This is a genomic window from Marinobacter sp. MBR-105 (genome assembly GCF_053628895.1).
Map to the genome: position 1 here is coordinate 54,453 of NZ_JBRJHG010000012.1, position 57,671 is coordinate 112,123.

Sequence of the window (57,671 nt, forward strand, 5' to 3'; positions counted from 1 at the left end):
CAATACTGAAAGGTTCTGATGAGAAAGTCGAAGCCTTTGACCGACACCAATCTGCCCACGGCCAGCCAAACCGGCCGTTCTGTTTCCTTGGGAAGCAGGGCTGGCGCCTGAGGAATAACCGATACGCCATTGTAGATGACCGTAACGCCCGGTTGGGCGATGTCCGTTGCAAGGGCCTGACTGACGGCGATCAGTTGGTGAAACGCAGCGGCTTTAGGGTAGCGCGACTTGAAGCCGTGAATGGTCGCTACTCGCATCAGGCTTCTCGTAAAAGGTGTCAGCCGCTGAAGAACGAAGGCCGCTTTCGTGCCCTGTGCATGAATAACATCGAAACCGTTGGCTCTGATTAGACGAAGGACGGTGAGCAGTAAAAAGGGAGAGTTGCGTGAGCCACCTGTATCCAATGCTCGCGTTTTTACCGCTGGTTCAAGGTCCGAGAGATGCTGTGATGCAGCCGCCAACGTCACCGTGTGCCCCAGTCGTGCCAGTTCGCTGGAGAGTTCACGGGCGTGTTTTTCCATGCCGCCGGTATCTGGATTGTCCGAGAGCATCAGCATCAGAATATTCACGGGGTGAGATCCTGCCGCGCTGCCATCAGTTTTTGATAGATGGCGAGCGTGGCCTCCGTCTGCGCCCGCAACAAAAACCGCTCTGGCAACTCAATCTCCGGCCGGGGCTTATCCAGCAGTCCCAGCACGGCACTGGCAAACGCCCCGGTATCATCTGGTGTCACCAGTCCATCCCGGAAGCAGGCCTGCAGGGTTTCTGCGGCGCCGCCACGGTTGTAGGCCACCACCGGTGTGCCGGACGCCAGGGCTTCGGTTACTGTCCGCCCGAACGGCTCAGGCTTGGTGGACATATGGCACACCACATCGGCCAGCAGGTACAGGTTGGTCATGTCGTTGCGCTGGCCCAGGAAGGTGACCTTGTCGGTCAGGCCCAGGCGGCTGCGTTCTTTTTCCAGCTCTTGCAGAAATCTTTCCTTACCGGGCTCTGCGCCGCCAACGATGATGCCGTGACAGTCCGGCCGTTGGCGTACGATTCTGGCCATGGCTTCCATGAAATGCAGCTGGCCTTTCCAGCGGGAAATCCGGCCGGGCATCATGATGATCTTCTTGCCAGCCAGTTGTGGAAAGCGCGATAGCAGGATATCCAGCCACTGGTCGTTGATGGCGCGGTTACGGAAGGCGTCGATGTTTACGCCGCGCTGGATTACTGTCAGTTTGTTTTCCGGAACAGGAAAGTTTTCCAGTACGTAGTCCCGGACACAATTGGAAACCGCTATCACCTGGTCTGCCCTGGCCATGATGGCGCTGTACGGATTGACGGAATACATGCCGTGGAAGGTCGAGACTATGGCCGGGTGTTCGTTCCGTGGCAGTGTTTTCAGGGCCAGGTGAATAATCCATGCGGGCATCCTGGAGCGCACGTGCACAATATCCGGCTTGAGCTCTTGCAGCAGTTTGCGCATCGGCAAAACCTGCCCGAACGAGGCGGGTGTTTTACGGTGAATGGGCATGTGGATATGAGTCGAGCCCTGGCCGCGAACCTGTTCGGCCATTGGTCCACCGTTGGAGACCACGAATGACTGATGGCCGCGTTTGACCAGCTCGGCGGCGAATTCCACTGTGCCTCTTTCCACGCCACCGCTATAGAGCGCAGGAAGAGCCTGGAGAATCTTCATTGTCTGGCCTCCTTTCCTGATTTTTGAAAAGCAGCCAAATAGTTAGCCGCCACCCATCGGGCGGCCCGGTCGGCTTCCCAGAGTCGTTCATGCCTTTCTGCTTGTTCGGCCATCACGCTGGCATGGTCTGCCCAGTGGGCAATCAACCCCCGCTCTGTCAGGCGTTTTACGCCGTTCGCCACGCGGCTGTTGGCACGCGCATTCAGGTTCAGCAGGCCGGTGGGCACGCCGGAAGTGGCGGCTTCGCACACCATGGAAATGCTGTCCGGCGTTACCCACACTGCGCGGGAAGCAGCGAGCTGGTGGCTGAGCCAGTCGTCGTGGGTACGGGTGTGATGCACTACGGAGATTTTCGGGCTCTGCAATTCGGCCAGTCGCTCGCTGGTCGTTTCCGGCGTGCGACGGGAATCGGTGATGGTCCAGCGCCACTGAGGGTAGCGGGCTATCAGGTCGCTTATCTGATTCAGAATGGCATCTTCGTCCCAATCGAAATGTTCCGAACGCCCACCCACCAGGATCAGGGCTTCCGGTTTGCTGGTCAGCCGGGCGAGGGGTGTGATGGTGTTGATCACGCCTTCGGTGTGCAGGATATTGTTAGCAGGCTTTACCTCATCATGGGCCGGGATAATCGCGCCATCTACCCAGCCCAGTGGGAAGGCCGGTTTCATCAATATCAGGGTTTTGGCCTTGCCCAGGCGCCGAAGTGCCAGCAATAAACGGTGAGTACCGGTGCCTGCGGCCACGATCAGGGCCGGTTTGGGCAGTGCTGTATCCATGGCTGGGGCCACACCCAGCAGGGCTCGCCACAGAGGTACCGGGTATTCTTCGGCACTGATCCAGTAGAGCGCCGCGCCGGTCAGCACCCGCAGGCGATTGCCCAGCCCCTTGAGTTGGTTTTTGTGGCCGGGCTTGTTGTCTGTCAGCAGCCAGACAACCGGTGCTTGCGAGTGATTGCTCACGAGTTAGTCCTTGCGCTTTCGCCCGTAGAAACCAGGGTCATCCCTGTCTGGGCGGGTCTTGAAGCGGCGGTGCATCCAGAGGTACTGATCTGGGGCCTTTCGGATTTCCCTTTCAATGATGGCATTGATGCGGGTGGCATCTTCCTGATCGTCGCCGCTCGGAAAGTTATCCAAAGCCGGATGAAAGTATATGTCGTAACCAGGTTTGCCATCCCGGCGGAAATGGCTGAACGGAACAACTTTGCAGCCGCTGCGTTCGGCGATTCGCGACGTGGCGGTAATGGTGCCGGCGGGGATGCCGAAAAACGGCGCGAACACGATATCCTTACGGCCGTAATCCTGATCGGTAGCATACCAGACCGCCCGGTTTTTCTTCAGACTGCGAAACAGGCCCCGGAGGTCCCGGGCGCCCAGCACGGTGCCGTAGCGGCGTTCCCTGGCTCTTGTCATTACCGCGTTCATCAGCGGGTTGTTATGATCCCGCTGCATGACATCTGCTTCGATGAACTGTGTAACCAGGCTGCCGCCCAGGTCCAGGGTGCTGTAATGCCCTCCCAGTAATAAGACGCCTTTGCCGCCAGCCAGGGCCTGTTCGAAATGCTCAAGGCCATGGACTTGTGTGATGCCCGTGAGCCTGGCTGGGTCACGAAACCAGGCAATACCTATCTCCAGCAAGCCAATCCCGTTGGCGATAAAGGCATTGCGAACCAGCGCGGCCTGTTGCTGCTGGTTCAGCTCCGGGAAACACAGGCGAATATTCACTTCGGCAATATGGCGCCGGCTTTTCGCCAGCCGCCAGGCCAGCAGGCCAGCAATCTTGCCCAGCCACCATTGCAGGCGCAGCGGCAACTGGGCCACTAGCCACATCGCGGCTATGCCAAGCCAGGTTGGCCACCATCGTGGATGGCGGTAGGCGGAATAGTCTGTGTTTCGTGGTAGTTTGCGGTACTTCTTCTTCAAAATCGTGAATCCTGCATCGACAAACGGTTTTCCGGGGGGCAAGATGCCCGTCCAAAGAAAAATTGGCCCTATGATAACGCACTGTTTTGCCGGGAGTCCTGCGTGTTCCAGTTTATCTATTCCCAGCTGATCCGCCTTGTGCTGCCGTTCATATTGATCCGGCTGTGGTGGCAAGGGCGTATAGCGCCCGCCCTTCGGCGCGACTGGCAACACCGCCTGGGTTGGGTGCCCGAAATTTCTGGGCCGGTTATCTGGGTACACGCCGTGTCTGTGGGTGAAACCATTGCGGCAGGCCCGTTGGTCAGGCGCCTGCTCGCCAGGAATCTGGGTGCCACTATTCTGATGACGGCGATGACCGATACCGGGTTGGCCCAGGCCCGCAAGATGTTCGGTGACAGGGTAACGTATGCCTACGCCCCATACGATACGCCTGGCGCCATCCGTCGTTTTCTGGACCGCATCAATCCCAGGATTCTCGTTATTCTCGAAACTGAAATCTGGCCCAATATGATCCGCCAATGCCGCCGGAGGAGAGTTCCGGTTTTCCTGATAAATGCGCGCTTGTCCGAGCGTTCTGCCCGTGGTTACGAACGGGTCAAAGGGCTGGCCGCGCCGATCATGAAAAGCATTACCTGGGTGGCGGCGCAGGCCGACCGGGATGCTGACCGGTTTCGGCGCATTGGCGTTGCCGCCTCCCACGTTGAGGTTACTGGTAGTGTGAAGTTTGATGTCGATATACCGGATGATGTGCGTGCGGCTTCCCGTGCCTTGCGTGAGGAGCTTGGGGGTCGCCCGGTCTGGATTGCCGGCAGCACGCACTCCGGAGAAGACCAGCAGTTGCTTGACGCTCATCAGGGAATACTTCAGCAACATCCTGAGGCTTTGCTGATTATTGTGCCCAGGCATCCGGATCGCTTTGACTTGGTTGCCGAGCTGGCGGAGAAAGAGGGATTTTCTGTTGCCCGTCGTTCGACCGGTGATGACCCTGCTCAGGCCCAAGTCTATCTGGGCGACACCATGGGCGAGCTGATGATGCTCTACGGTGCCAGTGATATTGCCTTTGTCGGAGGCTCGTTGATCGAACGGGGCGGGCATAATCCGCTGGAGCCGGCAGCCTGGGGAATACCGGTTTTTTCAGGTCCCCACGTATTCAACTTTGAAACCATTTTTGAACACTTGCTGACGGATGGCGGTGTTCAGGTAATAGACGGGGCGGATGCTTTGGCCACGGCGATCAGCAAGTTGATGGCTGATAAAGAGGAGTGTCGGGCCTACGGAGAGCGTGCATTGAGTGTCGTTCAGAAAAACCGTGGCGCCCTTGATAAGGTTGTCGAAGGCATTATTGAACGCCTGTAACCCCGGGCATCGCGGGTGATGCCCGGGGCTCTCCTTTTCAGGATTACTGAGTAGGGTCGTCCAGTGTCCGGTCTTCTTCTGCCATGGCTTCTATGCCGCGGGCACCTTCACTCAGCCAGTTGTTCAGATCCACCAGATCCTGGGGGCTCAGGGTTCCGGCTGCCTGTTTCAGTTGCAGGGTATTGATCACGTAGTCATACCGTGCATTTGCGTAATCCCGAAGGGCAACGTAGTACGCCCGCTCGGCATCCAGCACTTCCACAATGTTGCGGGTACCAACGTCATAACCGGCCCGGGTGGCATCCAGTGCGCTGCGACGGGAGATGATGGTCTGTTCCAGGGCCGATGCCGTTTCCACGTTGTTGTTCACGGTGAGGAACAGGCTGCGGGTGTTCACCTGCACATCGCGACGGACGGTGTTCAGATCCTGCTCGGCTGCGGTAACCAGAGAGCGTTGTTGGCGCACGCCGGCTTGAGTGCCGCCGCCCATGTAGAGGGGCACGTTCAGCTCGAGGCCAATAACCCCCTGGGTTCCCTCCTGCTGCGGGTTCCGGGCTCCGTCCAACTCAGACTCGCCGTAGGAGGCTACCAGATCCACTGTTGGCAGATGGCCGGATTTGGCAACTTTAAGATTAGCCTCGCTGGCGTTCAGTTGGGACAGGGCCGCTTGAATAGACCAGTTCTGGTCCAGAGCGGTTGTCTCCCAGGCATTCGGGTTCATGGGTTCAGGTCGACCGAGCGGGAAATTCTCGCGCAGGTTTTCCAGGTCATCGGCGTATTCGCCGGTCAGTCGCGCCAGCTGCTCCCGGGCGACATTCAGCTGGTTGTCGGCTGCGATGCGCTGGCTTTTGCTGTCGTCATAGCTGGCGCGGGCTTCGTACACCTCGGTGATGGCGATCAGGCCGACGTCGAAGCGTTCCTGCGCCTGTTCATACTGGCGCTGGATTGCTGCTTCAGTCGCGCGAGCTGTTGCAACGGTATCCTGAGCGCGCAGGACATTAAAATAGGCGGTTGCAACATCCAGAATAAGTTGTTGCTGGGCCAGGTTGTACTGGGCCTGGGCGGCTTCGGTCTGGAACTGGCTGGCGTCGTAGCGGAACCAGTTGTCGGCGCGGAAAACCGGTTGCGACAATTGCACGCCATAGTTGAATGACTTGTAGCTGTCTCCCGGGCCGTTTTCAGCGTCGAAATCCGTGTGGTTGGCTTCGGCAAACGCACCAACCTGCGGCAATAAGGTACTCTTGCTCACATCGCTGGCGGCTTGCTGGGCCTGAAACTGTGCCAGCGCAGAGGCGATGCCGGAGTCATATGACAGTGCCTGCTCATAAGCCTCCACAAGATCCAGAGAGAAAGCGGGCTGGGCTGCCAGCAGGGTGATCAAACCTGGAAGTAAACGTTTCTTCATTATTGCTCCTGAAAACTATCTCCGGGCATCCATGATCTGGACACAGGTATCGGCAGGTCAACGTGTAGAGCGCGGGTTTATCCCGATAGTGACCCAAAGGTATTGGTGGCCCATTATGGACAATAATCGTTCCCGTCTCTACACTTGAAAAGCTCACTCATTTTGTGAGCAAAACAGAATATTTATCGCGTCTTGACGGGGTGCTGATTCGCCTGAAGCAGGTGATCGGCTGAGATTGCAACGCAGAACCCGCGACCTGATCCGGATAATACCGGCGTAGGGATTAAGACCGTACGAACCATGCCAGAAGTAGGTTTCGGATTACCTTCGGCATAACTCCGTCATACGCGACCCGACCACCTGAGCAAACACGGGAGCAGACGATGACGGACATCCCATCCTACCTGAGCGATTCCGCACAAGTAGACTCCGCAGCAATCAAACCATTACCAAGCTCACGAAAAATATACGTGCAGGGTAGCCGAGCCGATCTGCGCGTGCCTATGCGGGAAATTACTGTGGGTGACACGCCCACTGAAATGGGCGGGGAAAAGAATCCGCCAGTGGTGGTGTACGACACCTCCGGGCCCTATTCAGACCCGGAAGCCAGCATTGATCTGCGCAAGGGGCTGCCGCCGGTGCGCGCTGCATGGATTGCCGAACGCGGCGATGTCGAACAACTGGAAGGGTATACCTCTGAGTTTACCCGCCGGCGTATGAAAGATCCGACTCTGGATCCGCTCCGGTTTATGGACGAGCGCAAACCCCTGCGTGCCAAACCCGGCAACAATGTGTCCCAGATGCATTACGCCCGGCAGGGCATTGTTACGCCGGAAATGGAGTACATTGCCATCCGGGAGAACATGAAGCTGCAGGAAGCCCGAGAGAATGGATTGCTGGCCGAGCAGCACCCCGGCCAGTCATTCGGTGCCAACCTGCCGGAAGAAATCACCCCGGAGTTCGTTCGAGACGAGGTGGCCCGCGGCCGTGCCATCATTCCAGCCAACATCAACCACCCGGAAATCGAACCGATGATCATCGGCCGCAACTTCCTGGTGAAGATCAACGGCAACATTGGCAACTCGGCAGTGACCTCCTCCATTGAAGAGGAAGTGGAAAAACTCACCTGGGGCATTCGCTGGGGAGCGGATACCATCATGGATCTGTCCACCGGCAAGAACATTCACGAAACCCGGGAGTGGATCATCCGCAACTCCCCGGTCCCCATCGGCACCGTGCCCATCTACCAGGCCCTGGAAAAAGTCGGCGGCGTGGCCGAAGAGCTGACCTGGGAAATCTTCCGCGACACCTTGATTGAACAGGCGGAGCAGGGCGTGGATTACTTCACCATCCACGCCGGCGTGCGCCTGCACCACGTACCACTGACCGCCAAACGCACCACCGGCATCGTGTCCCGAGGTGGTTCCATCATGGCCAAGTGGTGCCTGGCTCACCACAAGGAAAGTTTCCTGTACGAGCACTTTGAAGACATCTGCGAAATCATGAAGGCCTATGATGTCTCCTTCAGTCTTGGTGACGGCTTGCGCCCGGGCTCTATTGCCGATGCCAATGATGCCGCCCAGTTTGGTGAACTGGAAACTCTCGGAGAACTCACCAAAATTGCCTGGAAGCACGACGTCCAGTGCATGATCGAAGGCCCCGGCCATGTGCCGATGCAGTTGATCAAGGAGAACATGGACAAACAGCTGGAATGCTGTGACGAAGCGCCGTTCTATACGCTCGGACCGCTGATCACCGATATTGCCCCGGGCTATGACCACATCACGTCTGGCATTGGGGCGGCCATGATCGGTTGGTACGGTTGTGCCATGCTTTGTTATGTCACGCCCAAGGAACACCTTGGACTGCCCAACAAGGACGACGTGAAAACCGGCATTATCACCTACAAGATCGCCGCGCATGCTGCAGACCTTGCAAAAGGTCACCCGGGTGCCCAGATCCGCGACAATGCGTTGTCCAAAGCACGATTCGAGTTCCGCTGGGAAGACCAGTTCAACCTGGGGCTGGACCCGGATACTGCCCGCGGCTACCACGACGAAACCCTTCCCAAGGAATCGGCCAAGGTGGCGCATTTCTGTTCCATGTGTGGCCCCAAGTTCTGCTCCATGAAAATCTCCCAGGAGGTCCGGGATTACGCGGCAGAGCACGGTATCGATGAGGTGTCGGCGATTGATGCCGGTATGCAGGCGAAATCACGGGAGTTCGTGGAATCGGGTAGCAAGATCTACGACAAGATCTGACCCGCATTCACTTGGTTCCGTGATGGCGTGAATCCGTGCCTGGCGGGGTGTTAACTTGCACCTCGCCGTGGCTCCGGCTATCGTTCAAGGCCGAATGCGCAACCGGGTGAAGTAATGCCAAAACCATTCCAGTTCAACGCCAGCGACGTCAAAGTCGAAAAACGTGAAACCGTGTTCCAGGGCTTCTTCCGAATGGACAAACTCTGGCTGACGCATCCGCGCTTCGATGGTCGCGACATGCCCGTCTTTACCCGGGAACTGTTTATCCGAGGTGATGCCACCTGCGTGCTTCCATACGACCCGGCGCGCGACGAGGTTGTGCTTCTGGAGCAGTTTCGTTTGGGGGCGCTCCACCGTAACCAGTCCCCCTGGTTACTGGAACTTGTTGCTGGCATGAACGAGGATGGTGAGAGTCCGGAAGAGGTGGCCCAGCGAGAAGGTCAGGAAGAGGCTGGGCTGAGTTTCAGTCGCCTGGACAAAATCTGCGATTACCTGGTTTCCCCCGGCGGTACCACGGAAATGATCCACCTGTATTGCGGTCAGATCAGCACCGCCGAGGCTGGTGGTGTTTTCGGTATGGAACATGAGCACGAGGACATTCTCAGCCACGTGGTGTCAGCGGAAGAATGCTTTGCCATGATTGCTGATGGCCGCATCAATAACGCCGCCGCGATTATTGCCATCCAGTGGCTGCAATTGAACCGGGAGCGTTTGCGGCGGGAGTGGCAAGCATGACGGAGTGGGTAAAACGGCCCAGGCAGTATGTGCCGGACCTGCGCCAGTTGGGGGCGCTCGGCGACGGCAACTATCAGCGCCTGCGCAAGCTGCGCCAGCTTGAGGTGGATGGCAAGCCCGTATGTGAGTTCGAACTGCACCGGGAGAACCAGTACCTGGGCCGGGTACGGATTGAAGTGCTGCAGACGGCCAGATTCACAGAAACCCTGTTGCTGGAACAAGTTCACAATAGTGGTCGGTGGCTGAATAACCCGCGGATGACTGTGCGCGTATACCACGACGCCCTGATGGCCGAAGTAATCAGCTGCTACCGGCAGCGACAGATTGCGCCCGTGAATGACTATCCGAACCGGTTCATGCATCACCCGGATGAAAAGGTTCAGGTGAATGGCTTTCTTGCCGATTGGCTGGACTACTGCCTGCGATTCGGGCACCTGCCGATGGAGCATGCAGCCTGGTCTGCGGGCGAAGGCATCGATTGAAAACCCTCATCTCTGAACGGTTTCTCAGTTCGCCGAAAGTCTATAAAGCCGGTTGTCGGACCTGTGGCAGAGTTGTCAAATACTGCAAAATATAGCGTGCCGCTGGTCAGAATGTGATCCACCTTCCATTCGTGAACAATCAATCTGAACTAAGCCATCGTACACTTGTCTGGATTATCAACTGCTTGCAGAAAACAGAACAGGCCTGGCATGACCAAACCCACAACGGCGCGCCCACTCAATGTGTTGCAGCTTACCGATCCGCACCTGATGGCGTCTGCGGATGGCGCCTTGCTGGGAGTCAACACCCGTGACAGCCTGGCGGCGGTGATTGACGAAGTGCTTCGCAATCACGGCCAGCCCGACCTGATTCTTGCCACCGGAGATCTCACCCAGGATGCATCGCCGGAGGCGTATCGCTATTTCGCTGAACAACTGAAGGCGTTTGATTGCCCCTCGCTCTGGATTGCTGGCAATCATGACGATTCCGCGCTCTTGTCTTCCATTGCGGCGGAGTCCGGCTCTGATCAGAAACAATGGATCCAGGGCGGCTGGCAGTTTGTCATGCTCGATTCCTCGGTACACAGCAAGGTGTTTGGAGAGCTTTCGGCCGATGAGCTGAGTTTTCTCGACAGGGCTTTGTCCGAGCAACCAGAGATGCCTGCTGTGGTTAGCCTGCACCACCACCCGGTGGATATCGGCTCAGACTGGATGGAAAAAATCGGGCTCAAAAACCGGGACGCCTTCTGGCAAGTGATTGACCGGCATCCGCAGGTTCGGGTAGTGCTGTGGGGCCATATCCATCAAGAGCTTGAACAGCAGCGCAACGGTGCTTGCCTGCTGGCTACACCCTCCACTTGCATCCAGTTCGCCACAGGATCCAGTGACTTTGCCGTGGAACCTCTGGCACCGGGTTATCGCTGGCTGGAACTTGATCCCTCCGGCAGCTTCAAGACGGAAGTCCGCCGAGCGGAAAGTTTCGAGTTTGACCTGGACGAGAAGAGCACTGGGTATTGATTCGGGCCTGGCTGAAGGCAGATCACGGTTTACGTTGACGGCTTTGATAATATGACAAGCCTGTGAAGGGGATTTCACAGGGAAGATCAGCACTCGTCAACGGATGACACGGAATGAGAATTATACAACCTCAGGATCTGCGGGCTGCGGATCTGCCAGGGCTGGAATCGCCCTTTTTTGCCTTGGAAAAAGCCCGACGCTTTATTCAGAACAACCCCAACACAAATCTGGAGCGCCTCCTTGGACAGCCGGCAACTTACGGTCTGGGAGCGCGGGCGTTCAATCAACAGCGCAATACCCATATTGAGAATGTCCTCCGGGAAATACGGGATGGGCGGCTTCTTCTGGTTTTTGACAGTATTGATGGCGAGCCATCCTCACCCGTCGTGCGTTGGCGTGAGGAGGTGGGAGGCGAGGGCCGTTGGCAGGTGACCGAGGCCGGAGTTGATCATGAGATCATCGCCGGAGTAAACGCTCTGAATCAGCACGGTATTACCCCGGGAGATTTGCGGGTTCAGGGCAGTCTGGGCGTGGGAAGTCTGCCTTCAGGCGATTTCGCGATGGAGTATCGCCTTAAACAGCGCGAGCAGGCTTCGCGGCAAGACGTTCAATCCGGCGGCTCACCCAGCTCATTCTCGAAAAACGTTTTGCCTGTCTCTGCACTGACCAAGACGACCGAATCTTCCACCACTGAAGCACCTCCGGAAATCCATCTCGAAATTGGCATCTTCACTGATGGCACCCTCAACAATGCTGACAATTCCAGGGAACTGGAAGAGCGAGTGGCGACCGAATGCGTTGAGGCTTTTGAGCGCGGCGAGATGTCACTGGAGGAATGTGAGTATAGATTGTCTCTGGCATTGGGTGGGAGTTATGGCAATGCGCCGAGTAATGTGGCGAAGCTACGGGATTTATACGGAACTTCCGTGAAAGCTGGCCACAACGGAAGCCATCACAGGTTTTGGGTCTACACGCCAGGGATAGGGACCAAAACGGGCCAGGCTGATTCATTGGTGGGATCCGTCTCGGGTATGGGCGAGACGGGAATCGTTAGTCAGACTGAGCGGGCATGCAAAGAAATCGCGTTGCAGATCGGATCCAGAGAGCTGGGCAGCACTATCACATCAGTCACTTTTGATTTGTTTGGATTTAGTCGTGGTGCTGCAGCCGCGAGGCATATTGCGTATGAGATAACTCGTGGAGCTGGAGGTGCGCTCGGCCGAGCGTTTGTAAAAGAGCGTCTAGCTTGGCCAGAAAGTATTTCTATACGCTTTGTTGGTTTGTTCGATACTGTCGCAGCAGTTATTAATCCTGCGGCATTGGATTTTCAGCCTGATAACGAACGAAATGATCCAGTGAATGTTTACCTGGACCCATCGAATGTTCAACAAGCGGTGCATTTGGTGGCTGCAGATGAATACCGAGAAAACTTTGCTTTGAATAGTCTGAGAGATGAAGACGGAGCATTGCCTGCAAACTTCAGGGAAATCAGTTTGCCTGGCGCGCACTCGGACATCGGTGGTGGATATCCAGGTAGTCAGCGTGAAGATGTGTTAGTCAGCCCCTTCCATTTGATTCCATCTGAGCGGAACCGATGGCCGGAACAAACTATAGAGTGGGACAGCCTTGAGGCATTGATGGTGAATAAACGGTCTGAAGGATGGGTGGGCCGTTACAGTCTGCCCGTGCCAAAATCGGACGAACATGCTCCTTTACCTCGAAGTCTGAAAGATGATGGCCCGGCAGAGCTCAGCGTCTATAAGGAAATATCTTCTCATCCAGCGCCTGACGGTCGAGTTGAGCTTGCCCTGCGGATGGTTCGACAGATACTTGGAGGGTACTCCAGAGTTCCTTTGCAAATAATGCATGGGCTCGCGTTGAAGGCTGGGGTGCCATTTTTCGATTTCGATAGCAGCGAAGAAACACGAGTGCCAAGGGAGCTGGTGTCTATTGCGGAAGATATGTTGGCGCAAATTACTGCCGGTGCTGAGAAGGTCTCCCTAGCACCTGATCAACGGGATTTGATCCGGCAACGGTATACTCACTATTCCGCCCACTATAACCCGCTCAAAACCGGGCTGTTTGGAGCGACAGCAACACTGCGCTTCGGACGAAATTTTAGTCCCAATGCTCCAGAGGCATCTGGCCAACGCACAATTTATCCGAATCGTTGGGAGGTTTGAATCGTGGAACCATGGATGAGAATGATCGTCATTGTATTCAGCCTCGCTCTCGCCGGATGTGCCTCTTCCATAGAGGAAAGCCAGCATTGGAGTATCCGTGCTGTAGCACCGGACCGTTATGATATGTGGTTGATAAATGTACATCTTGAGAAGCCGGGCGTACGGAGTTGGCGAGCGCCCCTCGGAGGGCAGGTAGGTTGTTGTTGGAGTGGTGCTGGCGGTCCAGTGGGCTCAGGTGGGGAGATGAACCCCTTCCCCAGTCTGATCGCCCTTCATTGGTTTTCATTTGCAGAGCAAAAATTCTATTTCTCATTGATTCGTGTACCGGAGGGCATGCAGGACCAGATGCGTAAGCCAGCCGCACATTCATATCCGGACGGAACAACCGGCATGAGGCCTCGGAGCTCGCTGGTATTGGGCCTGGCCCCCGGCGGCCAGGTCGTAATGTGGATGATGAGCCAGCGAAGTAACGCGGTGGAGGTGATGCGAGTATCCGCTACTGAGGTTGAGGGTGACCCCGACGATTTTGCCAGTGCCACAGCGTCTTATCTGGAGGAGCATGGCGATTACCTGGAAGAGCACGGCTTGCAGCTCAACAAGTGGTAGCCGCACCGCTAAATCTGCGGGTGCATTTTCTTGGGCGCACCCACAGATTGCCGCTTGTGAAACCTAGCTTCTCAGTTCCCGCGCTGCCGCTACCATGGTTTCCAGTGCCGGCTTCACTTCTTCCCATTTCCGCGTTTTCAGGCCGCAGTCCGGGTTAATCCACAGCCGTTCTGCGGGGATACGTTCAGCCGCCAGAGTCATCAGGTTGATGATGTGTTCCTTGTCAGGAATGTTGGGCGAATGGATGTCGTATACGCCCGGACCAATGTCGTTGGGGTATTCAAAGCTCCGGAACGCATCCAGCAGTTCCATGTCTGACCGAGAGGTCTCGATGGTGATGACATCGGCATCCATACGGGCAATGGCTTCGATGATGTCGTTGAATTCCGAGTAGCACATATGGGTATGGATCTGGGTGCTGTCATCTACGCCGTTGGCGGCGATGCGGAAGCTGTTGATTGCCCACTCCAGATACGTTGCCCAGTCCGACTTTCTCAGCGGCAGACCTTCGCGCAGAGCGGCTTCGTCGATCTGGATGATGTTCACGCCGGCTTGTTCCAGATCCTGAACCTCCTCGCGAATTGCCAGGGCCAGTTGCAGGCAGGAATCCTTGCGAGGCTGATCATCCCGCACGAAAGACCAGTTCAGAATCGTCACCGGGCCGGTCAGCATCCCTTTCACTGGTTTGTCCGTCAGCGACTGGGCATAGCGGATCCATTCCACGGTCATGGCCTGGGGTCGGCGGATATCGCCAAACAGAATCGGAGGTTTCACGCAGCGCGAACCGTAAGACTGAACCCAGCCGAAGCGCGTGAAGGCATAGCCGTCCAGTTGCTCGCCAAAGTATTCCACCATGTCATTACGTTCGGGTTCGCCGTGTACCAGGACATCCAGTCCGAGCTTTTCCTGCTCTTCCACGCAACGAACGATTTCTGCTCGCATTTGTTCGATGTAAGCCTTTTCGCTCAGCTCGCCCTTACGGAATTGCAGTCGCGCCTGTCGAATCTCGCGGGTTTGCGGGAAAGATCCGATGGTCGTGGTCGGGAAGGCGGGCAGGTTTAGTCTCTCCCGCTGGCGGACGATCCGCTGAGGGTAGGGACTCTGGCGATTGCCAAGCTCAGACGTGGCGGCGGCAACGGCCTTTCGAACCTCCGGATTGGTCACGCGATGGGAGCTGCGGCGGCTATCGATGGCCAATTGATTGTCTGCCAGCTCGGCGCGCACGCTGCTGCGGCCCTCGTTCAGTGCTCTGGCGAGAATCTTCAGTTCGTCGAGTTTCTGAACCGCAAACGCCAGCCAGTTGCGAATGTCGCGATCTAGTTCCTGTTCCCGGGAGAGATCGACAGGGACATGCAGAAGCGAGCAGGTTGGTGCCAGCCACAAACGTTGCCCCAGTTTTTCGTTCAGGGGTTCCAACCAGCCCAGAGTGCTGTTCAGATCCGATTTCCAGATGTTGCGACCGTTGACCACCCCGAGAGAAAGCACCTTGTGGCTCGGCAGCCAGTCTGCCACGCGACTGACCTCGGCCGGCGCGCTGATGGCATCAACGTGCAGGCCTGCAACGGGCAATTCGCACGCCAGTTGAAGATTGTCCCTGAGCTCGCCGAAATAGGTGGCCAATAGCAGTTTCGGGCGGTTCGTTTTGAGCTGGTGGTAAGCCAGATTAAAGGCATAACGCCAGTTGGCGTCCAGGTCCGTGACCAGGGCAGGTTCGTCAATCTGAACCCATTCCGCGCCGGCATCCGCCAGGGCTTCCAGGAGTTGGGAGTACACCGGTAGCAGGCGCTCCAGCAAATCCAGAGGATTGCTTCCATCCGAGGTTTTTCCCAGCCAGAGATAGGTCACCGGGCCAATAATCACGGGTTTTGCGTTGAGTCCCTGCTTCCGTGCTTCGGACAGTTGTGTTAACAGTCGTTCCGGATTGAGTTCAAAGTGAGTGTCAGCTGTCAGCTCCGGCACAATATAGTGGTAGTTGGTGTCAAACCACTTGGTCATCTCGCCAGCGGCAGTGGCACAGCAGGGGCTATCATTGGCACCCCGGCCACGTGCGGCACGGAAGTAAGCATCCAGCTCCGAGCCTTCTTTGCTGGCGGCCCGGATGGGGAGGTTTCCCAGAGTGACGGACATATCCAGCACCTGGTCGTAAAGGGAAAAGTCGCCCACCGGCACATAGTCGAGCCCGGCCTGTTGCTGCCAGTGGCGCCGGCGCAGATCGGCCGCCGTAATGGCCAGTTCCTGTTCAGTTTGCCGGCCGCCCCAATAGTCTTCCAGCGCGAATTTCAGTTCGCGCTGGCCACCGATACGGGGAAAGCCAAGGTTATGTGTGGTTGCCATGATCGAGTCCTTGAATCTTGTGCGTTGAATGAGGTCTCAAGGTTAAGCGGGCTTTTGCATGAATAAAAATGGTATTATTTCACCAAGTCATGAGAAAAATTCACGGAGAGGCCATGGTCGAGCGGCACCATCTGGAGATTATGCGAGCCGTGGAGCGCCAGGGTTCACTGACGGCGGCGGCGGAACAGCTACACCTCACTCAGTCGGCGCTGTCCCATGCTATTCGCAAGCTGGAGCAGCAACTGGGCACGCCGGTCTGGCTCCGCGAGGGGCGCCAGTTGCGTTTTACCCAAGCTGGCGTTCAGTTGCTGGCATTGGCCAACCGGTTGCTGCCGCAGTTTGAACACGCTGAGATGCAGATTCACCAGATTGCCCAAGGTCAGCGCGGCAGCTTGCGAGTTGGCATGGAGTGTCACCCCTGCTATCAATGGCTTCTGAAAGTAGTAGGCCCTTACTTGCAGCAGTGGCCGGATGTCGATGTGGATGTGAAACAGGAGTTCCAGTTCGGCGGCATGGGCGCGTTGTTTGGTCATGATATCGACTTGCTGGTTACCCCGGACCCGTTGCATAAGCCCGGTGTACGTTTTGAGCCCGTGTTCGATTATGAACAGGTGTTGGTGGTGTCGGAAGATCATTCGCTTGCCGATGAAAAATGGGTAGAGCCGCATCAACTCGAAAAAGAAACGCTGATTACTTATCCGGTGGCAGTAGAGCGTCTGGACATCTTCACGCGGTTTTTTCTGCCGGCGCATACCGCACCGGCACGCCATAAGACCATTGAGACCACCGATATCATGTTGCAGATGGTTGCTGCAGGGCGAGGGGTGAGTGCGTTACCACGCTGGCTGGTGGATGACTATGCCCGGAACATGCCCATCAGAGCCCTGAAACTCGGTCAACAAGGTATGCCCAAACAGATTTTTCTGGGTTTCCGGGAGCGTGACGAGGCGGTGGATTATCTGAACGCGTTCGTGAAGCTGGCCCGCAGCATTCGCTGGAACTAGTCTCTTCGGTTAAACTGCGCGGAAAATTATCACAGGACACACAAATCATGAGTGAAATCCCTTCTGATCTGAAGTACATCGAAACTCACCAGTGGGTGCGCGTTGACGCTGACGGCACCGCCACCGTGGGCATCACCGATTTTGCCCAGGAGCAGCTGGGAGATGTGGTCTACATCGGTGTGCCGGAAATGGGCGCAACGGTAAACGGCGGCGAAGAAGCCGGCGTGGCAGAATCCGTGAAATCCGCCTCAGACGTTTTCAGCCCGGTAACCGGCGAGGTCATCGAGATCAATGAAAAGCTGGAAGACGAGCCGGAAATCGTGAACGAAGACCCCTACGGCGATGGCTGGATGTTCAAGGTAAAACTGGCCGACGAAGGCGAGCTGGAAGGCCTCATGGATGCGGCTGCCTACGCTGAACACGTGGCCGCTGAGGAATAATTATTGATGGAATTCCCCGTTCTCTATCTGCGCAAAGGCGCAGAACGTCGTCTCCGGGCCGGTCATTTGTGGGTGTACAGCAACGAGGTGGATACCCGCCGCAGCCCGCTGACGGAGTTTCAGCCCGGCGCGCAGGTGCAGGTTCGGGCATCGAACGACAAACCGATGGGGGTGGCGTTTGTGAACCCCCATGCCCTGATCTGCGGTCGTTTGATCAGTCGTGATGCTGCTCACGGCATGACGCCCAAGCGGCTGACTGATCGCATGGAGGCGGCACTGAGCCTGCGGGAGCGATTGTTTGATAAACCCTTTTATCGCTGGGTATTCGGCGACAGCGATGGTCTCTCTGGCCTGGTAGTAGACCGGTTCGATGATGTCGTCGTAGTGCAGATCTCCACCGCCGGCATGGAGCAGATGAAGGAGGCTATTGTCCGTGCCGTCCAGCGCCTGGCTCATGCCCGCATCATCGTGCTGAAGAACGATGGAAAAATGCGCAAAGTAGAAGGGCTGGATACTTACGTGGAATTTGCCCACGGTCCGGAAGCCGACACTGTGCTGGTGGAAGAAAACGGCGCCCGCTTTGAAGTGCCCCTGGCGGGCGGCCAGAAAACCGGCTGGTTCTACGACCACCGCATGAATCGCCAGCGCCTGCAGGCCTACGCGCCCGGCAAAAAAGTTCTCGATGTGTTCAGTTACGTGGGCGGTTGGGGCATTCAGGCCGCTTGCGCCGGCGCATCCCAGGTGACCTGCGTGGACGCATCGTCAGCCGCCGTAGATGCGGTACACCACAACGCCAAACTGAATGGGCTGGAAAACGTGGATACCATTGAAGGTGATGCCTTTGATGCCCTGAAAGCCCTGGCGGACGAAAAGGAAAAATTCGACATCGTGGTGCTGGACCCTCCTGCCTTGATCCCGCGCCGCCGGGACCAGAAAGCTGGTGAGCAAGCCTATGCCCGGTTGAATCAATTGGGGCTCCGGCTGCTGGAGCGCGACGGACTACTGGTGTCGGCCTCCTGTTCCATGCATCTTTCCCAGGAAAAGCTGATCGATATTATTCGTAGCAGCGGCCGCAAGATCGACCGGTTTGTGCAACTACTGGAACAGGGTCACCAGGCGCCGGATCATCCGATCGTACCGGGGATTCCGGAGACGGACTATATCAAGTCCTGCTTTGTGCGTTCCCTGACTGGGTTTTTGTGATCTGCGGGCGTTACGCCCGCAGCGAAATCACCGCCCAGCCATTCTCAATTGCCGTTTTCTCCAGGGTAGGGTCCGGGTCCACCGCCACAGGATTGTCCACCTTCCGCAACAGCGGCAAATCATTGTGGGAATCGCTGTAGAACCAGGCGCCCTCAAGGCTCTCGCCGTGGGCAGTCAGCCAGTCATTCAGCCGCTCCACCTTGCCCTCCTGAAAACTCGGTGTGCCCGCCACTTCACCCGTGAATTTCCCGTTCACCAGCTCTGGCTCAGTGGCAATCAAATGATCCACTCCCAGCATTTCGGCGATAGGTTCGGTAATAAAACGGCTGGTTGCCGTAATGATCATCAGCGTGTGGCCCCGCTCGCGATGATCCGCGAGTAACTTCACCGCCTTGTCCAGCATCATCGGCTGCACCTTCTTGGCCATGAAAGCAGCCCGCCAGCCTTCAAGCTCTTCCAGATTGTGGCGGGTGAGGGGGGCCAGTACAAAGCGCTGGTAATGGAAAACATCCAGCTCTCCATTCAGATATTCCTGATAGAAGCGGTCGTTGGCCCGCTTGTACTCCTCCGCATCCACCATGCCCTCTTCCACCAGGAATTCGCCCCATGCATGGTCGCTGTCCCCGGCCAGCAAAGTGTTATCCAGATCAAAAATCGCGAGCGTCAAGCCTTCTCCTCCCATCCGTACAGGCGTCATGGCAAAGGCGACAGTCTACCACGGCATGCCAGTAACGTGCCGCCAACAGCTCCGTTTGCCGAAGCCTTGGGTTTCTGTAAGAATGAGAGCAACTTGGACAATTTTCGCCGGTTAAAAAATAACCGGCAGCCGACTACTACGAGGACTGTGCCGTGATCGACTCAGACGGTTTCAGACCCAACGTCGGAATCATTCTGGCCAACCACAGGGGAGAAGTTCTCTGGGCAAGGCGAATAGGGCAGGACTCCTGGCAGTTTCCTCAGGGCGGTATCAAGCACAACGAAACCCCCGAGGATGCACTCTACCGGGAGCTTGGAGAGGAAATCGGCCTGTGTGCCAGCGATGTGGAAATCATCAGCTGCACCCGCGGCTGGCTGCGTTACCGGCTTCCGAGGAGGATGGTACGCCATAACTCGCACCCCGTATGCGTGGGGCAAAAACAGAAATGGTTCCTGCTGAGGATGTTATCGCCAGATGCGCACGTACGCGTGGATGGCACGGATTCACCGGAATTCGACGGCTGGCAGTGGGTGAGCTACTGGTATCCGTTGGGGCAGGTGGTTTCATTTAAACGAGAAGTATACAGACGCGCGTTGAGGGAGCTGGCCCCAAGACTGTTTCATAACATGGAGCAGTGGCACCGGGCCGAGAACCCACGGCGTATGAAGGAACATCAGAAATGACGGACTGACTCCATGCTGAGCATCCTGCGAAGTCTAGTACAAGAGGTAAACAGCGCCCGCGATCTCCAGGAGGCGTTGGAAATCATTGTATCGCGGGTGCAAAAGGCCATGGGCACAGAGGTCTGCTCGGTTTATCTGCTGGATCCCGCCTCTAATCGCTACATCCTGATGGCCACCGAAGGCCTTTACAAAGACTCCGTGGGTCAGGTCAGCCTGGCCTACTCCGAGGGTCTGGTGGGGCTTGTCGGTTCCCGTGAGGAACCCATCAATCTTGAAGATGCGCCATCCCACCCGCGCTATCGTTACTTTCCGGAGACCGGTGAGGAACGCTTCCGCTCGTTTCTGGGGGTGCCGATCATTCACCATCGCCGGGTACTGGGCGTGCTGGTGGTTCAGCAACGGGAGAGTTCCCGTTGTTTCGATGAAGGTGAAGAAGCTTTTCTGGTCACCGTGTCAGCCCAGTTGGCGGGTGTGATTGCCCACAGTGAGGCCACAGGTGCCATCAGTGGATTGTCGCTGACGGGTGAGGAAGCCCGCGATGTCAGTTTCAGCGGCGTTCCCGGAGCGCCGGGTGTCGCCATTGGAACGGGCGTGGTGGTTTATCCTGCCGCCGATCTGGATGTGGTTCCGGAAAAGCCGACCGAAGACATCGATCAGGAGCTGGAACTCTTTCGTTCAGCTGTTTCGGCGGTGCGGGAAGATATCGAGCGCGTTGCCAACCGCCTTGCGTCCCAGCTCCGGCCGGAAGAGCAGGCGTTGTTCGATGTCTATCTGCGGATGCTGGGAGATGAGGCGCTACCGGGTGAGGTGGCGAATCGAATCCGGGAAGGCGTTTGGGCTCAGGGCGCCCTGAAACAGGTGGTTCAGCAGTATGTTCGTCATTTCGAGATGATGGACGACCTGTACCTGCAAGAACGCGCAGTCGACATCCGTGATCTGGGCCGCCGACTACTCTCACACCTGCAGGAAGGTGAGCAGAAGCATCTGGAGTATCCCGAGCGTACCGTGCTGGTGAGTGAAGAGCTGACGCCGGCCATGCTTGGTGAAGTGCCCAAAGGGCAATTGGTTGGGCTGGTCTCGGTAAAGGGGTCGAGCAACTCCCACGTTGCCATCCTGGCCAGGGCAATGGGTGTGCCCACGGTGATGGGTCTGGTAGACATCCCGGTTAACCAGCTCGATAGCCGGGAACTGGTGGTAGATGGTTTCGAAGGGCAGATTTTCGCGTCTCCCTCAGCGGATCTCAGGGCCTTTTTCCAGGCCATCTGCGACGAAGAGGACGAACTGGTTCGGGGCCTTGAAGCGCTTCGTGACAAGCCCTGTGAGACCACTGACGGTCATCGGGTCTCGCTGCTGGTGAATACCGGTTTGATGACCGACGTGGTGCGCTCCCTTTCCCATGGTGCCGAGGGCATCGGCCTGTACCGCACCGAAGTGCCGTTCATGATCAAGGATCGCTTCCCGTCAGAGCAGGAGCAGCGGGAATACTACCGGGAACAGCTGGAGGCCTTTGCTCCCAATCCGGTGACCATGCGAACCCTCGATATTGGCGGTGACAAGGCACTGACCTATTTTCCCATACAGGAAGAAAACCCGTTCCTCGGCTGGCGCGGTATCCGGGTAACGCTGGACCATCCTGAGATCTTCCTGGTACAGGTGCGGGCCATGCTTAAGGCCAGTGAGGGTCTGAACAACCTGCAGATCATGTTGCCGATGATCAGCAATATTTCTGAGGTGGAGGAGTCCCTGCACCTGATCTATCGGGTCTATCACGAAGTTCGTGAAGAAGGGTACGACATCCATATGCCCAAGGTGGGTGTGATGGTGGAAATCCCGGCCGCGGTTTACCAGATTCGTGAGCTGGCGGAGCGGGTGGATTTCCTGTCAGTGGGCTCCAACGATCTGACTCAATACCTGTTGGCGGTAGATCGCAATAACCCGAGGGTGGCACAGCTGTATCACTCCTATCATCCGGCGGTGCTGCAGGCGCTGGTGCGGGTGGCTCAGGATGCCCATTCGGTGGGCAAACCGGTGGGTATCTGTGGCGAACTGGCGGGTGATCCGGGCGGCGCGCTTTTGCTGATGGCCATGGGCTATGACTCCCTGTCGATGAACGCAGCGAGTCTGCCGAAAGTGAAATCCGTGATCCGCAGCGTGGGGCGGGAATGGGCCATTCAACTGTTGGAGGATGTGCTGTTGCTGGATTCGCCCCATGTCATCAAGAGCTGTGTTGATCTGGCGTTACGCAATGCCGGTTTTGGTCGCTACTTGCGCCCAGCCCGTACCTCGTCGGCAGCACTGGCAGAACAGGCCGTTTCCTGAGCATTGTGAGGGTTATAGTGTGCGCACTCTAAATTCCCTTGTTAGGTTGTTGGATAACTGAAATCCTGCAGCAGTATCCGATAAGGACAGGCAATGAAGACAGCGACCGAGCTCAAGCCAGCACCGAGAATTGGCCTCGCCCTTGGCGGCGGCGGGCCTCTGGGTGGTATTTACGAGATCGGTGCCCTGCGGGCTCTGGACGAAGCCCTGGATGGTCTGGATTTCAATAATATCGATGTCTATGTCGGCGTAAATGCCGGCTCTTTTGTGGCTGCCAATCTGGCAAACCAGATGACCACAGCCCAGCTTTGCCGCATCTTCGTAAGGAACGAAGCTGAGGTTCACCCGTTTCACCCTGAGGTTTTCTATCGTCCGGCTTTGCGTGAGATCGGGCGCCGGCTGCTCGCTGTTCCGGGCTTGCTTTCAACGGCGGTCAGCCGGTTCGTGAACAACCCATACGATCAGAGCCTGCTGGAAGCCATGACCATTCTGGCCCAGGCGGCACCGGCCGGACTTTTCGATAACGAGGGGTTGCACGAGTACCTGAAGCGCGCCTTCACCATGCTTGGCCGCACGAACGATTTTCGTCAGCTCAAGCGCAGTCTGTATGTGGTTGCTGCAGATGTGGAGAGCACGGAGGCGGTCTGCTTTGGTGCGCCCGGGTACGATCATGTCCCCATATCCCGGGCGGTTCAAGCCAGTACTTCATCTCCGGGGCTGTACGTACCGGTCGAGATTGATGGTCGCTATTACGTGGATGGCACTCTGAGAAAGGGGCTGCATGCTTCTGTCGCCTTTGAAGATGGCGCGGATCTGGTGTTGGCGGTCAATCCCCAGGTGCCCATTGATGCCAGTGCTGCGGTACGCGCGGGGACCATGAAGCCGGGAGAGCTTACCCGTTCGGGAATGCCGAATCTGTTGTCCCAGATGTTCCGGACCATGGTTTATTCCCGTATGCAGTCGGGTATTGCCCAGTACGCTCGTGATTATCCGGATAAGGACATACTGCTGTTTGAGCCCACCCGGGATGACGCCAAGCTGTTTTTCTCAAACGTGTTCAGCTTCCAGAGTCGCCGTATGGTGTGTGAGCACGCCTATCAGATGACCCGCCGAGATCTGCTCCGGCGGGCAGATGAACTGGAGCCCAAACTGCGCAAGTACGGCATTACGCTGCGCCGGGATCGTCTTGAGGATGAGCAGAGAACCATCAGTACCAGCCTGTATGGTGAAATGCTGCCCCTGTATGTGGCCAAAGGTCGCAAGAAGCAGGGCGAGAAGAACCGGATTGCGAGCGGCTTCAGTACCGTCACGCACCTGTTCTCAAAGGCAGAATAAGTACTGATGTTGCCGATACGGGCATGAAAAAGCCGGAGAGGTTATCCCCTCCGGCTTTTTTGTTGGCATTTCAGGAAACCGCGAATCAGAGAATGTAGCGGCTCAGGTCTTCGTCTTCAGATAGCTCGCCGAGCTTCTCGTCAACGTAGTCCGCTGTCACCTCAAAGGTATCGGTGACCTGGTCGCCGGCGTCGTAGGACAGACTTTCCAGCAAGCGCTCAAGCACGGTATGCAGGCGGCGCGCACCGATATTCTCGGTGGTTTCGTTCACCTTGTAAGCCACTTCCGCAATGCGGGCGATGGCATCGTCGGCGAAGGTCAGTTTCACACCTTCGGTGCCCATCAGCGCTTCATACTGTTGCACCAGCGAGGCATCCGGTTCGGTCAGAATACGCTTGAAGTCGTCCGGCGTCAGCGCCTGCAGCTCCACGCGAATCGGCAGGCGGCCCTGAAGTTCCGGAATCAGGTCTGAAGGCTTGGACAGGTGGAAGGCGCCAGAGGCAATGAACAGAATGTGGTCGGTCCGAATGGAACCGTATTTGGTGCTTACAGTGCTGCCTTCAATCAGAGGCAGCAGGTCGCGCTGAACGCCTTCCCGGGACACATCCGAGGAGGTGTTTTCCGAGCGTTTGGCAACCTTGTCGATCTCATCGATAAAGACAATCCCGTTCTGCTCAACCGCCTGAATGGCCTTCTGCTTGATCTCTTCCTCATTCACCAGCTTGGCGGCTTCTTCGTCCTTTACCCGCTTCATGGCATCCGCCACTTTTATCTTGCGGGTCTTGCGCTTGTCCGAAGACAGGTTGGAGAACATGCTCTGCAGTTGAGAGGTCATCTCTTCCATGCCCGGAGGCGCCATGATCTCCACGCCGGCTCCACTGCTGCGCAAATCGATCTCGATTTCCTTGTCGTCCAGCTCGCCTTCTCTCAGTTTCTTGCGGAACAGCTGTCGGGTCGAGGAGTCCGCATTGGTGCGCTGGCTGTCTTCGTTAAAATCCCTGGGGGGCGGCAGCAGGGCATCCAGAATGCGGTCTTCGGCGGCATCCAGTGCACGGTGTTCATGCCGCTTCATTTCCTGCTCCCGCAGCATTTTCACCGCCATGTCGGCCAGGTCGCGGATGATGGACTCCACATCCCGGCCTACATAGCCCACTTCGGTAAATTTGGTGGCTTCCACTTTCAGAAAGGGAGCATCCGCCAGTTTGGCCAGCCGGCGGGCGATCTCCGTTTTGCCGACGCCGGTGGGGCCGATCATCAGGATGTTTTTCGGGGTAATTTCATCCCGCAGACTGCTGTCCAGTTGCATGCGGCGCCAACGGTTACGCAGGGCAATGGCGACGGCGCGTTTGGCTTCTTCCTGGCCCACGATGTGTTTGTTCAGTTCGTGGACAATCTCTCGGGGAGTCATTGCAGACATGGTCGCTCCGGTCGTCAGTCTTTAATGGGCAGCACTTCCAGAGTGCGGTTCTGATTGGTGTAAATGCAGATGTCGCCGGCAATTTCGAGCGCCTTCTCGGCGATTTCGTGGGCGCTGAGCTCGGTGTTTTCCAGCAGCGCCCGGGCGGCGGCCTGGGCAAACGGCCCGCCGGAACCGATAGCGATCAGCCCCTGCTCCGGCTCGATTACGTCGCCGTTGCCGGTAATGATCAGAGAAGCGGTTTTGTCCGCAACGGCCAGCAGGGCTTCCAGCTTGCGCAGGGCTCGGTCCGTGCGCCAGTCTTTGGCCAGTTCAACAGCGGCACGGGTGAGATTGCCCTGGTGCTTTTCCAACTGGGCCTCGAATCGCTCGAACAAGGTGAAGGCATCGGCGGTGCCACCGGCAAAACCAGCAATTACCTGGCCGTTGTACAGACGGCGTACCTTTCGGGCATTGCCTTTCATAACGGTGTTGCCAAGGGATACCTGGCCATCACCGCCCATGGCGACTTCATTCTCCCGACGTACGGAAACTATCGTGGTCATTGGCGCTCCAGTTGCCTGTTTGAATTTGTATTTTGGCTTTATGGAGGCGCTGGGCGGGATTTCAAGAGCAGGGGAGGTGGCTGAACAAAGTTCAGCCTTCTTTCGGGATCTTCCGCACCAGAGGCTGGATATTGATCGTAACCAGTTTGTCGACCGCCGAGTTCATCTGGCTGCGTGAGTTGAATGGTCCCACATTTACGCGGTACCAAACACTTCCGTTGTCGAGATCAATACGCTGTACATGAGCCCTGAGTCCCTGGAAGGCGATCTGCGCGCGCTGTCGCTCGGCGTCTTCCTTACTCCTGAACGAGCCAGACTGTACGACATAATCGAACTCCTGCATGGCCGGGCCCGGGGTATATTCTTCCACTTTGGGCGGAACGACCTCGGATTCCGGCAGCATTTCATAGAACCGGAAGTTCTGCTCTTTCGGCCGGCCATCCTGTTTAGCCGTGGTGTTGGCGGGTTGCTTGGGCGCTACCGGGGTTTGCTCCTGAATCGGGGTTTGCCTGGCCGTTTCCGGCCCGCCGGGCAAGGTGTTCAGGTAGACGATAAAGCCGATGAAGCCACCCACTGCGGCCAGAGACAGGATGGTTTTCATAGACAACGCGCCATGCTGTGAGTGTGATGGTGCACTCTTTTGGGGTTTGGACGGCTTGCGGGGCTTGGCCGCAGGCTTGCTGGCGGCGGCCCCTTTGCCCGCAGGGCGATCTTTCCTGGCGTAATCTCTGGCCATGGCCTGATTACATCTCCTCTGGTGCGCTTACGCCGAGCAGGTCCAGGCCGTTGGCAATCACCTGGCGCACGGCCAGATACAGGCTGACTCTTGCGTCCCGCAGGGCGGTATCTTCAATCAACACCTTGTGGGCGTTGTAGTAAGTATGGAACTGGCCCGCCAGCTCACGCAGGTAATGGGTGAGGTGATGCGGCTCGCGCTGGGCGGCAGAGTTGGCAATCAGTTCCGGATACTTCGCCAACTGATTGGCCAGCTCTTTTTCTTCATCCAGAGTTAGCAGGCTCAGGTCGCCGACGCATTCGTTCATGCCACGCTGTACGCCCTCGGCGGCCAGCTTGCGCAGCACGCTGCAAATCCGGGCATGGGCATATTGGATGTAATACACCGGGTTTTCATTGGTCTGGGAGCGCGCCAGGTCGATATCGAAAGTCAACTGGGAATCCACGCGACGTGCCGCTAGGAAGAAGCGGGTGGCATCCCGGCCCACTTCGTCGATCAGATCCCGCACGGTAACGTAGCTGCCTGCGCGCTTGGAGATTTTTACTTCCTGGCCAGAGCGGGTCACCATCACCATCTGGTGCAGAACGTAATCCGGCCACCCCTGGGGGATATCTGCCTTCAGGGCCTGCAGTCCCGCGCGAACACGGGTTACGGTGGAGTGGTGGTCAGCGCCCTGCTCGTTAATTACGGTGGTAAAACCGCGCTGCCACTTGTCCAGGTGGTAGGCGACATCGGGCAGGAAGTAGGTGTAGCCGCCGTCTTTCTTGCGCATTACCCGGTCTTTGTCGTCGCCGAACTCGGTGGTTTTCAGCCACATGGCGCCATCCTGCTCATAGGTGTAACCGTTGGCCTTGAGGCGCTCAACGGTGGCTTCCACCTTGCCATCCTCGTACAGAGAGGATTCCAGGAAATACACATCGAACTGAACCCCGAAGGCTTTCAGGTCCAGGTCCTGTTCACGGCGCAGGTAGGCGACGGCGAATTCCCGGATGGCATCCCGGTCTTCCGGATCTGCTTTTGCGGTTACCTCACGGTCGTCAGCCACCACGGTTTCGCCAGCAAGGTAGGCGTTTGCCACATCGACGATGTAATCGCCCCGGTAGCCATCTTCCGGCCAGCTTTCATCTTCCGGCGTCAGGCCCTTAACGCGGGACTGCACCGAAAGGGCCAGATTGTTGATCTGGGCTCCGGCGTCGTTGTAGTAAAACTCCCGGGTAACGTTGTAACCGTTGGCTTCCAGCAAGCGGCACAGGCAATCGCCAATGGCGGCGCCCCGTCCGTGACCCACGTGCAAAGGGCCGGTGGGGTTGGCAGATACAAACTCCACCTGAACCTTTTCGCCGTTACCAGAGTTGTTGCGGCCGAACTGCTGTGCCTCGTCCAGGATGGTGTTCACAATGCCGAAGGCGCTGGCAGTGCTCATGAAAAAATTGATAAACCCCGGCCCGGCAATCTCCACTTTTTCCACTGCAGAACTCTCTGGCAATGCCGCCACCAGTTCTTCGGCCAGCTTGCGAGGCGGGCAGCCGGCGGCTTTGGAGGCCACCAGGGCAATATTACAGGCATAGTCCCCGTGGGACTTGTCTTTGGTGTTGCCCACCTGAGGGGTGAAGCTCTGGTCTGCCGGCAGTGTGCCGTCAGACTGCAGGGTCGCCAGTGCAGACTGGAGAAGCTCGGATACGGTCTCTTTCATGCTGTCGAATGACTCGGTTTGCAGAAGAATGGGTGTCAGGGCAGGGCGCCCGTTGAAAACAGAAGGGGCGTATTATCGCGGAAAGTTGGTGTGTAAGCAAAAAGCCCGGCGCTGGGGCCGGGCTTTCAATGGTTACACTTTTAATCTGTAATCGTGTATGTCTCGACGTACTTGGGGCCGCCGTACGGGGCAGGGGGCAGAACTTCGACTGTGAGTATACCTGAGTCGGAAGTATCATCGCCTTCGATTGTTACACACTGTCTGACCGGTGTGGTTCTGAAAGAGGTTGTGGTCGGGAAGGAGCTGTCGCCAACAATGCTTCCGTTTGTCGTTTTGAAGGTCACGGTTGTGTTGCCGGGCGGCGGACCTTGTACCAACGCACTGTTGCTATCGAAGAAATCGCCTGAAATGTCGAAGCAAATGCTTCCCGGTGAGAACGGCGTGGGTGAAACCGGAGTGATACCTATAATGTCGCTAGTGGCATACAAATGCGCTATCTCAAAAACTTCTTTGACATCTTTGGTGCACTGCCCTGCAGCTTCTGATGCGTCTGAACAGGCGGTGCCGTTGTAAATGCCATCAGCTGTGTCGAAGACTCCGTTCTGATTGTAATCAAATGGCTCTTCGTCGGTATCTCTCACCCCATTGTTATTGCGGTCCAAGAAGGCTTCTGAAATATCGTGTTCCGCAGGTATAAAAAGGTCCGTGCCAGCTGTGTAGATACCATTGCCGTCTAAATCTCGGAAGCTTTCCTCGCCAACGGTTCGTGCCAGAATTGCGATCACCCCGGAGTCCGGCCGTTTGGGGTCCTGGCTTTCCCAGTTAACCGTGCATCCGCCGTCGGACAGTTCGCACTCATTGGGTATCGACCCGCCAGAGGTAATGAAGTTGACGATCGAATTATTAATTTTGTTGTTGTAACGGTCGGCTGCTCTGATGTTGATGCCGACCAGAACACCATCATAACGGCGTGCATTGGGCAAGAAGTTCTCTTGTACTGAGATCGAGAAGCTGTCGCTGTCGGGAATGGAGGCGCTGATTGAGATCGGGTCAGACGTTGTCTGAATTCTATCGCCCGAAGGCAATTCGTAAGTGGCTGTCACGCTGACAATGGTTGCGACTGTACCCGCGTTAACGCCTGTCTTGGCGGTTCCGTCATTGGAGGTTCGTGGGGCGCTCTCTGTCAGATTGATGCCGCCCGAAGTCGTAGAAAGTGTTAGAGAAATTTCCTCATCAACAACTGGTTTACCGTTTGTATCTACAAGTTTGAATACTACCTCGGCCACGCTTTTCCGGGTGGAGTCTGCGCTGCCCCGAATTGCAATTGCTGAAGGCGTAACGCTCACGAATTCTAGGGTATCGATTTCTTGACTCGCAACATTTACAACAGCAGAGGCGGACGCGCCATTTTCGAGTCTGGCAGTGATTGTGTCTGCGCCGGAACAGCCTGCAGTGTAGGATGTGCTGATTTTTCCAGAAGTTGTTGTTAGGGGGCTGTCAATTTCAGCGGCTTCACACGTAGAGGAAATCGTAACTGTTGTCTCTTGTCCTGTAGCAAGGGTGTTTCCGTTGTTGGAGTCGACGACATTGAATTCAATTCGCGTGGTGCCGCCAGAGGACAGGTCGGATGCAGTGAGGCTTATCTGCCCTCCCTGGAAAGAATCGCCGCTGCCGGTGCCGAGTGCCAGAATGGTTTCCTGCTCAGGAGGAGTGCCGGTTCCTCCACCGCCTGTTTCCTCGCCCGGGTTGACAGGAGCCAAAGGCGAGGAGCTATCGTCACCCCCACAGGCCGCTAAAACAAAAGCCAGCGATAACGCCGACGCACGCGCAAGAAATTTCCCTGACATTTTCTATCTCCAGTTTTCGTTTACAGCAAAAGCCTTTTCGCTGCGTATTCCCTGCACGAGAACCGCAACCTCAGGTTTCTTTCTAGGTTTGTTGGTTATATGGCTGAAAATCATAGCACAGTCAATTCAAACGAAATGCTTACGAATGGGGAATTCTGAAAAAGATTGTAACGAATTGCATGGTGGGCGCTGTGTCACATTTTGGAGTATAGGGTATTACCCGGTCTCCTGAGGATCCACATCCACAATCCATTTAGTGCTTGCCGGCAGCTTGCTCTGATCCAGGTGCTGACAAAGGTGACTAAGCAAGTGGTTGAGTCGGCGCCGGCTATCGCTGACCAGTATCAGTTGCGCCCGGTGCCGGTCGGCTTTACGTGCAATTACCGCCGGTAGCGGCCCCCAAGTTTCTATGCCGCTCACTGCCGTCATGGGTTTAATGGTGTCCAGCAGGTGCAGGCTTGCCTGCATGGTGTCGGCTTCCGCGCGGAGTATGGCCATGGCGCGGAATGGTGGCAGGGCGCCGATTCGGCGTTCGGCCAGAAGTTGGTCTGCCAGAGCGGTATAGTTACCCTGACAGAGCGATTTCAATAACGGGTGGTCGCTGTGGCAGGTCTGGATAAGCACTTTGCCGGGTTTTTCGCCCCGGCCAGCGCGGCCGCTCACTTGCAAAAGTGTCTGCACCATCTGTTCCGGCGCCCGAAAATCGACACTGAACAGGCCTCCATCGGCGTTGACGACGGCAACCAGGGTTACGTTGGGAAAGTCATGGCCCTTGGCGAGCATCTGGGTGCCGACCAGTATGCAGGGCGCACCGCTGTTAACCTGAGCCAGTATATTCTGGATACTCCCTTTGCGCTGGGTGCTGTCCCTGTCTACCCGCACAATGGGGGTATCCGGAAACTGTTCGGCCAGGGTTTCTTCGGTGCGCTCTGTGCCCTGGCCTACGGGTTTGAAATTTTCACTCCGGCATTTGGGGCAGCTGTGGCTTGCAGCCATCTGGAAGTCGCAGTGATGGCAACGCATGGCTCTGTCCCGGCGATGGTATGTCAGTCGGGTATCGCAGCGCGGGCATTCCTCCATGTGGCCACAATCGAAGCACATCATGATGGGGGCGAATCCCCGCCGGTTCACAAATACCAGTGCCTGCTCACCTCGTGCCAGTGTTTCCTTTATAGCGTTCAGGGTGGGGCGCGAGAGGCCGGCTTCCAGAGGGCGGCTGCGGATGTCGAGCAGCTCCACTTCCGGAGGTGAGGCATTGCCAGCCCGTTGTTCCAGGCGGATAAGGTGGTATTTGCCTTGCCTGGCGTTGTGCCAGGATTCCAGCGAAGGCGTTGCTGAGCCCAGGATGACGGGGCATTGATTCAGGTGAGCCCGATAGACAGCAACGTCCCGCCCCGAGTAGCGAAACCCTTCGCCCTGCTTGTAGGAGTTGTCATGTTCTTCGTCCACAACAATGGCGCGAAGGTTCGTGAACGGCAGCAAGACGGCGGAGCGGGTGCCGATCAGAATAACCGGTTCCCCATGTCGGATTCTCAGCCAGGTAGCCAGGCGTTCGCTGTCGTTCAGGGCCGAGTGCCAGGCCACAATCCGGTTGCCGAAGTAACGCCGGAAGCGCTCGAGGGTCTGGGGCGTGAGGTTGATTTCGGGAACCAGTACCAGAGCCTGTTGGTCGTCCCGCAGTTTTTGTGTCAGGTAATGAAGATAGAGCTCGGTCTTGCCGCTCCCGGTGATGCCATAAAGAAGTGTGGCACTGAAGCGATCTGTAACCTGTGGTAATTCTTTGGCCGCTGCCAGTTGCGCGGGTGAGAGTCTGGGGCCGTCTACTGTGGCGATGCTTTCGCTGGAAGTCGGATGCTGTGGATCGCTCAGTTCGATAAGGCCTTTATCGTGAAGGCTTTTGATCTGAGGGCGGTTGAAGCCGGCTTTAACCAGTTCGCCGGTCGATATGCCGGGTGCGCGCTGGATGGCTTCCAGCAAGGCTTTCTGTCGATGGGCGTTGGCCGGCAGTGGGGCGATGTTTTGGGTGCCTTGCCAGTGTTCATCCTGTTTCTGCTGTGACGGCCGGCCTCGGCGTAATGCGGGAGGCAGAGCGGTGAACAGGCACTCACCCAAGGGGTGCTGATAGTAGTCGCTGGCCCAGCTAAGGAGTTGGAAGGTGGCTGTGGGTAAGGCGAGCCACGGCTCCAGCACTTCCAGGATCGGCTTGAGGGTAATGCCGTCTGGTGGTGTCACGCCGGTTTCCACCACAAGGCCGGTCAGGGTTTGCCTGCCAAAGGGTACTTTCACGCGTTGCCCGGGTGAGACTGTCATGGTCTCCGGGATTCGGTAATCAAAGAGTCGCCGGAGCGGGCGATTCAGGGCGATGCGAGCGGTTGAGGGCCGTGTCACGGTAACTGCGTATCCTGAAAGCGGGCAAAAGTAGGCTGGTTGCATGGTATCCGGACTGTTCCGGATGGCCAAGATACTTGCCTGTGGTCGGGTTTGTCAGTAAGATTCGCGGTCTGTTTCTGGCCGGGCTTGATTGTGCACGGTCTTTTCAATTGATTCAAACATGCGGTGCCTGGCACCTGGGCAGCTAAGATGCCCCGTGATCAGGTAGCGGCATGACCTAACGAGGTTCGCCATGAAAGAAGGTATTCACCCGAAGTACGAAGACATCACCGCTACCTGTTCCTGCGGTAATGTGATCAAGACCCGTTCTACCATCGGCCACGATCTGCAGCTGGACGTATGCTCCCAGTGCCACCCGTTCTACACCGGCAAGCAGAAGGTTATGGACACCGGTGGTCGTATCGATCGCTTCCAGAAGCGTTTCGGCAGCCGTATCGGTGGCAAGAAAGACTGATCCGCACCGGGATGTTGAAAAAAGCGCCTTCGGGCGCTTTTTTTGTGCGCCAATGAAAAATAAAAGTTGCCATATACGCAAAATGCACTATTGACTGTTCGCAAAATATTCGATTTCGGCTTGTCGTTTTGGGTCGGGCGCGCCATAATGGCGCGCTCCGTTGGGCGAGCTCCAGCGGGATTTACCTTTAAACGTGACAAACGGAACAGTGGCAATGTCTCAAGATCTGAAAGAAGCAGCCCTTGAATATCACGCCAAACCGCGGCCGGGTAAGCTGAGTGTTGAAATCACGAAGCCGACCCAGACTTCCCGCGACCTCTCCCTGGCGTACAGCCCCGGGGTTGCCGAACCGGTCCGCGAGATCGCGAAGGACCCCGAGAACGCTTACAAATACACAGCCAAGGGTAACCTGGTTGCCGTGATCTCTGACGGTACCGCTATCCTGGGTCTGGGTAATCTCGGCCCTCTGGCGAGCAAGCCGGTTATGGAAGGCAAGGGCGTACTGTTCAAGCGCTTTGCCGGAATTGACGTCTTCGACATCGAGGTTAATTCCGAAAGCCCGCAAGCGTTTATTGAAACTGTTGAGCGCATCGCCGATACCTTTGGTGGTATCAACCTCGAGGACATCAAAGCACCGGAGTGCTTCGAGATTGAGCGTGCGCTGATTGAAAAGTGTAACGTGCCCATCTTCCACGATGACCAGCACGGTACCGCTATCGTTACTGCGGCCGGCATGATCAATGCTCTTGAGCTGCAGGGCAAGAAAATTGAAGAGGCAAAGGTGGTATGTCTGGGCGCCGGTGCGGCCGCCATTGCCTGCATGAAGTTGCTGATCAGCTGCGGTATGCGCTCTGAGAACATCTTCATGCTCGACCGTAAGGGTGTGATCCACTCTGGTCGTGATGATCTGAACCAGTACAAGGCGATGTTCGCCAACGATACCGACAAGCGCACTCTGGACGACGCCATCGACGGCGCAGACGTATTCCTGGGTCTGTCCGGCCCGGATCTTCTGTCTGCCGAGCAGTTGGCGAAAATGGCACCGAACCCGGTGGTGTTTGCCTGTTCCAACCCGGATCCGGAAATCAGCCCGGAAGTGGCTCTGGCCGCCCGCGATGATCTGATCATGGCGACCGGTCGCTCTGACTACCCGAACCAGGTGAACAACGTGCTTGGCTTCCCGTTCATTTTCCGTGGTGCACTGGATGTGCGTGCAACCGCTATCAATGAGGAAATGAAGGTTGCCGCGGTGAACGCGATCCGTGAACTGGCCAAAGAGCCGGTGCCGCAGGAAATCTGTGAAGCCTACGGTGTTGATTCGTTCGAATTCGGTAAGGAATACATCATTCCAAAGCCGATGGATGTTCGTCTGCTGGAAGTGGTGCCGGCCGCCGTGGCCCGTGCTGCGGTAGATTCCGGTGTTGCGCGCAATCCGTACCCTGCGCATTACCCGCTGAAGTCTATGGACGACATCATCTGATCGGGATGTAGTCTGGCTTCAAAAAAAACCGGCGGAGATCCCGCCGGTTTTTTTGTGCGTCCTGCTTGGGGTGGTGCTGCGACAGATCAGAAGATCTGCCGTGACAGGTCGTCCCCGTTACCGTTGTCGCCGTTCCCTCTGATACTCTCGGCTGGCAGAGGCGAGGGTGCGTCTTCTTCCTTGAATATTTCGAACACGGCTTCTTCGCCGGGCCGGGCTCTTTCGCCGGTTTCCGGATTGATACGGATGTTCACGATGCCGTTGGGCCTGGGCATGGTGGCTGCTGGCTGGTCTGCCAGTGCTACTTTCATATAGTCGACCCATATCGGCAGTGCGGTACTGGCGCCATACTCGCCGCGACCCAGGGGAGAGGGTTGGTCAAATCCGACCCAGACGGTAGTTGCGATATCGTGGTTGAAGCCCGCGAACCAGGTGTCTTTCTGCTCGTTGGTGGTGCCCGTCTTGCCGGCAATGTCGCTGCGATTCAGGGCCAGGGCGCGACGTCCCGTTCCCCGGCGAACCACGTCCTGCATCATGGAGTGCATGATGTAGATTGATCGTTCGTCGGCCAGGCGTTGCATGATCCGTGGTTCGTTGGCGTTTTCCTCGGCTTCTGAGGCGGGTAATGCCATTCCCTCAATCTCGGGCGGTTGCTCCGGATTTTCCTGTTGGGTATCGACTGTCGGTGCGGATGAAGCTTCGCAATCCTCATCGCACAATAGGGTGTCCGGGGCTTCATAGACCACGGTGCCGTCCCATTCCTCGATTCGCTCAATCAGGTAAGGCTGTACGTCGTAACCGCCATTGGCTATCACCGCAAAGCCTCTTGCCAGCTCCATGGGTGTCAGCAGACCGCTGCCCAGAGAGAGTGAGAGGTTAGAGGGCATATTTTCAGTCGGGAGTTTGAGTTGCTCCAGATAGCTGAGGGTGGTGTTTATGCCAAGGTCTCTCAGCAGGCGGATGGAAACCAGATTGCGGGAGCGGTAAAGGCCCTCGCGCAAGGTGGTTGGTCCGTAGAACTGGCCCGATGAGTTTTGTGGCCGCCATGCGGTTTCAAGTTCGGAATCTTCGAACACAATCGGGGCATCGTTGTAGATGGTGGCGGGTGTTCTTCCGTTCTCCAGCGCGGAAAGGTACAGGAACGGCTTGAACGTAGAGCCTGGTTGACGGTTGGCCTGGGTGGCGCGATTGTATTTGCTCTGGTTGAAGCTGTAGCCGCCCGCCAAGGCTTCAATGGCGCCAGTTTTGGCCTCGAGAGAGATGAGCGCGCCCTCGATTCTGGGTGCCTGCGCCAGGGAAACCCGCAGTTCGGTGACTGCCTGAGTCGATACGCTCTCGCTCTCAGGCTCTGCTTCAGCGTCTGCAATCTGTGGCAGTTGGTCAACTTTGACATAGATGACGTCTCCGGGGCTGACCACCTCGGAAGGATTCTGTGGTTCGGGCCCGGTAATGCTCTCGGTGCGGAATCGGCGTGCCCAGGTCATGGTGTCAAAGGGCATAACGCCCGGCCCCAGGCGCCGGGTGTGCACTCTCACTTCATCCTTTTCGTCATCTATGGATGTCACAACGGCTGGTACCAGTGCTTCAACCCGCGGGTAGTTCTGCATCTGGTCCGACAGTTCAGCCGGGGTCAGGCCTTCAACATCAAATTGTCCGATGGGGCCTCGGAATCCGTGCCGGCGGTCATAGGCTTCGAGCCCTGCTCTCAATGCCTCGGTGGCAGTTTGTTGCTTGGTGCTGTCGACGGTCAGGGTCACGCTGTAACCGTCGGTGTAGGCGTTTTCCCCGTAGCGGCGAACCATTTCGGCCCGGGCCATCTCGGCCACATAGTCGGCATCCACTTCGGCGTCGCGAGTGTTATAGCTGGCGGTCAGCGGTGCTTTGCTGGCCAGAGACCAGGCGTCTTCGGTGATGTAGCCCAGGTCTTTCATCCTGCCGAGAATCCAGTTACGGCGGATCAAGGCTCGTTCCGGGTTTGCCAGAGGGTTATAGGCAGACGGGGCTTTGGGCAAGCCGGCCAGCATTGCCATCTGTGCCAGTGACAGTTCTGTCACCGGTTTGTCGTAGTAGACCTGGGCTGCGGCGGCGATTCCATAGGCCCGGTTACCGAGGTAGATCTTGTTCAGGTAGAGCTCAAGAATCCGGTTTTTATCCAGTTCACGTTCAATCTGAAGAGCCAGCAGTATCTCGTTGAACTTTCGGATGAAGGTCCGGTCGCGTGACAAAAAGTAATTTTTTGCAACCTGCATGGTGATGGTGCTGCCGCCAGACTGGATTTCTCCGGTGGTGATCAGTTCCACTGCAGCCCGCGTCAGGCCTTTAATGTCGACTCCGAAGTGCTCGTAAAAACGCGCGTCTTCCGCCGCCAGGAAGGCTTGTAACTGAATTGTAGGGATCTGTTCTATTGTGATCGGTGCCCTTCTCTTTTCACCGAATTCTGCTATTAATCTGTTGTCTTTGCTATACACCCGTAAAGGCGTCTGCAGCCGGACATCCAGCAATTGCTCGACCGGTGGCAGATTGGGCCGAAGATAAAGATACAGGCTTGAGGAAATAATAATGGCGACACTCAGGCCGGTAAGAATGAACCAGGCAAAAACGCGAGATGTACGCAACAAATGAGACATTTTTTTCTGACAACTGTTGGATATAGGTCTATTATTTGAGAAATTGCTTTAGGAAGGTTCGGTCGCCTCGCCGTCTGCAATGTCTCCCGAAATTCGAGAGATTGCATTGTAGACGGAATAAATAAGAAATTCTCTTACATAAAAAACACATAGAACGCCTCTGAAATGATCGCCTTTACAGGGAGTGGTTCAGGGGTTCCAACGCCGGGTGCATTTAACCAGGTATAGGGTGAGCGCGTGTTCGGATTACCAGGAAAAAAATCCAGTGCCGTCCTTGGGGTGGATATAAGCTCCAGTTCGGTCAAGCTGCTAGAGCTGTCAAAACATGGCGATCGATACAAGGTCGAGAGCTATGCGGTAGAGCCGTTGCCGGCCAATGCAGTTGTTGAAAAAAACATCACAGACGTCGAAGCGGTTGGGGAAGTGCTCAAGCGTGTCGCGTCCAAGTCACGTACCAGTGTGAAGCAGGTGGCTGTTGCTGTTTCCGGCTCGGCGGTGATCACCAAGGTTATCCAGATGGACGGTGGTCTCAACGAGTTTGAAATGGAAGACCAGATTGCGCTGGAAGCCGATCAGTACATTCCTTACCCCCTCGATGAAGTGGCGATCGATTTCGAAGTCCAGGGCCCGTCTGAATCCAACCCGGACCAGGTGGATGTGCTGCTGGCGGCCTGCCGTAAGGAAAACGTCGATATCCGCGAAGACGCCCTGGAAATTGCAGGGCTGACAACCAGGATTGTCGATGTGGAAGCCTACGCTCTGGAGCGCGCTTACAGTCTGATTGAGCCCCAGCTTGATTCTCAGGGCGAGGAGTTGGTGGTTGCCATCGTCGATATCGGTGCAACCATGACAACCCTGAGTGTGCTGGCAGAGGGCAAAACGGTCTATACCCGCGAGCAGATCTTTGGCGGAAAACAGCTGACGGAAGAAATTCAGCGTCGTTACGGGCTTTCGTTTGAAGAGGCGGGTCTGGCCAAGAAGCAGGGTGGTTTGCCGGACGACTACAACGAGGAAGTCCTGACCCCGTTCCGGGAAGCGGTTGTTCAGCAAGTGGCACGGGCGCTGCAGTTTTTCTTCGGCGCCAGTCAGTACAACGTGGTGGATTACGTGGTGCTCGCCGGTGGAACAGCGTCGATTCAGGGGCTCACGGAAATGGTGGAAGAGAAAACCGGAACGCCAACCCTGGTGGCCAATCCGTTTGCCAACATGGCGGTGGGTTCCCGGGTCAACGCCTCTGCGCTCAGCAATGATGCCCCCTCGTTGATGATTGCCTGCGGTCTGGCAATGAGGAGTTTCGACTGATGGCAAAGATTAACCTCAGGCCCTGGCGGGAAGAGCTTCGCGCGGAGAAGCAGAAGCAGTTTGTCGTGATGATACTGGGCGCCGTGATTATCGCGGGTGGCCTGGCTTTCCTCTGGAAATCGGATATGGACAGCCGGATTGCCTACCAGCAATCCCGTAATGCCTATATCGAGACTGCAACCAAAGAGCTGGACAAGCAGATCAAGGAGATCGAAAACCTCAAGCGTCAGCGCGATGAATTGCTGGCACGCATGCAGGTGATTCAGGATCTTCAGGGCAAGCGGCCGGTGATTGTGCGGGTGTTCGATGAATTGGTGAGAACCCTTCCAGACGGGCTGTACTACACCGATCTCAAGAAGACTGGCGAGCGACTCGACATCGTGGGTATGGCAGAGTCCAACAGCCGAATCTCGAACCTGATGCGTCAATTTGAGGATTCCGAATGGTTTGCCAATCCCAATCTGACCAATGTGGCCGCAGCAGACAGTGCCCGATCCGGCTACAGCCAGTTCAATCTCTCTGTCCAGCAGCGGACACCTGAGCCCGAAGGGGAGGATAACTGATGAGCCTCGCGGACTCTCTGAAAAGTCTTAACGAATTCGATATCAATGATCTTGATATCAACAATGCCGGCATCTGGCCGGCACCAGTCAAGGCTATTGTGGCGTTAATTGTCTTCGGCCTGATACTTGGTGGTGGTTACTGGTTCTTTATCAAGGATCAGTATGCCCAGCTCGATCGGGTGGAGCAGCAGGAGCAGGAACTCAAGCAGCGCTACGAGCAAAAGGCCTATCAGGTGGCGAACCTGGATGTATTCAAGGCCCAGATGGAAGAAATGGAAGAAACCTTTGGAGCACTGGTGCGTCAGTTGCCCAGTGAGACCGAGGTGCCTGGCCTGCTGGAAGATATTACCAATACGGCGTTAGGGAGCGGTTTGGCGCTGCAGGAAGTGAAGCTGCAGCCGGAGCAGCAGCGAGACTTCTATTCGGAGCTTCCCATTAATATTCGGGTGTCCGGCTCCTATCATGAGCTGGCCTCTTTCGTAAGCAGTGTGGCGAGCCTGCCACGTATCGTGACGCTGCACGATTTAACCATCAAACCAATTGGCGGAGACGGAGACCAGCTGGACATGCAGGTGGTTGCCCGTACTTATCGCTACCGGGCTGGAGAATGAGCATGACAGGAAAGCATGCGGGAAAAGCCTGGCTGGGTGTGTGTCTGGCGTCTTTGCTGACGGCTTGTTCCCAGGGAAACGGTTTCTCGGATCTCGACAAGTTCATGGCAGATACCCGGGCCAAGCCTCGGGGGCACGTGGAACCCTTGCCGGAGTTCAAGGCCTACGAGGCCTTTAGTTATTCGGCAGCAGATCGTCGGGCGCCGTTTGAGCCGCCAGTCGATGTTCAGCTTACCATGGTGGAAGAACAGCCGGTCAGTGATGTTGAGCCGGATCTGGACCGGCCCCGGGAAGTGCTCGAAAACTTTGACCTTAAGTCTCTGGCCATGGTGGGTACGCTTCAAGGGGTCGAGGGCAATCTGTTTGCCCTGATAAGAGACAGTGCGGGTGGTATTCATCGGGTACGCACCGGCAATTACATGGGGCAGAACTATGGCCGTATTGTAGGCGTCAGTGAAACCCGCATTGAACTGATCGAAATCGTTCCGAATGGCCGGGGTGGTTGGGTAGAACGCCCGCGCTCCCTGTCTTTGGATGAAGGCTGAGGAGCGGTAACGGTATGAATTCAAGAAACATGCACGAACAAACAGGTTTAGGGTCGAGGCTAGCGATGTTCAAAAAACTCAATGTCTGCGTAGGCGTGATTGCCATCGGGTTATGGAGCGGCCTGGCCAGCGCGGTCACGCTTCAGGACTTGTCGTTTTCGTCGCTGCCAGGGGAGCGGCTGGAAGTCACCATGCAGTTTGATGGCACGCCGCCTGAGCCTTCGGGCTATACCATAGAGCGGCCAGCCCGGATTGCGGTGGATCTTAAAGACACCACCAGCGCCTTGAACCAGCGCAGTATCCCGCTGGGTACAGGTAATGCTCAGAGCGTAACCGTGGTCGAAACCAAGGATCGCACCCGGCTGATCTTTAACCTGGTTGAATTGGTGCCTCACGATACCGTGCGTAACAGCAACTCTCTGGTAATGACGATTGGTGGTGAGTCCGATGCCGTCGCCTCCACCTCTTCTCAGCCGGCACAGCGTACGACAACGGCTTCTCCTGAATCGTCGAACGCGTTGGCCGGTGTCGATTTCCGTCGTGGTAAAGAGGGTGAAGGTCGGGTGATCGTCGATCTCGGTAGCAACACAGCGACCGTTAATCTGAACGAGCTGGGTGGTCGCATCCGTCTGACCATGCCTGACCTTCAGGTTCCGGCCGATTTGCGTCGTCGTCTCGATGTCACTGATTTTGCAACGCCGGTTACTCGTATAGACACATTTTTGGAAGACGGAAATGCGGTAGTGGAAATTCGCCCTGAGGGTGATTATGACTATATCGCGTATCAATCTGGTAGGGAGTTCACGGTAAGTGTTGAAGCGTTGAGTCAGGAAGAAGCGGAAGCTCGTCGCGAGGAGAAGTTCCCTTACACCGGTGAGAAGCTCTCCCTGAATTTTCAGGATATTGAAGTTCGTTCTGTACTTCAGCTGATTGCTGATTTCACCGGCCTGAACCTGGTTGCCAGTGACACAGTGGGAGGCAGCATCACTCTGCGTCTGCAAAATGTGCCGTGGGACCAGGCCCTGGACCTGATTCTCAAGACCAAAGGTTTGGACAAGCGTCAGATCGGCAATGTGTTGTTGGTTGCGCCTGCAGAAGAAATCGCGGCTCGTGAGAAACTTGAGCTTGAGACGACTAAGCAGATTGCTGAGTTGGCGCCGGTGCGGCTGGATATTATTCAGGTGAACTATGCCAAGGCAGCGGACGTGGTTGCTCTGATCCAGGCAGATGAAGAGCTGATCTCCTCTCGCGGCTTTGTATCTTCTGATGCCAGGACGAATACTATCAGTGTTCGCGAGACGGCAGAGAAGCTCGAGGAAATTCGCCGCCTGGTGTCTACATGGGATGTGCCCGTCCGTCAGGTGTCAATTGAGGCTCGGATTGTTCGCGCTCAGACAAACGTTGCGGAAGATCTTGGTGTTCGCTGGGGCGGTGCCGCCTACAATGTAGACGGTGATGATGTCATCACTGTTGGTGGTTCTCTTGGAACTCTGCAGGAAGCCAGAGATGCTGCAAGCGGTGGCAGCAACACTATCTCGTTCCCTGGTGCTCTGGGAGTGGATCTTGGTGTGAGTGGTGACGGTGCCTCATCCTTCGCCATCGGTTGGGGAAGTGATGACTTCTTGGTAGATCTTGAGCTCTCCGCTCTTGAGAGTGATGGTCGAGCGGAGGTGGTTTCTCAACCTCGGGTTGTTACTGCTGATCGCCAGACAGCATCCATCAAGTCTGGTGAAGAAATTCCATACCAGGAGGCGACATCTAGTGGTGCAACGAACATCGAATTCAAGGAAGCGGTGCTTTCTCTCGAGGTGACCCCGCAGATCACGCCCGATGACAAGATCATTATGGATCTCGTGGTCAATCAGGATTCCCGGGGCGAAGTAACCGCAGGCATCCCCTCTATCAATACTAACGAAGTGACAACTCAGGTGTTGGTTGCCAACGGTGAAACTGTTGTACTGGGCGGTATCTTCCAGTCTGAAGTTGCCACTCAGACCACGAAAACCCCATTCCTGGGTGATATCCCCTATCTCGGACGACTGTTCAAGCGCACCGAGCATATTGATGAACGCAGTGAGTTGTTGATCTTTATCACTCCGAAGATCATCAAGAACGACATACTGCAGTGAGACTGCTGTAATTCAAAAAAACCGCCGGTAACCCCGGCGGTTTTTTTGTTCAGGGGCGGTTAACCCTTTTCGAGCCGCTTATGGATTGCCGGTCCTTGTGCTATTCTCACCCGCCTGAAACCTGTTGAGCGGAAATTATGTCTTTGCCCAAACGTGTTGTTCTGGTTGGGCCCATGGGGGCTGGAAAAAGCACCATTGGCCGGTTGCTGGCCAAGGAGCTCGGCTATCGTTTTCTGGATTCGGACCGGATTATCGAAGAGCGTTGTGGTGCCAATATTCCCTGGATCTTCGATGTTGAAGGTGAGGACGGTTTTCGTCAGCGTGAAACCGCAATGCTTGACGAGTTGTCCAATGAGACGGGCACCGTGCTGGCGACAGGGGGTGGTGCCGTCATGCGTGCTGAAAATCACGGATTGCTGAAAAAGAACGCTGTGGTGGTTTACCTCAAAACGTCTATAGACCAACAGGTTGAGCGCACACGTAAGGACAGGAACCGACCGTTGTTGCAGAACGACGATCCGGAAGGCGTGTTGCGCAGGCTGTTTGCGATTCGGGACCCGCTCTATACCGAGTTGGCGGATATCGTTATGTTTACCGATCGTAAAAGCCCCCGTCTTGTGGTTCGGCAACTGGTGAACCGAATCAATCCTAAAACGCCCCGCCACAGAAGACAGCGGCGGAAAGAGGGCAGGCATAATGCACAAGGTACTTCGAGAACTGAAGGTTGAGCTCGGGGAGCGCAGCTATCCGATCATTATCGGGCAGGGGTTGCTGGGCTCGTTTGACCTGACACCCTGGGTGGCGGGCCAGCAGGTCATGATCGTAACTAACGATACCGTTGGCCCCCTGTATCTTGACAAGGTTAAAGGCTGTTTTCCCGGCAAGGTCATTGACGTAGTGACCTTGCCCGATGGAGAACAGTTCAAGGATTGGCAGACGCTCAACCTCATTTTCGACGCGCTTCTGGAAAAACGACATACCCGCAAAACGACACTCGTTGCCCTGGGCGGCGGTGTTGTGGGCGATATGGCGGGTTTCGCGGCAGCCTGTTACCAGCGCGGCGTTCCCTTCATTCAGGTCCCGACCACGCTGCTTTCCCAGGTTGACTCCTCTGTCGGGGGGAAAACAGGGATCAACCACCCGCTTGGCAAAAACATGATTGGAGCCTTTCATCAGCCGCAGGCGGTGCTGATCGACACCGACAGCTTGCAAACACTCCCGGAGAGGGAGGTGTCGGCAGGTCTGGCGGAGGTGATCAAGTATGGTTTGATTCGGGATGAATCGTTTCTAACCTGGCTTGAGGCATCGATGGAGAGCCTGTTGCGGCTGGATGCGGAGGCATTGGGTGAAGCTATCTATCGTTCCTGTGTATGCAAGGCAGAGGTTGTTGCGCTCGACGAACGAGAGGGTGGGTTACGTGCAATCCTCAATCTTGGCCATACCTTCGGCCATGCCATCGAGACCTTCGCCGGCTACGGCAATTGGTTGCACGGCGAAGCCGTGGGTACAGGTATGATGATGGCCGCTGATCTTTCAGTGAGAGAAGGACTGATCTCTGCGGATGACCGGGCCCGGGCTGTTGCTCTGATTCGGCGGGCCCGCTTGCCCGAGCAGGCACCGGATGATATGACACCTGAAGACTTCATGAGCTTGATGTCGGTAGACAAGAAGAATGTGGATGGTCGGCTGCGGTTGGTTCTCCTGAAAGCGATAGGCGATGCCTTTATTACCGAGAATGCCTCTGCCGGGAACATTCGTGATACCTTGAGGACATTCCTGCCGCAGGCAGGCTGATGGGCTCTGAGTTTCAGAAACAGGGACGGCGTGTGACTCAAGAATCCTTGAATAGTACCGACGGAGGGGGGCTTTTCCCCCGGCTCCAGCAGCGATACGGTCTTCGAGACAATCCTCTCGAGATGGAAACGCCGTTTTTTCCGGATGCCATGCGTCAGCATGCTTTGGAGACGTTGCGCCATCTTTGTGGCTTCGGGGATATGGTGCTGGTGCTGACCGGTGCGCCGGGGGCTGGTAAGACCCGAGTGTTGGCAGAGTTGGTGCGCAGCGAGTCCTCAAGGCTTGATTTTCATCGAATTCCCGCATCGGCGCTTACCAGCCGCCAGGCCCTCGCGCGTTACCTGAAACAGCTGGCGAAATCCGGGATACCGGCAGACTCTGAGGCCAGAGAGGCGGTTTATCGTTATTTCCGCTGGTCTGAATCCGGCATCCGCCGAGGTCACCGGCAAGTGCTGCTGATTGACGATGCAGAACGGGTTGAGTCGGATGTTCTGAATCTTCTGGTAGCAGGCTTTGTGGCATCGGAACGGTCGGTTTCTGCCGTTCCGATTATGGCCGGCACCGAGCAGGTTTGGAGCCAGTTGGAAGATCGTCCTGATTCCGCCTATGCGCATCACCTGAACCTGCCTCCGTTAAGCCGCGAAGACATCAAGGCATATCTCGAACCCAGGGTTCACAGGGCGGGTGGTTCTCAGTCTGAGTTGCTGTCGACCTCTCGGCTGAAAAAGCTTGAGGTGTTGAGTCAGGGCAGCTTTGGTCGACTCAAGCGTGTTGCGCCGGGTGTTTGGCTGGACATGGTTCCGTCGTCGGCAACGTCCTCCTCAAAAGCTGGTTTTACGGTTGCGCATTTGCGGTGGCCTGCGCTGGGGCTGCTATTGCTGGCGGCATCCTGGTGGTTTGTTTCCCAGCAATACGAGAGCACGGTTCAGCGACAGGCTGGCGCCGAGGTTGAGCCTGAGCCAGTCCGTAAGAGCATTACCATTGGTCCGGGTGCTGAGGAGCCTGAACCGGAAATAGCGCCTTTGATTGCGCCTGCGGACGAGGGTGTGTTTCGCGTTCCGGGCGAGACCAATGCTACTGCAGATTTGACACAGCCTCTGCCTGAAACAGAGATTGTCCCAGAGCCAGAGCCAGAGCCAGAGCCAGAGCCAGAGCCAGAGCCAGAGCCAGAGCCAGAGCCAGAGCCAGAGCCAGAGCCAGAGCCAGAGCCAGAGTTTGTGCCAGACAATCCCGTTAAGTTTGTGGCGCTTGAGCAGTTGCGTCAGCGTAAGGGTTGGACGCTGCAGCTTGTTGCAGGCAATCAGGAACAAACGGTGTTGAATGTACTGCGTCGAGCGCCCGAAGATGCGAATTTGAGTTACACCAAGGGTGAGCGCCAAGGCTTACCTTGGTTTATGCTGGTTTATGGTCAATACTCTAGCCGAGAAGAGGCCGGGGCGGCGGCGGCTAGTCTGCCCGACGTGCTGAGAATCTCGAATCCTTGGGCTCGACCCTACGAGGATTATTGATTTTCGCACTATTCTGGTGCGTTTTAGGCCCCAAACTACGAAAAAAATTGTATACGTAGTTTCACGTGTGTAAAATCCCTTCCCCCTTTTTTTCGGTGCCAGCGCATTTTCTGCACTTTTTTGGTGCAAGGGTGTTGCTGGCGGGAAGCATTTACACGTGAGAGAACGCTTATGACAACAGGCTTGTATCATCCTGATGAATTCAGGGACAACTGCGGTTTTGGCCTGATTGCCCACATGAAGGGCGAAGCGAGCCATAAGCTGTTGCAGACAGCCATTGAATCTCTGACCTGCATGACCCACCGGGGCGGTATTGCCGCCGATGGTAAGACCGGTGATGGTTGTGGTCTGCTTATTCAGAGCCCCAAGGCCTTCCTCTACAAAGCTGCTCAGGCAGCCTTCGGCAAAAAACCTGGCGACTTGTTTGCAGTTGGCCAGGTTTTTTTGGCTAAGGACGACGCAAAAGCTTCTGCTGGTCGGGCCGCTATAGAAAAAAGGCTTACGGATCAGGGCCTTGAGATTATGGGGTGGCGGGAAGTGCCCGTCGATGACAGTTGCCTTGGCCCCATGGCTCTGGATTGTCTGCCGCGCATCGAACAGGTATTTGTAGAGCCCGGCGGCAAGGAAGAAAAAGAATTTGCGATCAGTCTGTTCGTCGGGCGCCGCCATGCTGAACGAGATATGGCGGAAGACCCGGAATTCTATATCTGCAGTCTTTCCCATAAGACGTTGGCCTACAAAGGCCTGATGATGCCCGCGGATCTGGCCAACTTCTACAAAGACCTTGGCGATCCTGATCTGCAGACGGCCATCTGCGTTTTCCACCAGCGCTTTTCCACCAATACCATGCCGCGATGGCCGCTGGCGCAGCCGTTCCGGTTCCTCGCCCATAATGGTGAGATAAACACTATCGATGGCAACCGTAACTGGGCTATCGCCCGCGCGGCCAAGTTCAGCTCACCGGATCTGCCGGATCTGCAGACCCTGCAGCCGCTGGTTAACCTGACAGGGTCGGACTCCTCCAGCATGGACAACATGCTGGAAGTACTGCTGGCGGGTGGTGTTGACCTGTTCCGGGCGGTGCGAATGATGATTCCGCCGGCCTGGCAGAATGTCGATACCATGGATTCTGAACTGCGGGCCTTCTACGAATACAACTCCATGCACATGGAGCCCTGGGATGGCCCTGCTGGCCTCGTGATGTCAGATGGCCGTTATGCGCTGTGTATGCTGGATCGCAATGGTCTGCGTCCCGCGCGCTGGGTGATTACCAAGGACGATTTCATCACCCTGGCCTCGGAAGTGGGTACCTACAGCTACTCACCGGACGATGTGGTCGCCAAGGGGCGTGTTGGTCCGGGCCAGATGCTGGCCATCGATACCGAATCCGGCGAGGTCCTGCATACCGGGGATATTGACCAGCGGCTCAAAAAAGCCCAGCCCTACAAGCGCTGGCTCAAGGACAATGCTCTGCGAGTCGAGACCACGCTGAATCAGGCGACTCCGGAATTCAAGCTGATGGAATCCGATGAGCTTCTGGTTCACCAGAAGATGTTCAACATTTCGTTTGAAGAGCGGGATCAGGTCTTGCGTCCGTTGGCCGAGAGCGCCCAGGAAGCGGTCGGTTCCATGGGCGACGATACCCCGATGGCGGTTCTGTCCAGCAAGGTGCGCCATGTGGCGGATTACTTCCGTCAGAAGTTTGCGCAGGTCACCAACCCGCCCATTGATCCGCTCCGTGAGACCATCGTCATGTCTCTGGAGACTTGTCTGGGCGCGGAACAGAACGTTTTCGAAGAGTCTCCAGAGCACGCTAACCGGATTATCCTGACCACGCCGGTGCTGTCGCCGGCCAAATTCCTGAAGATCAGCAATAACGATCGCCCGGGATTTGAGGTGGCAAAAATCGCCCTGAGCTATCGTCCTGAAGAGGGCTTGGAGCAGGCGGTTCGTCGGGTATGCGACGAAGCTGAAAAGGTCGTCCGTGATGGCAAGGTGCTGCTGATTCTCAGCGATAAGGACCTGGCTCAGGGCGATCTCCCCATCAATGCCCTGATGGCCACCGGCGCTGTGCACCATCACCTGGTGGCCAAAGGTCTGCGCTGTGATTCCAACATCATCGTTGAGACCGGCTGGGCTCGGGATCCGCATCACTTTGCGGTGCTGTTCGGATTTGGTGCCACGGCGGTCTACCCGTACCTGGCGTACCAGATCCTGAACGATCTGATTCGTACCGGCGAAATGCTGATGGATCCGATCGAAGCCAAGAACAATTACCGCAAGGGCATTAACAAAGGCTTGCTGAAGATCCTGTCGAAGATGGGTATCTCCACCATTACCTCCTATCGCGGTGCGCAACTGTTTGAAGCCATTGGTCTTGCCGACAATGTGGTTGACCTGTGTTTCAAAGGCGTGCCGAGCCGGATTCAGGGCGCCGACTTCTTCGATTTCCAGCAGGATCAGGAGCAGTTGGCCGCGGTTGCCTGGAAGCCCCGTAAGCCGATTTCCCAGGGCGGGCTGCTCAAGTACGTGCATGGCCAGGAATACCACGCCTTCAACCCGGATGTGGTGGGCAAACTCCAGGATGCCGTGATCAGTGGCGACTATGGGACCTACAAGGAATATGCCGGTCTGGTCAATGAGCGCCCGGTAGCCACGTTGCGCGACCTGCTGGTGTTCCGTGAGGGCATCCAGTCAATTGACCTGAGCGACGTTGAGCCAGTGGAGAATATTTTCCCGCGCTTTGACTCTGCGGCTATGTCTCTGGGTGCCCTGTCTCCGGAGGCGCACGAGGCTCTGGCCGTGGCCATGAACACGCTGGGTGGTCGTTCCAACTCCGGTGAGGGCGGCGAAGACCCGGCTCGTCACGGCACTAACAAGCGTTCCAAGATCAAACAGGTGGCTTCCGGTCGTTTCGGTGTGACCGCTGAGTACCTGCGTAGCGCCGATGTTATGCAGATCAAGGTGGCTCAGGGTGCCAAGCCGGGTGAAGGCGGCCAGTTGCCGGGCGGTAAGGTGAATGACCTGATCGCGCGCCTGCGTTACTCGGTGCCGGGTGTCACCCTGATTTCGCCACCGCCGCACCACGACATCTACTCCATTGAAGATTTGGCGCAGCTGATCTTCGACCTGAAACAGGTGAACCCGGAGGCGCTGGTGTCCGTCAAGCTGGTATCAGAGCCCGGGGTGGGCACGATTGCCGCGGGCGTTGCCAAGGCTTATGCCGACCTGATTACGGTTTCCGGTTATGACGGCGGTACCGCAGCCAGTCCGCTGACCTCAATCCGCTACGCAGGCTCCCCCTGGGAGCTGGGCCTGACGGAAACCCAGCAGGCGCTACGCGCCAATGATCTGCGAGGCAAGATTCGCCTGCAGACCGACGGCGGCATCAAGACTGGTCTGGACGTGGTGAAAGCCGCGATTCTGGGCGCGGAGAGCTTTGGCTTCGGTACCACTCCGATGGTGGCGTTGGGTTGTAAATACCTGCGGATCTGCCACCTGAATAACTGTGCGACGGGTGTCGCGACACAGAACGACTATCTGCGCGAAGAGCACTTCAAGGGCACCGTGGAAATGGCCATGAACTTCTTCCGCTTTGTGGCGGAGGAAACTCGCGAATGGCTGGCGAAGCTGGGTGTGCGTTCTCTGGAAGAGTTGGTCGGCCGTGTTGACCTGCTGGAGCGTCTGCCGGGTAATACCGAGCGCCAGAAGAAGCTGGATCTGACCCGTCTGCTGCAGAATGACCACATTCCGGCTGACAAGCCGCACACCTGTCAGATTGAACGCAACAAGCCCTTCGATGAAGGTAAGCTGGCGGAGCAGATGGTGCAGGACACCGCTGCTGCCATCGCCGAGAAGTCCGGCGGTGCCTGGAGTTACCGGGTGACTAACTGTGACCGTTCCATTGGTGCACGCCTGTCTGGCGAGATTGCCGCCCGTTACGGCAATCAGGGCATGACCGATGCGCCCATCACTCTGGACCTGACCGGCACCGCTGGCCAGAGTTTCGGTGTCTGGAACGTCGGTGGTCTGAACCTGATTCTGGAGGGTGATGCTAACGACTACGTAGGTAAAGGCATGACCGGCGGTAAGCTGGTCGTCAAGCCGCCCCGTGGTAGTGATTTCGAGACCCAGGAAACCTCCATTGTCGGTAACACCTGTCTGTATGGCGCAACTGGTGGCAAGCTGTTTGCGGCCGGCACCGCCGGTGAGCGCTTTGCGGTTCGTAACTCCGGCGCCCATGCCGTGGTTGAAGGTGCTGGCGATCACTGCTGCGAATACATGACGGGTGGTCTGGTCACCGTGCTGGGGTCCACCGGCTACAACTTCGGTGCCGGCATGACCGGCGGGTTCGCCTATGTGCTGGACCTGGACAACACCTTTGTGGACAAATACAACCATGAACTGGTTGAGATCCAGCGTATTTCCCGTGAAGACATGGAAGCCTACCGGAACCACCTGCGTGGCGTGATCCGGGAGCACATCTCCGAAACCGGAAGTGCCTGGGCAGAGCACCTACTTGAAGATTTCGACGATTACATCGGCCGTTTCTGGCTGGTCAAGCCCAAGGCCGCGAACCTTCGCAGCCTGCTGGCAAGCACCCGCGCCCGTCCGGAATAACGGGCAGGTCCAACAAGGTTGATGGGTCGCACTCCGGTGCGGCCCCCGTCGAAATCGAGCTGATGAGAGTGGCAACATGAAAGAACGTCTCAACAATGACTTTCAGTTTGTGGAAGTTGGGCGGGTAGACCCGAAGAAGGTGCCTGCCAAGAAGCGCAAAAAGGAATTCGGGGAAATCTATCACCCGTTCAGCGAAACCCATGCGGCCTCCCAGTCCCATCGCTGCCTGGCGTGTGGTAACCCGTACTGTGAATGGAAGTGCCCGGTACACAACTATATTCCGAACTGGCTGAAGCTGGTGTCGGAGGGCAACATCATGAAGGCGGTGGAACTGTGCCACCAGACCAACTCCCTGCCGGAAGTCTGTGGTCGTGTGTGCCCGCAGGACCGCCTGTGTGAAGGTGCCTGCACCCTGAATGACGGCTACGGCGCGGTTACCATCGGTTCTGTTGAGAAGTACATTACCGACACCGCATTTGCGCTGGGCTGGAAACCGGATATGTCCAATGTCACCTGGACTGACAAGAAGGTGGCTGTGATTGGCGCTGGCCCCGCAGGGCTTGGTTGTGCTGATGTTCTGGTGCGCAACGGCGTCAAGCCTGTGGTGTTTGATCGTTACCCGGAGATCGGTGGCCTGCTGACCTTCGGTATTCCTGAGTTCAAGCTGGAAAAATCCGTCATGTCCCGCCGCCGCAAGGTGTTCGAGGAAATGGGCGTGGAGTTCCGTCTGAGTACCGAGGTGGGTAAAGACGTTCAGTTGAACAAGATCCTGGAAGAGTTCGATGCCGTCTTTATGGGCATGGGTACCTACACCTACATGAAAGGTGGGTTCCCCGGTGAGGAGCTGCCGGGTGTCTATGACGCCCTGCCGTTCCTGATTTCGAATGTTAACCGTCGCCTGGGTTTCGAGAAAAAGGAATCTGACTTCATCGATATGAAAGGCAAGCGTGTTGTGGTGCTGGGTGGTGGTGACACCGCTATGGACTGTAACCGGACTTCCATTCGCCAGCAGGCCGAGAGCGTGACCTGTGCCTATCGCCGCGATGAGGCCAACATGCCTGGCTCCCGTCGGGAAGTGGCCAACGCGAAAGAGGAGGGCGTCAAGTTCCTGTTCAACCGTCAGCCCATCGCCATCATCGGTGAAGACCGCGTTGAGGGTGTAAAGGTAGTCACCACGGAGCTGGGTGAGCCGGACGAAAACGGCCGTCGTCGTCCGGAAGTGGTTCCGGGCAGTGAGGAAGTGATTCCGGCTGATGCCGTGCTGGTAGCGTTCGGCTTCCGCCCGAGCCCAGCACCCTGGTTTGAAGAGCTGGGCGTGAACACGGACGACTCCGGTCGGGTGACTGCGGCAGAAGAAGCCGAGTTTCCGTTCCAGACCAGCAATGCCAAGATTTTCGCTGGTGGCGACATGGTGCGTGGCTCGGATCTGGTGGTTACCGCAATCTGGGAAGGACGTCAGGCGGCCGAAGGCATCCTGGACTACCTGGACGTTTAACGCTGGATTGACCAGAGTCAGAAAGGGCGGCTTGCTAAGGGTAAGCCGCCCTTTTTTATTCGTGCAAACGGGGTATCATTGCTCCCCATTGTCTCTGACCATTTTTACCGACGAGAACGGGAAACTCTATGACCGAGCTGAAGAACGATCGCTTCCTGCGCGCCCTGATGCGCCAGCCTGTAGACCGCACCCCGGTGTGGATGATGCGCCAGGCAGGCCGTTACCTGCCGGAATACCGCGCAACCCGGGCCAAGGCCGGCGACTTCCTCAGTTTGTGCAAAAACACCCCGCTGGCCTGTGAGGTTACCCTGCAGCCGCTGGAGCGTTACCCCCTGGATGCCGCCATCCTGTTTTCTGACATTCTGACCATTCCCGATGCTCTAGGGCTGGGGCTCTATTTCGAAACTGGCGAAGGCCCGAAATTCCGTAAGGTGATTCGTTCGGAAGCAGATGTGGATGCCCTGCCCAGGATGAATGCCGAGTCTGACCTGGACTACGTGATGAATGCGGTGTCTACCATTCGCCGGGAGCTGAATGGCCGCGTGCCGCTGATCGGTTTCTCTGGCAGTCCCTGGACTCTGGCCACCTACATGATTGAAGGTGGATCTTCCAAGACCTTCTCGGAAGCCAAGAAGTTGATGTACGGTCAGCCGGAGGTGATGCATCGTCTGGTGGACCATCTGGCGGATTCGGTCATTGACTACCTCAATGGCCAGATCAAGGCCGGCGCCCAGGCTGTGCAGATTTTTGATACCTGGGGTGGTGTGTTGAGTAGCTGGGCCTATGAAGAGTTTTCCCTGCGCTACATGAAGAAGATTGTTGATGGTCTGATTCGTGAGAGCGAAGGTCGCCGTGTGCCGGTGATTGTTTTCACCAAGAACGGTGGTCAGTGGCTGGAGTCTATCGCTGATTGTGGCGCCGATGCTGTGGGGCTGGACTGGACGACGGACATCGGCAACGCCCGTGCCCGCGTGGGCGACAAGGTGGCCCTGCAGGGCAACATGGACCCGGCCATGCTGTATGCGCCGAAGGCGCGCATTCGCCAGGAGGTGGCGGATATCCTGAAGCGCTATGGTTCTGGCTCGGGGCATGTGTTCAACCTTGGGCATGGGATTACGCCGGATGTGGACCCAGAGCATGCCGGGGCGTTCATTGAGGCGGTTGTTGAGCTTAGTGGGCAGTATCACCAGCGAAGCTAAACTAGGAGATTGCCGTCATTTGTAGCCTGCGAGCTTGGTGCTTGCGGGCTGGTGGAACGGCCTCCGAAAAACCGCTACGAGCACTTCCCTGTGCGCTTCTCTCCGGCCATCCATGGCCTCCGACATTTTTCGGAGGCCGTTCCACCAGCCCGCTAATCAACCCTCTGGAAGTATCCTCTCTAGAATGGATGCAGCGTTTTCGGACGGTGGCTTCTCTCGCTGTGGTTGCTGGAGGTTCTTTGCTGTACTCCCTTTTGTGCCCGGTCTATAGTCATAGAAAGCAATGACTTTTGATCCGGAGCATTCCCTTGTCTGCTAAAACCTCAGAAAAACGCCGGTTTCACCGAATCAGTTTCGATGCCCCCTGTGAGCTGCATTGTCAGGACCAGGTGTGGTCAACGGAGGTGTTGGATATTTCCCTGAAGGGCGTTCTCGTTCAGCGGCCAGAAGGATGGAAGGTTCCTCTGAACAAGCCCTGTGAAGTGGTGATTCACCTGAATGAGCATGAAGCTGCGATTGTAATGGCGGTGGAGTTGAAGCATGTGGAGGATCATCGGCTGGGATTTCGCTGCCAGTACGTTGATCTGGACAGTGCAACGCACCTGAAGCGTTTGGTGGAGCTGAATCTCGGGGATCAGGCGCTTTTGGAGAGAGAGTTTGCGCATCTGATTGACTGAGGTCGTCGTTGGCGATTACTACGAAAGTTGCCGGGGCGTGGCAGAGGGACACCTCAAAAAATGTCGGAGGCCATGGATGGCCGGAGAGAAGCGCACATGGATGTGCTCGTAGCGGTTTTTTGAGGTGTCCCTCTGCCGCGCGCCTTGCACCGGATTTTGCAGGCTAGGGGCCTGGCTCAAAGCTCCTCAAGAGCCGAAAGAGCATCCGAAAGCTTGGTCACCGGAATCACCTTCATGCCATCAACGGGCTTACGTGGAACATTGGCCTTCGGCACCAAGGCCCGGGTGAAACCGTGCTTGGCCGCCTCGTAGATACGCTCCTGGCCACTCGGTACCGGCCGGATCTCCCCAGACAAGCCAACTTCGCCAAAAATCACCAGATCCTGCGGCAGCGCCCGATTCCGGAATGACGAAACCACAGCTGACAGCAAAGCAAGATCCGCACTGGTTTCGTTGACCTTCACACCGGCCACCACATTCACAAACACATCCTGATCGGCCACATGCATGCCGCCATGGCGGTGCAGCACGGCCAGAAGCATCGCTAAGCGGTTCTGGTCAGTCCCTACCGCTACCCGTCTCGGGTAGCTCCCCTGGGCCATGTCCACGAGGGCCTGAATCTCCACCAGCATCGGCCGAGTGCCTTCCCAGACGACCATCACTACGCTGCCCGGCGCCGCTTCCTCGCCTCGATTCAGGAAGATGGCGCTGGGGTTTTTTACTTCCTTCAGACCTTGTTCCAGCATGGCGAACACGCCCAACTCATTAACCGCGCCGAAGCGGTTCTTGATGCCGCGCAGGGTTCGGTAGCGGCTGTCGCTGGAGCCCTCCAGCAGGATCGAGCAGTCAATCATGTGTTCGAGCACCTTCGGCCCCGCCAGGCTGCCATCTTTGGTGACGTGCCCCACCAGCAAGAGGATGGTGCCGGTTTGCTTGGCAAAGCGGGTCAGAAAGGCGGCGCTTTCCCGAACCTGGGATACCGAGCCAGGGGCGGATTCAATGTCCGCCACATGCATTACCTGGATACTGTCGATTACCAGAATGCGGGGTTTCTCCGCTTCCGCCACCTGCATCAGGCGTTCTACGGAGGTTTCCGAGAGCATTTTCAGGTCTTTGGTGGGCAAGCCCAGCCGCTTGGCGCGCATGGCCACCTGTTGTAGGGATTCTTCACCGGTGACGTACAGCGCTGAGTGTTTCTCGGCCAGTTGGCAAACCGCCTGCAGTAGCAGGGTACTTTTGCCCGCGCCGGGGTGGCCGCCCATCAACACGGCTGACCCTTCCACCAGGCCACCACCCAGCACACGGTCAAACTCCTGCATGCCGGTGCTGATGCGTGCCTGTTCTGCCAGGCTGACCTCGTCCAGGCTTTTTACCTCTGACAGGCTGCCGGCATAACCCTCAAAGCGGGCGCTGCGAGCGCCCTTGCCTGGGCCGGAAATGCCGCGTACTTCGCTGATGGTGTTCCAGGCCTGGCAGGCCGTACATTGGCCTTGCCACTTGGAATAGTCGGCGCCGCACTCGGTGCAGACAAAGGCGGTTTTGGCTTTGGCCATGGGCATGGTTCCGTGTTGGGCAGATCGGGGAGGGCAAGCGGGCCGGCGCGAAGGCCGGCCCGGTCATCGGTTACGCCAGTTTCTTGTACTTCATGCGCTTGGGCTGCATGGCAGAGTCGCCTTTGCGCTTCTTGAAGTCGGCGTCGTAATCGGTGAAGTTGCCTTCGAAGTAGACTACTTCGCCGTCGTCTTCGAACGCCAGGATGTGGGTCGCTACCCGGTCCAGGAACCAGCGGTCGTGCGAGATCACCAGAGCGGAACCGGGGAAGTTCAGCAAGGCTTCTTCCAGGGCGCGCAAGGTTTCCACGTCAAGGTCGTTGGTGGGTTCGTCCAGCAGCAGCACGTTGCCACCCTGTTTCAGCAGCTTGGCCAGGTGCAGGCGGTTGCGCTCACCACCGGACAGGTCGCCCACCCGTTTTTGCTGGTCGGTGCCCTTGAAGTTGAAACGGCCCACGTAGGCCCGGGACGGGGTCTCGTAGTTACCCACCTTGATGATGTCCTGGCCGTCGGAAAGCTCTTCCCACACAGTCTTGCTGCCGTCGAGATCGCGCATCTGGTCCACGTAGGCCAGTTCCACGGTTTCACCAACGGTGATGGTACCGGAATCCGGTTTGTCCATACCTGCGATCATCTTGAACAGCGTGGATTTACCGGCGCCGTTACCGCCGATGATGCCAACAATCGCGCCCGGTGGAACGTGGAACGAGACATTCTCGTACAGCAGGCGGTCGCCGAAGGCCTTGCTGATGCCGTCCACCTCGATCACCTTGTCGCCAAGGCGAGGTCCGGGCGGGATATACAGCTCGTTGGTCTCGTTGCGCTTCTGGAATTCCTGGGAGCTCATCTCCTCGAAGCGGGCCAGGCGTGCCTTGCTCTTGGACTGGCGGCCCTTGGCGTTGGTGCGTACCCACTCCAGCTCGTGTTTGATGGCTTTCTGGTGAGCGGCCTCCTGCTTGGCCTCCATCTCCAGGCGCTTCTCTTTGTTCTCCAGCCACTGACTGTAGTTGCCCTCGAACGGAATGCCGTGGCCACGGTCCAGTTCCAGGATCCAGCCGGCGACGTTGTCCAGGAAGTAACGGTCGTGAGTGATGGCGACAACGGTGCCGTCGTAATCGTGCAGGAAGCGCTCCAGCCAGGCCACGGATTCGGCATCCAGATGGTTGGTAGGCTCATCCAGCAGGAGCATGTCCGGGCCGGACAGCAGCAGGCGGCACAGGGCCACACGGCGGCGCTCGCCACCTGACAGCACTTTTACCTTCTGGTCCCAGGCCGGCAGTCGTAGGGCGTCTGCCGCCACTTCCATCTTCCGCTCTATGTCGTGGCCATCGGTAGCCTGGATAATGGCTTCCAGTTCGCCCTGTTTCTTGGCCAGTTCGTCAAAGTCCGCATCCGGCTCGGCGTAGGCGGCATAAACCTTGTCGAGCTCCGCCAGAGCGTTGTGTACGTGCGCGACGGACTCGTCAACGATTTCCTTTACGGTCTTCTCCTCGTCCAATTCCGGCTCCTGCGGCAGGTAGCCCACATTGATGCCGGGCTGTGGCCGGGCCTCACCGATGTAATCCTGGTCGACACCCGCCATAATACGCAGCAGGGAGGATTTACCGGCGCCGTTCAGACCGAGCACGCCGATTTTGGCGCCCGGGAAGAAGCTCAGAGAGATGTCTTTCAGAATTTCCCGCTTGGGCGGTACCACCTTGCCCACGCGGTTCATGGTGTATACGTATTGAGCCATTTTGGCATATTCCTTTTATCAAACAGTAGCTTGAAAAATGAAAGCACGTCAGGCGACTGATCGAGGACTTCGGGGTGAGCGATCCGGGATCGTCAAAATCAGGGATGATTTTGTCGAGCGTACAGGGACGTATTTACAGCGTATCCCGGATCGCTCACCCCGAAGGCCGATACCACGGACGTCGGTACCTGAGAACAATAACCGGGTAAGGTATCTAAAGCGTTCCGCGATAGCAATTGACAGCCTCCGGTGTGCCGGTATCTGCGGACGGCATAAAGGATGATTTTCAACCCGCTTTCAAGATAGAATAGCGGCCCAATTTTTCAGGGGTTCCGGCTTGCAAAGAGGCATCGCCGGGCCAGCCATACAGACAGGGGCAGCACATCCATGTTTACTCGTGATATGAAAATCGCCGGTTTCGATGACGAACTTTGGAACGCTATGCAGGCGGAAGAAAAGCGCCAGGAAGCACACATCGAACTGATCGCGTCTGAAAACTACACCAGCCCGCGGGTGATGGAAGCCCAAGGTAGTGTGCTGACCAACAAGTACGCTGAAGGTTACCCCGGCAAGCGTTACTACGGTGGCTGCGAGTTTGTGGACATCGCTGAGGATCTGGCCATTGCCCGCGCCAAGGAGCTGTTTGGTGCTGCCTACGCCAACGTGCAGCCGCATTCCGGTTCACAGGCCAACTCTGCGGTGTTCATGGCGCTGCTCAAGCCCGGTGATACCGTTCTGGGTATGAGTCTTGCTCACGGTGGCCACCTGACCCACGGTGCCAGCGTGAACTTCTCCGGCAAGATCTACAACGCGGTTCAGTATGGCCTGAACCCGGAGACCGGTCTGATCGATTATGACGAAGTGGAAGCTCTGGCTGTCGAGCACAAGCCGAAAATGATCATCGCGGGCTTCTCTGCTTACTCGCAGGAGCTGGACTTTGCCCGTTTCCGTGCCATCGCCGACAAGGTGGGCGCGTATCTGTTTGTTGACATGGCCCACGTGGCTGGTCTGGTCGCCGCTGGCGTCTACCCGGATCCGGTACCTCACGCCCACGTAGTTGCGACCACCACGCACAAAACCCTGCGCGGCC

At 56.9% G+C, this 57,671-nt stretch carries 44 protein-coding genes and 1 riboswitch (2 of these 45 cut by a window edge); of the genes, 28 read left to right on the forward strand and 16 right to left on the reverse strand.

Annotation, left to right across the window (positions count from 1 at the left end; all coding sequences use genetic code 11):
* The 4 genes in view from ACSSVV_RS14375 to lpxL are tightly spaced (at most 3 nt apart) and all read right to left on the reverse strand, a layout consistent with a single transcriptional unit that may run on beyond the window.
* Positions 1 to 569: the 5' portion of a glycosyltransferase gene (locus tag ACSSVV_RS14375; RefSeq protein ID WP_011784316.1), read on the reverse strand. 445 nt of this gene lie to the left of the window's left edge; 569 of the gene's 1,014 nt are visible here — the first part of the coding sequence; it begins with the start codon at positions 567 to 569; the stop codon falls past the left edge of the window.
* Positions 566 to 1,684, reverse strand: coding sequence for a glycosyltransferase family 4 protein (locus ACSSVV_RS14380; protein ID WP_011784317.1), 1,119 nt, complete (start codon positions 1,682 to 1,684; stop codon positions 566 to 568). Before ACSSVV_RS14380 ends, ACSSVV_RS14375 begins: the two co-directional genes overlap by 4 nt.
* The gene (locus ACSSVV_RS14385; protein WP_011784318.1) at positions 1,681 to 2,643 is read right to left on the reverse strand and encodes a mitochondrial fission ELM1 family protein; all 963 of its coding nucleotides are present in this window, start codon (positions 2,641 to 2,643) and stop codon (positions 1,681 to 1,683) included. Before ACSSVV_RS14385 ends, ACSSVV_RS14380 begins: the two co-directional genes overlap by 4 nt.
* Positions 2,644 to 2,646: 3 nt before the next feature.
* The gene (lpxL, locus tag ACSSVV_RS14390) at positions 2,647 to 3,603 is read right to left on the reverse strand and encodes an LpxL/LpxP family Kdo(2)-lipid IV(A) lauroyl/palmitoleoyl acyltransferase (RefSeq protein WP_011784319.1); all 957 of its coding nucleotides are present in this window, start codon (positions 3,601 to 3,603) and stop codon (positions 2,647 to 2,649) included.
* Between the two features lie 102 nt (positions 3,604 to 3,705).
* Between lpxL and waaA the strand changes: the two genes are divergently transcribed.
* Positions 3,706 to 4,959 (forward strand): lipid IV(A) 3-deoxy-D-manno-octulosonic acid transferase, encoded by a 1,254-nt coding sequence (gene waaA, locus ACSSVV_RS14395; protein WP_454106435.1) that lies wholly within the window; start codon positions 3,706 to 3,708, stop codon positions 4,957 to 4,959.
* Between the two features lie 43 nt (positions 4,960 to 5,002).
* Here waaA and ACSSVV_RS14400 read toward each other — a convergent pair whose 3' ends face one another.
* Entirely contained in the window at positions 5,003 to 6,364 is a 1,362-nt protein-coding gene (locus ACSSVV_RS14400) for a TolC family outer membrane protein (protein WP_454106436.1), read from the reverse strand.
* Between the two features lie 186 nt (positions 6,365 to 6,550).
* Positions 6,551 to 6,664: riboswitch (TPP riboswitch) on the forward strand.
* Between the two features lie 83 nt (positions 6,665 to 6,747).
* On the opposite strand from ACSSVV_RS14400, the gene thiC reads away from it, so the two are divergent.
* The 6 genes from thiC (at position 6,748) to ACSSVV_RS14430 (ending at position 13,648) form a co-directional block, all read left to right on the forward strand.
* Positions 6,748 to 8,625, forward strand: a complete 1,878-nt coding sequence (gene thiC, locus ACSSVV_RS14405) for a phosphomethylpyrimidine synthase ThiC (protein ID WP_454106437.1) — start codon at positions 6,748 to 6,750, stop codon at positions 8,623 to 8,625.
* Positions 8,626 to 8,739: 114 nt separating this feature from the next.
* Entirely contained in the window at positions 8,740 to 9,360 is a 621-nt protein-coding gene (locus ACSSVV_RS14410) for an NUDIX domain-containing protein (protein ID WP_014420552.1), read from the forward strand.
* Positions 9,357 to 9,842 carry a DUF1249 domain-containing protein gene (locus ACSSVV_RS14415; RefSeq protein WP_454106438.1) on the forward strand — a complete coding sequence of 162 codons (486 nt, stop codon included), beginning with the start codon at positions 9,357 to 9,359 and terminating at the stop codon, positions 9,840 to 9,842. Before ACSSVV_RS14410 ends, ACSSVV_RS14415 begins: the two co-directional genes overlap by 4 nt.
* 210 nt (positions 9,843 to 10,052) lie before the next feature.
* A complete protein-coding gene (cpdA, locus tag ACSSVV_RS14420; protein ID WP_228224962.1) occupies positions 10,053 to 10,859 on the forward strand; it encodes a 3',5'-cyclic-AMP phosphodiesterase in 807 nt (268 codons plus the stop codon).
* Positions 10,860 to 10,972: 113 nt separating this feature from the next.
* Positions 10,973 to 13,042, forward strand: a complete 2,070-nt coding sequence (locus ACSSVV_RS14425) for a T6SS phospholipase effector Tle1-like catalytic domain-containing protein (RefSeq protein WP_454106439.1) — start codon at positions 10,973 to 10,975, stop codon at positions 13,040 to 13,042.
* Positions 13,043 to 13,165: 123 nt separating this feature from the next.
* The gene (locus ACSSVV_RS14430; protein ID WP_454106468.1) at positions 13,166 to 13,648 is read left to right on the forward strand and encodes a DUF2931 family protein; all 483 of its coding nucleotides are present in this window, start codon (positions 13,166 to 13,168) and stop codon (positions 13,646 to 13,648) included.
* A gap of 63 nt (positions 13,649 to 13,711) precedes the next feature.
* On the opposite strand, the gene metE is transcribed toward ACSSVV_RS14430, so the two are convergent.
* The gene (metE, locus tag ACSSVV_RS14435) at positions 13,712 to 15,982 is read right to left on the reverse strand and encodes a 5-methyltetrahydropteroyltriglutamate--homocysteine S-methyltransferase (RefSeq protein ID WP_454106440.1); all 2,271 of its coding nucleotides are present in this window, start codon (positions 15,980 to 15,982) and stop codon (positions 13,712 to 13,714) included.
* A 113-nt stretch (positions 15,983 to 16,095) separates the two neighbouring features.
* Here metE and ACSSVV_RS14440 point away from each other — a divergent pair, with 113 nt between their 5' ends.
* Genes ACSSVV_RS14440 through ACSSVV_RS14450 form a run of 3 tightly spaced genes read left to right on the forward strand, consistent with a single transcriptional unit; the run spans position 16,096 to position 18,629 of the window.
* Positions 16,096 to 16,986: a LysR family transcriptional regulator gene (locus ACSSVV_RS14440; RefSeq protein ID WP_023007627.1), complete on the forward strand. Its 891-nt coding sequence runs from the start codon at positions 16,096 to 16,098 to the stop codon at positions 16,984 to 16,986.
* Positions 16,987 to 17,033: 47 nt separating this feature from the next.
* The gene (gene gcvH / locus ACSSVV_RS14445; RefSeq protein WP_011784330.1) at positions 17,034 to 17,426 is read left to right on the forward strand and encodes a glycine cleavage system protein GcvH; all 393 of its coding nucleotides are present in this window, start codon (positions 17,034 to 17,036) and stop codon (positions 17,424 to 17,426) included.
* A gap of 6 nt (positions 17,427 to 17,432) precedes the next feature.
* Positions 17,433 to 18,629, forward strand: coding sequence for a class I SAM-dependent rRNA methyltransferase (locus tag ACSSVV_RS14450; protein ID WP_011784331.1), 1,197 nt, complete (start codon positions 17,433 to 17,435; stop codon positions 18,627 to 18,629).
* 10 nt (positions 18,630 to 18,639) lie between these two features.
* Here ACSSVV_RS14450 and ACSSVV_RS14455 read toward each other — a convergent pair whose 3' ends face one another.
* Complete coding sequence (locus ACSSVV_RS14455) at positions 18,640 to 19,296, reverse strand: histidinol-phosphatase (protein WP_113880404.1); 657 nt, start codon at positions 19,294 to 19,296, stop codon at positions 18,640 to 18,642.
* A gap of 182 nt (positions 19,297 to 19,478) precedes the next feature.
* Here ACSSVV_RS14455 and ACSSVV_RS14460 point away from each other — a divergent pair, with 182 nt between their 5' ends.
* From ACSSVV_RS14460 to ACSSVV_RS14470, 3 genes are all read left to right on the forward strand, one after another.
* Positions 19,479 to 20,009: an RNA pyrophosphohydrolase gene (locus ACSSVV_RS14460; RefSeq protein ID WP_011784333.1), complete on the forward strand. Its 531-nt coding sequence runs from the start codon at positions 19,479 to 19,481 to the stop codon at positions 20,007 to 20,009.
* Positions 20,010 to 20,021: 12 nt separating this feature from the next.
* Complete coding sequence (gene ptsP / locus ACSSVV_RS14465; protein WP_011784334.1) at positions 20,022 to 22,328, forward strand: phosphoenolpyruvate--protein phosphotransferase; 2,307 nt, start codon at positions 20,022 to 20,024, stop codon at positions 22,326 to 22,328.
* A 93-nt stretch (positions 22,329 to 22,421) separates the two neighbouring features.
* Positions 22,422 to 23,663 (forward strand): patatin family protein, encoded by a 1,242-nt coding sequence (locus tag ACSSVV_RS14470; RefSeq protein WP_023010970.1) that lies wholly within the window; start codon positions 22,422 to 22,424, stop codon positions 23,661 to 23,663.
* A gap of 85 nt (positions 23,664 to 23,748) precedes the next feature.
* On the opposite strand, the gene hslU is transcribed toward ACSSVV_RS14470, so the two are convergent.
* The 6 genes from hslU to ACSSVV_RS14500 all read right to left on the reverse strand — a co-directional run bounded on the left by hslU (position 23,749) and on the right by ACSSVV_RS14500 (position 32,289).
* Positions 23,749 to 25,080 carry an HslU--HslV peptidase ATPase subunit gene (gene hslU, locus ACSSVV_RS14475; RefSeq protein WP_113880402.1) on the reverse strand — a complete coding sequence of 444 codons (1,332 nt, stop codon included), beginning with the start codon at positions 25,078 to 25,080 and terminating at the stop codon, positions 23,749 to 23,751.
* 14 nt (positions 25,081 to 25,094) lie between these two features.
* On the reverse strand, positions 25,095 to 25,625 hold the full coding sequence (gene hslV / locus ACSSVV_RS14480) for an ATP-dependent protease subunit HslV (protein ID WP_011784337.1): 531 nt from the start codon (positions 25,623 to 25,625) through the stop codon (positions 25,095 to 25,097).
* A gap of 91 nt (positions 25,626 to 25,716) precedes the next feature.
* Positions 25,717 to 26,361: an SPOR domain-containing protein gene (locus ACSSVV_RS14485; protein WP_141067848.1), complete on the reverse strand. Its 645-nt coding sequence runs from the start codon at positions 26,359 to 26,361 to the stop codon at positions 25,717 to 25,719.
* A gap of 7 nt (positions 26,362 to 26,368) precedes the next feature.
* On the reverse strand, positions 26,369 to 28,054 hold the full coding sequence (gene argS / locus ACSSVV_RS14490; protein ID WP_141067849.1) for an arginine--tRNA ligase: 1,686 nt from the start codon (positions 28,052 to 28,054) through the stop codon (positions 26,369 to 26,371).
* Between the two features lie 140 nt (positions 28,055 to 28,194).
* Positions 28,195 to 29,901: a hypothetical protein gene (locus tag ACSSVV_RS14495; protein ID WP_454106441.1), complete on the reverse strand. Its 1,707-nt coding sequence runs from the start codon at positions 29,899 to 29,901 to the stop codon at positions 28,195 to 28,197.
* A 216-nt stretch (positions 29,902 to 30,117) separates the two neighbouring features.
* Positions 30,118 to 32,289, reverse strand: coding sequence for a primosomal protein N' (locus ACSSVV_RS14500; RefSeq protein ID WP_031211230.1), 2,172 nt, complete (start codon positions 32,287 to 32,289; stop codon positions 30,118 to 30,120).
* Between the two features lie 235 nt (positions 32,290 to 32,524).
* Here ACSSVV_RS14500 and rpmE point away from each other — a divergent pair, with 235 nt between their 5' ends.
* Both rpmE and ACSSVV_RS14510 read left to right on the forward strand, forming a co-directional pair.
* The gene (rpmE, locus tag ACSSVV_RS14505; RefSeq protein ID WP_014420566.1) at positions 32,525 to 32,746 is read left to right on the forward strand and encodes a 50S ribosomal protein L31; all 222 of its coding nucleotides are present in this window, start codon (positions 32,525 to 32,527) and stop codon (positions 32,744 to 32,746) included.
* A gap of 214 nt (positions 32,747 to 32,960) precedes the next feature.
* The gene (locus ACSSVV_RS14510; protein ID WP_454106442.1) at positions 32,961 to 34,226 is read left to right on the forward strand and encodes a malic enzyme-like NAD(P)-binding protein; all 1,266 of its coding nucleotides are present in this window, start codon (positions 32,961 to 32,963) and stop codon (positions 34,224 to 34,226) included.
* An 86-nt stretch (positions 34,227 to 34,312) separates the two neighbouring features.
* Here ACSSVV_RS14510 and ACSSVV_RS14515 read toward each other — a convergent pair whose 3' ends face one another.
* Positions 34,313 to 36,853: a penicillin-binding protein 1A gene (locus ACSSVV_RS14515; RefSeq protein ID WP_454106443.1), complete on the reverse strand. Its 2,541-nt coding sequence runs from the start codon at positions 36,851 to 36,853 to the stop codon at positions 34,313 to 34,315.
* A 237-nt stretch (positions 36,854 to 37,090) separates the two neighbouring features.
* Here ACSSVV_RS14515 and ACSSVV_RS14520 point away from each other — a divergent pair, with 237 nt between their 5' ends.
* The 12 genes from ACSSVV_RS14520 (at position 37,091) to ACSSVV_RS14575 (ending at position 53,296) form a co-directional block, all read left to right on the forward strand.
* On the forward strand, positions 37,091 to 38,155 hold the full coding sequence (locus ACSSVV_RS14520; RefSeq protein ID WP_031211232.1) for a pilus assembly protein PilM: 1,065 nt from the start codon (positions 37,091 to 37,093) through the stop codon (positions 38,153 to 38,155).
* Positions 38,155 to 38,718, forward strand: a complete 564-nt coding sequence (locus ACSSVV_RS14525) for a PilN domain-containing protein (RefSeq protein WP_011784346.1) — start codon at positions 38,155 to 38,157, stop codon at positions 38,716 to 38,718. The genes ACSSVV_RS14520 and ACSSVV_RS14525 overlap by 1 nt, the downstream gene beginning before the upstream one ends.
* Positions 38,718 to 39,329 carry a type IV pilus inner membrane component PilO gene (pilO, locus tag ACSSVV_RS14530; RefSeq protein ID WP_023010977.1) on the forward strand — a complete coding sequence of 204 codons (612 nt, stop codon included), beginning with the start codon at positions 38,718 to 38,720 and terminating at the stop codon, positions 39,327 to 39,329. Before ACSSVV_RS14525 ends, pilO begins: the two co-directional genes overlap by 1 nt.
* Before the next feature lie 2 nt (positions 39,330 to 39,331).
* A complete protein-coding gene (locus ACSSVV_RS14535; RefSeq protein WP_454106444.1) occupies positions 39,332 to 39,874 on the forward strand; it encodes a pilus assembly protein PilP in 543 nt (180 codons plus the stop codon).
* A 65-nt stretch (positions 39,875 to 39,939) separates the two neighbouring features.
* A complete protein-coding gene (gene pilQ, locus ACSSVV_RS14540; RefSeq protein WP_454106445.1) occupies positions 39,940 to 42,003 on the forward strand; it encodes a type IV pilus secretin PilQ in 2,064 nt (687 codons plus the stop codon).
* A 137-nt stretch (positions 42,004 to 42,140) separates the two neighbouring features.
* Positions 42,141 to 42,731, forward strand: a complete 591-nt coding sequence (gene aroK, locus ACSSVV_RS14545; RefSeq protein WP_454106446.1) for a shikimate kinase AroK — start codon at positions 42,141 to 42,143, stop codon at positions 42,729 to 42,731.
* The gene (gene aroB, locus ACSSVV_RS14550; protein WP_454106447.1) at positions 42,700 to 43,797 is read left to right on the forward strand and encodes a 3-dehydroquinate synthase; all 1,098 of its coding nucleotides are present in this window, start codon (positions 42,700 to 42,702) and stop codon (positions 43,795 to 43,797) included. The genes aroK and aroB overlap by 32 nt, the downstream gene beginning before the upstream one ends.
* A gap of 32 nt (positions 43,798 to 43,829) precedes the next feature.
* Complete coding sequence (locus ACSSVV_RS14555) at positions 43,830 to 45,305, forward strand: AAA family ATPase (protein ID WP_454106448.1); 1,476 nt, start codon at positions 43,830 to 43,832, stop codon at positions 45,303 to 45,305.
* Between the two features lie 171 nt (positions 45,306 to 45,476).
* Positions 45,477 to 49,925 carry a glutamate synthase large subunit gene (gltB, locus tag ACSSVV_RS14560; protein ID WP_454106449.1) on the forward strand — a complete coding sequence of 1,483 codons (4,449 nt, stop codon included), beginning with the start codon at positions 45,477 to 45,479 and terminating at the stop codon, positions 49,923 to 49,925.
* Between the two features lie 76 nt (positions 49,926 to 50,001).
* The gene (locus ACSSVV_RS14565) at positions 50,002 to 51,420 is read left to right on the forward strand and encodes an FAD-dependent oxidoreductase (RefSeq protein ID WP_011784353.1); all 1,419 of its coding nucleotides are present in this window, start codon (positions 50,002 to 50,004) and stop codon (positions 51,418 to 51,420) included.
* A gap of 128 nt (positions 51,421 to 51,548) precedes the next feature.
* The gene (gene hemE, locus ACSSVV_RS14570; protein ID WP_454106450.1) at positions 51,549 to 52,619 is read left to right on the forward strand and encodes a uroporphyrinogen decarboxylase; all 1,071 of its coding nucleotides are present in this window, start codon (positions 51,549 to 51,551) and stop codon (positions 52,617 to 52,619) included.
* Between the two features lie 308 nt (positions 52,620 to 52,927).
* The gene (locus ACSSVV_RS14575) at positions 52,928 to 53,296 is read left to right on the forward strand and encodes a PilZ domain-containing protein (RefSeq protein ID WP_022992193.1); all 369 of its coding nucleotides are present in this window, start codon (positions 52,928 to 52,930) and stop codon (positions 53,294 to 53,296) included.
* A 176-nt stretch (positions 53,297 to 53,472) separates the two neighbouring features.
* Here ACSSVV_RS14575 and radA read toward each other — a convergent pair whose 3' ends face one another.
* Positions 53,473 to 54,849, reverse strand: a complete 1,377-nt coding sequence (gene radA, locus ACSSVV_RS14580; RefSeq protein ID WP_222447282.1) for a DNA repair protein RadA — start codon at positions 54,847 to 54,849, stop codon at positions 53,473 to 53,475.
* Between the two features lie 70 nt (positions 54,850 to 54,919).
* Entirely contained in the window at positions 54,920 to 56,581 is a 1,662-nt protein-coding gene (ettA, locus tag ACSSVV_RS14585) for an energy-dependent translational throttle protein EttA (RefSeq protein ID WP_222534802.1), read from the reverse strand.
* A 387-nt stretch (positions 56,582 to 56,968) separates the two neighbouring features.
* Between ettA and glyA the strand changes: the two genes are divergently transcribed.
* On the forward strand, positions 56,969 to 57,671 hold the 5' portion of the coding sequence (glyA, locus tag ACSSVV_RS14590) for a serine hydroxymethyltransferase (protein WP_023011677.1). Its footprint extends 551 nt past the window's final position; 703 of the gene's 1,254 nt are visible here — the first part of the coding sequence; the start codon lies at positions 56,969 to 56,971; its stop codon lies beyond the right edge, outside the window.

Coding starts and splice junctions, on each gene's coding strand:
- ACSSVV_RS14510 (WP_454106442.1), top strand. CDS start 32,961: ATGTCTCAAGATCTGAAAGAAGCAGCCCTTGAATATCACGCCAAACCG.
- ACSSVV_RS14410 (WP_014420552.1), top strand. CDS start 8,740: ATGCCAAAACCATTCCAGTTCAACGCCAGCGACGTCAAAGTCGAAAAA.
- pilO (WP_023010977.1), top strand. CDS start 38,718: ATGAGCCTCGCGGACTCTCTGAAAAGTCTTAACGAATTCGATATCAAT.
- metE (WP_454106440.1), bottom strand. CDS start 15,982: ATGGCAACCACACATAACCTTGGCTTTCCCCGTATCGGTGGCCAGCGC.
- rpmE (WP_014420566.1), top strand. CDS start 32,525: ATGAAAGAAGGTATTCACCCGAAGTACGAAGACATCACCGCTACCTGT.
- argS (WP_141067849.1), bottom strand. CDS start 28,054: ATGAAAGAGACCGTATCCGAGCTTCTCCAGTCTGCACTGGCGACCCTG.
- ACSSVV_RS14425 (WP_454106439.1), top strand. CDS start 10,973: ATGAGAATTATACAACCTCAGGATCTGCGGGCTGCGGATCTGCCAGGG.
- ettA (WP_222534802.1), bottom strand. CDS start 56,581: ATGGCTCAATACGTATACACCATGAACCGCGTGGGCAAGGTGGTACCG.
- ACSSVV_RS14380 (WP_011784317.1), bottom strand. CDS start 1,684: ATGAAGATTCTCCAGGCTCTTCCTGCGCTCTATAGCGGTGGCGTGGAA.
- ACSSVV_RS14470 (WP_023010970.1), top strand. CDS start 22,422: ATGAAGACAGCGACCGAGCTCAAGCCAGCACCGAGAATTGGCCTCGCC.
- ACSSVV_RS14565 (WP_011784353.1), top strand. CDS start 50,002: ATGAAAGAACGTCTCAACAATGACTTTCAGTTTGTGGAAGTTGGGCGG.
- ptsP (WP_011784334.1), top strand. CDS start 20,022: ATGCTGAGCATCCTGCGAAGTCTAGTACAAGAGGTAAACAGCGCCCGC.
- pilQ (WP_454106445.1), top strand. CDS start 39,940: ATGTTCAAAAAACTCAATGTCTGCGTAGGCGTGATTGCCATCGGGTTA.
- aroB (WP_454106447.1), top strand. CDS start 42,700: ATGCACAAGGTACTTCGAGAACTGAAGGTTGAGCTCGGGGAGCGCAGC.
- ACSSVV_RS14485 (WP_141067848.1), bottom strand. CDS start 26,361: ATGGCCAGAGATTACGCCAGGAAAGATCGCCCTGCGGGCAAAGGGGCC.
- ACSSVV_RS14430 (WP_454106468.1), top strand. CDS start 13,166: ATGTGGTTGATAAATGTACATCTTGAGAAGCCGGGCGTACGGAGTTGG.
- gltB (WP_454106449.1), top strand. CDS start 45,477: ATGACAACAGGCTTGTATCATCCTGATGAATTCAGGGACAACTGCGGT.
- thiC (WP_454106437.1), top strand. CDS start 6,748: ATGACGGACATCCCATCCTACCTGAGCGATTCCGCACAAGTAGACTCC.
- ACSSVV_RS14415 (WP_454106438.1), top strand. CDS start 9,357: ATGACGGAGTGGGTAAAACGGCCCAGGCAGTATGTGCCGGACCTGCGC.
- gcvH (WP_011784330.1), top strand. CDS start 17,034: ATGAGTGAAATCCCTTCTGATCTGAAGTACATCGAAACTCACCAGTGG.
- hslU (WP_113880402.1), bottom strand. CDS start 25,080: ATGTCTGCAATGACTCCCCGAGAGATTGTCCACGAACTGAACAAACAC.
- ACSSVV_RS14450 (WP_011784331.1), top strand. CDS start 17,433: ATGGAATTCCCCGTTCTCTATCTGCGCAAAGGCGCAGAACGTCGTCTC.
- ACSSVV_RS14535 (WP_454106444.1), top strand. CDS start 39,332: ATGACAGGAAAGCATGCGGGAAAAGCCTGGCTGGGTGTGTGTCTGGCG.
- ACSSVV_RS14515 (WP_454106443.1), bottom strand. CDS start 36,853: ATGTCTCATTTGTTGCGTACATCTCGCGTTTTTGCCTGGTTCATTCTT.
- aroK (WP_454106446.1), top strand. CDS start 42,141: ATGTCTTTGCCCAAACGTGTTGTTCTGGTTGGGCCCATGGGGGCTGGA.
- radA (WP_222447282.1), bottom strand. CDS start 54,849: ATGGCCAAAGCCAAAACCGCCTTTGTCTGCACCGAGTGCGGCGCCGAC.
- hemE (WP_454106450.1), top strand. CDS start 51,549: ATGACCGAGCTGAAGAACGATCGCTTCCTGCGCGCCCTGATGCGCCAG.
- cpdA (WP_228224962.1), top strand. CDS start 10,053: ATGACCAAACCCACAACGGCGCGCCCACTCAATGTGTTGCAGCTTACC.
- ACSSVV_RS14440 (WP_023007627.1), top strand. CDS start 16,096: ATGGTCGAGCGGCACCATCTGGAGATTATGCGAGCCGTGGAGCGCCAG.
- ACSSVV_RS14495 (WP_454106441.1), bottom strand. CDS start 29,901: ATGTCAGGGAAATTTCTTGCGCGTGCGTCGGCGTTATCGCTGGCTTTT.
- hslV (WP_011784337.1), bottom strand. CDS start 25,625: ATGACCACGATAGTTTCCGTACGTCGGGAGAATGAAGTCGCCATGGGC.
- ACSSVV_RS14525 (WP_011784346.1), top strand. CDS start 38,155: ATGGCAAAGATTAACCTCAGGCCCTGGCGGGAAGAGCTTCGCGCGGAG.
- ACSSVV_RS14400 (WP_454106436.1), bottom strand. CDS start 6,364: ATGAAGAAACGTTTACTTCCAGGTTTGATCACCCTGCTGGCAGCCCAG.